This is a genomic window from Streptomyces sp. NRRL WC-3742 (assembly GCF_000720635.1).
In the GTDB taxonomy this organism is placed as follows: domain Bacteria; phylum Actinomycetota; class Actinomycetes; order Streptomycetales; family Streptomycetaceae; genus Kitasatospora.
In genome coordinates, this window is the sequence record NZ_JOCF01000039.1 from 1 (window position 1) to 57,671 (window position 57,671).

Consider the following 57,671-nt stretch of genomic DNA (forward strand, 5'->3'; position numbering starts at 1 on the left):
GGCAGCCGACGGCCGGGCCCGCCCCAGGAGGAGCGGGCCCGGCCGCCCGCGTGGGGGCCGGGGCCGGGCCGGGGGATGGAAGCGGTCGGGGGTGGGGCGGGGGAGAATGGCGGGGTGATCAGTAGCCCCGTTCTCGACCCGACCCGCCTCGCGAAGCTCCGTGAGGCGCTGCTCGCCGCCTCCTTCACCGCGGACGGCTGCCTGGACCTCCTCGGGCCCACCGGCTACGCGGCGTTGGCCCGTAGCGAGGCCGTACCGGCGTTGCGGGCGACCCGTGGGGGGAGCCCGCTGGAGACGCTGGTGCGGCTGTTCCTGCTGCAGCAGGCGGTGCCGTACCAGGCGGCGGCCGCCGCGCTGCCGGTGGAGGACTGCCTGGCGGACGGCTGGCTGCGTGCGGACGGCGAGTCGGTGCGCGCCACCGTGGACGTGCGGCCGTACGCCAACGAGGTCGCCGGGCTGCCGAGTTCGGACGCCTGGGTGGTCGCCGACCTGGGCTGCGCGGTGGGCGGCGCCGGCGGCATCGGTTCGGGCGAGACCGCGCACGGCGTGGCCCGCAAGGACCTGGTGCTGGGCGTGGGCGGGGCGTCCACGACCCTGGCGAACATCACCGTGCGCCGCCCCGTGCGGGCCGCGCTGGACCTCGGTTCGGGCTCCGGCGTGCAGGCGCTGCACGCCGCCCGGCACGCGCAGCAGGTCACCGCCACCGACCTCAACCCCCGCGCCCTGCGGTTCACCGAACTGACGCTGGCGCTCTCCGGGTTCGATCACGTGGAGGTGCTGTCCGGCAGCCTCTTCGAGCCGGTCGGGGAGCGCAGGTTCGACCTGATCGTCTCCAACCCGCCGTTCGTGATCTCGCCGGCCGGCCGGTTCACCTACCGCGACGGCGGCATGGCCGGGGACGACCTGTGCCGCAGCCTGGTCCGCCGGGCCGCCGCGCACCTGGAGCCGGGCGGCTACTGCCAGTTGCTCGCCAACTGGCAGCACGTGAAGGGCGAGGACTGGCACGAGCGGCTGGCCGGCTGGGTGGCGGGCACCGGGCTGGACGCCTGGATCGTGCAGCGCGAGGTCCAGGACGTCGCCCAGTACGCCGAGTTGTGGCTGCGCGACGGCGGTGACCACCGGGGCCCGGGCGGCGACTACCTGGCCCGGTACGGCGAGTGGCTGGACGCCTTCGAGGCGGGCCGGGTCGAGGGCATCGGCATGGGCTGGATCACCCTGCGGGCGAGCGGCGCCGAGCGCCCGACCGTCCGGGTGGAGGAGTGGCCGCACCCGGTGGAGCAGCCGCTCGGCCCGCACATCGAGGAGTGGTTCGACCGGCAGGACTTCCTGCGCTCGCACAACGACGCGGGTCTCCTCGCGGCCCGGTACGTGCTGGCGGACGAGGTGGTGCAGGAGCAGGTGGGCGCGCCGGGCGCGGAGGACCCGGAGCACGTGATCCTGCGTCACAACCGGGGCATGCGGCGGGCCACCAAGGTGGACACCGTGGGCGCCGGGTTCGTCGGCGTCTGCGACGGGACGCTGTCGGCGGGCGAGATCGTGGACGCGATCGCGCAGCTGCTGGGCGAGGACCGGGTGGTGCTGCGGGACCGGGTGCCGGAGTCGCTGCGGACGCTGACCGAGCAGGGGTTCATCCACCCGGCGCGCTGACCTGCCGGTCCGTGACCGTGAACCCCCTGGCGCGGCCGGGGGGTTCACTTTTCCGTACCCCCTGGTTCGTCCGGTGGCCGCCCGGCGGCCGCCCCTCGTTGGCCGGGTGCTGTGAGGCTCGCTGTCCACAGGCTGTGGACAGAGTCGGGGAGCCGGGGGGCCAGGGGTGGACACGACGACGGCGACGGTGGGCGGGACGGTGCTCGCCCTCTTCGGTGGCGTGCTGCTGCTCTGGTGCGCCGCCGAAGTGCGCCTTCGCCACCGCGTGCGCCGCCTGGGCGTGGAGGCGGTGGCCACGGTGGTCGCCGAGGACGACGCCCACGGGCAGCTGGACAGCTCGCCGCTGCTCTCCTTCCCGGTGCGGCCGCCGACGGAAGAATCGAACACGGGTTCGGGAAGGCTCGCGGAGCTGGTGCTCACCCGCCCACGCGGCCACACCCCGCTGCGGCGCCCGGGCCGCTTCGCCCCCGGGGCCCCGGTGCGGATCTGCTACGACCCCCGGCGCCCGAGCCGTGCGGTGCTGGCGGCGGGGGAGGTCGGCCGGGCCGTGGTCACGGACCTGCTGTGGAGCGCCCTCGGGACGGCCAGCCTGCTGGCGGGCGCCGCGCTGCTGGCGGCGGCCCAGCGCTGAGAGCGCCGATGCCCGCTGAGCGGTCGGGTGGGTCGAATATTCGTTGACAGATCTTGAAATCCGTCATTCCATCCTCCCGAACCCGCCGAAGCCCCCCTCCACGGGGCGCGAACCCGTGTCATCGGGTTACCGTTCGAGTGGCGTCGGTGAGCCCGGCAAGCGAAACAGCGGTATCCGTCCGTTTGACAAGGGTGGCCGGGGTACGGTCACACTCCGCTGGTGGGTCGTCGTACTGCGACGGCCCTCGGACGGTCGAGGGGTCGGGCGGAGCGCAGCCCGTGCTGCCGCCACCGCCCAGCCAATAACGACCGGGAGAGAAGAGCGAAGGTGTCCCCGAGCAGCGAGACCGCGCACGGACAGCGACTCGTCATTGTCGAGTCGCCGGCCAAGGCGAAGACGATCAAGGGCTACCTCGGCCCCGGCTACATCGTCGAGGCGAGCGTCGGGCACATCCGCGACCTGCCCAGCACCGCGGCGGAGGTGCCGGACAAGTACACCGGCGAGGTGCGCCGCCTCGGAGTGGACGTCGACCACGACTTCGCGCCGATCTACGTGGTCAACGCGGACAAGAAGTCCCAGGTCAGCAAGTTGAAGTCGCTCCTCGCGGAGTCCGACGAACTCTTCCTCGCCACCGATGAGGACCGCGAGGGCGAGGCCATCGCGTGGCACCTCCAGCAGGTGCTCAAGCCCAAGGTGCCGGTGCACCGGATGGTGTTCCACGAGATCACCAAGTCGGCGATCCAGGAGGCGGTGGCCAACCCCCGCGAGCTGAACCAGCGCCTGGTCGACGCCCAGGAGACCCGCCGCATCCTCGACCGCCTCTACGGCTTCGAGGTCTCGCCGGTGCTGTGGAAGAAGGTCATGCCGAAGCTCTCGGCGGGCCGCGTGCAGTCCGTCGCGACCCGTCTGGTGGTCGAGCGCGAGCGTGAGCGGATCGCCTTCCGCACCGCCTCGTACTGGGACCTGGTGGGCACCTTCGGCACCGGTCGCACCCCGGCCGATGCCGCCAACCCCGAGACCTTCGGCGCCCGCCTCGCCAGCGTCGACGGCAAGCGGATCGCCACCGGCCGCGACTTCGGCTCGGACGGTCTGCTGAAGGCCGGCAGCACCAACACCCTGCACCTGGACGAGCAGGCGGCCCGTCAGCTGGCCGCCGCCCTGGAGCAGACGGCGTTCGGCGTCCGCAGCGTCGAGTCCAAGCCCTACCGCCGCTCGCCGTACGCGCCGTTCCGCACCACCACGCTCCAGCAGGAGGCCAGCCGCAAGCTGGGCTTCGGCGCCAAGCGGACCATGCAGGTGGCCCAGAAGCTGTACGAGAACGGCTTCATCACCTATATGCGTACGGACTCCACCACCCTGTCGGAGACGGCGGTCTCCGCCGCCCGCGCGCAGGTCACCCAGCTCTACGGCGCCGACTACCTGCCGGACGCCCCGCGCACCTACGCCAGCAAGGTCAAGAACGCGCAGGAGGCGCACGAGGCCGTCCGCCCGTCCGGCGACCGCTTCCGCACCCCCGCCGAGACCGGCCTGACCGGCGACGACTTCAGGCTGTACGAGCTCATCTGGATGCGCACCGTCGCCTCCCAGATGAAGGACGCGGTCGGCCAGTCCGTCACCGTGCGGGTCGGCGGCACCTCGGCCGACGGCCGGGACGTCGAGTTCTCCGCCTCCGGCAAGATCATCACCTTCCACGGCTTCCTGAAGGCGTACGTCGAGGGCGCCGACGACCCGAACGCCGAGCTCGACGACCGCGAGCGCCGGCTGCCGCAGGTCACCCAGGGCGACCCGCTGGCCGCCGAGCGGATCACCCCCGAGGGCCACGCCACCAAGCCGCCGGCGCGCTACACCGAAGCCTCGCTGGTCAAGGAGCTGGAGGACCGCGAGATCGGTCGCCCCTCCACCTACGCCTCGATCATCGACACGATCATCCAGCGCCGGTACGTGTTCAAGAAGGGGACGGCGCTCGTCCCGTCGTTCCTCTCCTTCGCCGTGGTCAACCTGCTGGAGAAGCACTTCGGCCGGCTGGTCGACTACGACTTCACCGCCAAGATGGAGGACGACCTCGACCGGATCGCCGCCGGTGAGGCGCAGTCCGTGCCGTGGCTCAAGCGCTTCTACTTCGGTGAGGGCGAGGCCGGCGGCGCGGCCGGCGGTGCCGCCGAGGCCGGCAACGGCGACGGCGACCACCTGGGCGGCCTCAAGGAGCTCGTCACCGACCTCGGCGCCATCGACGCCCGGGAGATCAGCTCCTTCCGCATCAACGACGACCTCACCCTGAGGGTCGGCCGCTACGGCCCGTACGTCGAGCGCGCCTCCGAGGTCGAGGGCGAACCCGGCCTGCGCGCCGACATCCCGGAGGACCTGCCGCCGGACGAGCTGACCGTCGAGCTCGCCGAGGAGCTGCTGGCCAAGCCCAGCGGCGACTTCGAGCTCGGCCCGGACCCGGTCAGCGGCAACATGCTCGTCGCCAAGGACGGCCGCTACGGCCCGTACGTGACCGAGATCCTGCCCGAGGGCACGCCCAAGACCGGCAAGAACGCCGTCAAGCCGCGCACCGCCTCGCTCTTCAAGACCATGGCGCTGGACACGGTCACCCTGGAGGACGCGCTGCGGCTGCTCTCGCTGCCGCGCGTGGTCGGCACCGACGCCGAGGGCGTGGAGATCACCGCGCAGAACGGCCGCTACGGCCCGTACCTCAAGCGCGGCACCGACTCGCGCTCGCTCACCAGCGAGGACCAGCTCTTCACCGTCACCCTCGACGAGGCGCTGGCGATCTACGCCCAGCCCAAGGCGCGCGGCCGGGCCGCCGCCGCCCCGCCGCTCAAGGAGCTGGGCACCGACCCGGTCAGCGAGCGGCCGGTGGTGGTCAAGGACGGCCGGTTCGGGCCGTACGTGACCGACGGCGAGACCAACGCCACGCTGCGCAAGGACGACGAGGTCGAGACCATCACGCCCGAGCGCGGCTACGAGCTGCTCGCCGAGAAGCGGGCGCGCGGGCCGGTGAAGAAGGCGGCCAAGAAGGCCCCGGCGAAGAAGGCCGCCGCCAAGACGACGGCCGCGAAGAAGACGACGACGACCAAGACCGCCGCCAAGAAGACCGCCGCGAAGAAGACGACGACGACCAAGACCGCCGCCAAGAAGACGGCGGCGAAGAAGACGGCCGCGAGCAAGGCCACGGCCGCCGACGAGGGCTGATCCTCCGACGGCCGCACCGGGCCCGCGTCCCCCGCCGAGGGGGGCGCGGGCCCGATGTCTGTGCGGGGATCGTCACAAGGCGGTGATGAGCCGGGTCCGGAACCCCGTTCGTCTCTTTCCGGCCAACCCTCGACCGCTACGCTGACCGTATGACGAGCGAGGAGCAGCCCACCCCCAGCGCCGCCCCGGCCGCGGGAGCCGCCGGGCCCGACCTTCCCGAGGTCGCGCCCGCCGGGACTGCGGCCGACCGGGCCCGGGCCCTGCTGAGGAACCGCCCCTACCGGCGGCTGTGGACCACCCAGCAGATCGGCGGCACCGCCGACCGGCTCGGCCTGCTGGTGCTGCTCGCGCTGACCGTGATCGCCGCCGCCCGGGGCGGCCAGTTCGGTTCGCTGCCGCGCAGCCTCGCCGTCGCCCTGGCGGCCGTCCTGGCCGTACGGGTGCTCGCCTCCGGGCTGGTCGGCGTCGCGCTGCTCGGGCCGGTGCACCACCTGGTCACGGGCCGACTGGACCGGCGCTGGACGCTGTTCGGCGCCGACGCGCTGCGCGCCCTGCTGATCGGCCTCGCCCCCTGGTGGACGGTCTGGCTCGGCTCCGGGTCGAAGCCCTCCGGCGGCGCCACCTACGTACTGCTCGCCACCGTCTTCGTCACCGCCGCCGCCGAGGCCGTTCGGGACGTCACCCGGGCCTCCGTCGTGCCGGGCCTGCTGCCGCCGTCCAACCCCTACGCCCCGCTCGCCGAGCAGCGACCGGCCGCCGCCAACCTGGAGACCGCGCGCGGCCTCGACCGGTTCACCGGCTGGGTCACCGTGCCGCTGGCCGCCCTCGGCCTGATCGGCTTCACGCTCCTCAACAACATCGGCGCGGCCCTCGGCTCGGACTGGCTGCGCGCCCACCAGCTGACCTTCGCGGCGCTCGGCGCGGCCGGCCTCTTCGCCGCCGCTGCCGCCCGCACCTACGTCCAGCCGCTGCCCGGCGGCCGGGCGGCCGTGGCCCCGCACTCGCCGCTGACGGGCCTGCGCGCCCCGACCGATGCCGCCCCCGGCCCCGCGCTGGGCAAGGGCCGCACCGGCAGCGCCCCGTACTTCACCTTCGCCGTCGCCGCCGGCTTCGCCTCGATGGCGGGCGTCTGCTCGCTCGCGCTGCTGACCGCCGCCGAGCACCGCGCCGGGCCCATCGGCTACGGCCTGCTGGTGCTCGCCGCCGCTGGGGCGCCCGCGCTCGGCGCCCGGCTCACCCGGGCCACCCTGCCCTCGCTCTCGCGCCGCCGGCTGCTCGCCCTGGCGCTGATCACCGAGGGCGTGGCGCTGATCCTCGCCGGGCTGGTGCTGGACTTCGTGCTCGTCCTGCTGCTGACCGTGCTGGCCGGACTGGCCGCCGGGATCGTGGTCTCCGCCGGGCGCACCCTGCTCGCCCAGGAGGTCGAGGAGGCCCGGCTGCCGAAGGTCACCGAGCACCTGAACGCGGTGCTGACCGTGGTCGTCGGCGCCGCGCTGATCGCCGTGCCGCTGATCGGCGCCGCCTACGGGGACGTCGAGTACGGCACCGTCCAGCCCGGCTCGTTCACCTTCATCCACGGGGGTGCGGCCCTGGCCGTCTCCACCTCGGGACTGCTCACCCTGGTGCTCGCCGCCGTCGTGCTGCTGCGCACCGACGACCGTCGCGGCACCGCGCCGTTCGGCCGGGACCTCGTCGACGCGCTGCGCGGCGCGGGCGGCCCGGCGCCGCACCGGGGCGCGGGCACCGGCTTCTTCATCGCCCTCGAGGGCGGCGACGGCGCCGGCAAGTCCACCCAGGCGCAGGCGCTCGCCGAGTGGATCCGCGGCAAGGGGCACGAGGTCGTGCTCACCCGCGAGCCCGGCGGCAGCCCCGTCGGGCAGCGCCTGCGGGGCCTCGTCCTGGACGTCGGCAACACCGGGCTCTCCCACCGGGCCGAGGCGCTGATCTACGCCGCCGACCGGGCCGAGCACGTCGAGAACGTCATCCGGCCCGCCCTCGCCCGGGGCGCCGTGGTGATCACCGACCGGTACATGGACTCCTCGATCGCCTACCAGGGCGCCGGGCGCGACCTGGCCGCCACCGAGGTCGCCCGGATCTCCCGCTGGGCCACCGGCGGGCTGCTGCCCGACCTGACCGTCGTCCTCGACGTCGACCCGACCAAGGCCCGGGAGCGCTTCACCGAGGCGCTGGACCGGCTGGAGTCCGAGCCGACCGAGTTCCACCAGAGGGTCCGCTCAGGCTTCCTCGCCCTCGCCGCCGCCGACCCGGCGCGCTACCTCGTCGTCGACGGCAGCCAGGAGCCCGGCTTCGTCACCACCGCCGTCCGCCACCGGCTCGACCGCGAGCTGCCGCTCTCCGAGCAGGAGAAGGCCGCCCGCGCCGAGCAGGAGCGGCTCGCCCGCGAGGAGGCCGAGCGGCGCGCCGCCGAGGAGGCCCGCCGCCGGGCCGAGGAGGAGGCCGCCGAGCGCAAGCGCCAGGAGGTGCTGGCGCAGCTGCGGGCCGAGCAGGAGGAGAAGGAGCGGAAGGCCAAGGAGGAGGCTGAGCGGGCCGCCGCCGAGGCGCGGCGCAAGGCCGAGGAGGAGGCACGCCGCCGGGCCGAGGAGGAGGCCGCGCGGCGGGCCTCGGAAGAGGCGAAGCGCAAGGCCGAGGAGGACGCCAGGCTCGCGGCCGAGGCCGCCGAGCGTCAGCGGCTCGCCGAGGAGGCGGCCGCCCGGGCCGAGCTCCAGCGGCAGCGGGAGCTGGCGCGGGAGGAGCAGCGGCGCCGGGCGGAGGAGGCGCTGCAGCGGGCCGAGGAGGCGCGGCTGGCGCAGGCTGCCGCGCTGGCGGCGGCCGCGGAGGCTGCTGCCGCGGCGGAGAGTGCTGCTGTCGGTGCTGCTGGTGCGGGTGCCGCCGGGGCCGGGGAAGCGGTGACGACGGAGCTGCGGGCGGTCCGGGACGTTCCCCAGGACGCCGGGCCGCGTGCTGCGGCCGGCGCTGCGGGTGCTCGGGGCGGGCTCGGGGACGAGACGACGCGGGAGCTGTCGCTGCGGGACCGGCAGGCGGCCGCACGGGCGGCGGCCGACGAGACGGCCGTGCTGCCGAAGGTGCCGGCGGCCGACGAGACGGCGGTGCTGCCGAAGGTGCCGGCCGTGGACGAGACGGCGGTGCTGCCCAAGGTCGAGCAGGAGCGCGCCGAGGACCGGGTGCCTCCGGGGCTGTGGCGCGGGGAGTCGGTGGAGCGTACGCGGGAGATGCCGGTGGTGGGGGCGGAGGGCGCTTCTGCTCCTGCTCCCGTTCCGGCCCCTGCTCCGGCCAAGGCGAAGGCCCCGGCCCCGGCCAAGGCCCCCGCTCCTGCTCCGGCCGCCGAGCCGCAGCCGGTCGTCGAGCGGCCCCGGCCGGAGTGGGCCGAGGAGACGCCGATGGACGACCTGCCGAGCCTGACGGACACCCTGCTGGGCTCGCGGGACGAGTGGGCGCGCTGGGAGCACACCGACGACGACGGCGAGGACGCCTCGCGCGCCGACCAGCCCGGCCAGCCCGGCCAGCCCGGCCAGCCCGGCCAGCCCGGCCGGCCCGGCGAGGGCGAGGACGGCAAGGGCAAGGGCCGCCGTTGGGGGCGCAAGGGCTGAGCCCGGACACGAACGGACGGACGGCGGGCGGTGCCGTCGGGGCGGTGGTCCCGGCGGCGCCGCCCGCCGTTCGGTAGGGCGGGCCGCGCGTCGCCCGGACGGAGCAGTGGCTGTCGGAGCGGACACGTATGCTCGACGGCGGGTAAGGCGCCGGGTGCGCAGCCGTACGGAGCTTGGGAGCAGCAGTGGCCGTCTGGGACGACCTGGTGGGCCAGGAGCGGGTGGTCGAGCAGCTGACCGCCGCGGCCCGGGCGGCCGGGGCGGCGGTCGAGGCCGGTCGCGGGGCCGCGCCGGCCGAGGGCACGAACGCCTCCCTGATGACGCACGCCTGGCTGTTCACCGGCCCGCCCGGCGCCGGGCAGGTCACCGCCGCGCGCGCCTTCGCCGCCGCGCTCCAGTGCACCAGCCCCGACCTCGCGCTCGGCGGCACCCCCGGCTGCGGGTTCTGCGACGGCTGCCACACCGTGCTGGCCGGCAGCCACGCGGACGTCAAGTACGTGCGGACGGACGGTCTGTCGATCGGCGTCGGCGACATGCGTGACCTGGTCCTGCGCGCCTCCAGCTACCCGACCGGCGGCCGCTGGTCGGTGATCCTCGTCGACGCCGCCCACCGGCTCACCGAGGCCGCCGCCAACGCGCTGCTCAAGGGCGTGGAGGAACCCTCCCCACGCACCGTCTGGCTGCTGTGCGCCCCCTCCGTCCAGGACGTGCTGCCGACCATCCGCTCGCGCTGCCGCCTGCTGGTGCTGCGCACGCCCGCCTCCGAGGCCGTCGCCGACATGCTGGTCCGGCGCGACGGCGTCGAACCGGAGGCGGCGCGGCTCGCCGCGCTCGCCGGGCAGGGGGACGTGGAGCGCTCGCGCCGCCTCGCCGTCGACGAGCAGGCCCGCACCCGGCGCGCGGAGGTGCTGCGGATTCCGCTGGAGGTCGGCGACGTCGGGGGCTGCCTGGCCGCCGCGCAGCGCCTGGTGGACACCGCGAAGGCCGACGCCGAGACCCTCGCCGAGACCCAGGACGCCAAGGAGACCGACGACCTCAGGGCCGTCTACGGCGCGGCCGAGGGCAGCAAGGCGCCGCGCGGCATGGCCGGGGCCGTCAAGGAGCTGGAGAAGCGGCAGAAGAGCCGCGCCACCCGAACCCGCCGTGAGACCCTCGGCGTCGCCCTGCTCGACCTGCTCGGCTTCTACCGGGACGTGCTCGCGATCCAGCTCGGCTCGACCGGCGCGCTCGCCAACGAGGACCAGCGGCAGGCGCTGAACCGGGTCGCCCAGGCGGGCCCGGCGGAGGGAACGCTGCGGCGGATCGAGGCGGTGCTGGCCTGCCGGCGGGCGCTGGACCGCAACGTCGACCCGCTGCTGGCCGTCGAGGCGATGACGATGGCGCTGCGGGCGGGCTGACGTACCGTCGCGTCGTCCAGGGGCCCGGTAGGCCCTCCGGAGCCGGGGTTTCGTCCCACCTTCGAGTGAACGAGCGGTACGCGCCGGGCACACCCGCGTGTGACCGCGCGCCGGTTGTGCACGCTGGGGGCCGACTGCGCCCGGTGCCGGGGCGGTCGCCCAAGTACGGCGCCGGATCCCCTCCGGCGTCGGCCCTGCTCCCGAGGTGGTGCGTGCCGTGGTTCGTCCGCTCCTCGTCATTCCCCTGCTGGCGGCCGCCGTCGGCGGGATCTGGCTGGCGCGCGGTGCGCTCCAGCGCTGGCGCGACCTGCGGGCCGCCGAGACGTACGAACTGGCCGGGGACCGGTGGCCGATGCTGGTGCGGGCGGGCGGGGCGATGGTCTGCGGGGTGTGCGTCACCGCGTTGACGCTGCTCACCGCGCTCGGGGCCTTCGGCGGGCTCGGGCGGCAGGAGGAGCCGGTGGCCGATGCCGGCTCCTCGGGCGGATCCGGGGCCGGTGCTCCCGCCGCCGTACGGCAGCAGGCGGCGCCGCCGGAGGTCACCGCCGCGCCGGCCGCGCCGGCCGTGGCGAGTGCGGCGCCCGCGGTGGTCAGCCGGTTCGACAGCGTCGGGCACCCGGGCGGCGGCGAGCTGCTGCAGTCCGCCGTCCTCGGCCCGGACGGCAAGCCGCGCAACGTCCGGGTGTGGCTGCCGCCGCAGTACGCGAAGGAGCCGAACGCCCGCTTCCCCGTCGTCGTGATGCACGCGGCGACGCCCGGAAAGACCGCCGACGCGGAGGTCCCGGACGTCTTCGAGGGCATCGGCTCGGCACTGCAGACCGGCCGCGCCCGCCCGTTCGTCCTCGTCGCCCCCGAGGCCCCGAACGGCACCGCGCACCCCTGCGAGCTGGTCGCCGCCGCGCCCGCCGCCGTCTCCGACGACGCGACGCTGCGCACCACCATCGCCGGGGCCTTCCGCACCCTGCCGCCCGGCCCCGCCTCCTGGGGCACCCTCGGCGTCGACGGCGGCGCCCCGTGCGCGGCCGCCGCCGGGCTGGCCCGCCCCGACCTGTACGGGGTCGCCGCCGCCGTCTCCGGCCGCTACGACGCGGCCGCGCTCACCCAGACGGGCGCGGAGGCCCCGGCCGGCAGCTCGGCCAGGCTGCTGCTGGCCGCCGCCAAGGCCGACTCGGCCGGGCTGGACGCGGCGCGCAAGCTGCAGTCGGCGCTCAAGGCGGGCGCCGGGCCCGCGGCCAAGGCTGAGGTGCGGATCTCGGACAACGTGCAGGACTTCAGCCCGGACCGGGAGCGGCTGCGGCTCGTCCGGCAGGCGGCGCAGTACCTGGCGGAGACGCTGGCGAAGGCGTCCTGAGGGGGAGTCGTGCGGAGGGTTACGCTGCCCGGTGCCCGGGGTGGGTGCCGGGCAGCGGCGCGTCTTCGGTGGAGTCGGTGTGGAGTGGCCGGCGTCGGTGCAGTCGGTGTAGTTGGTGGCGTCGGTGCAGTCGGTGGCGTCGGTGGATCGGGTGATGGGAGCCGGATGAGGGGCAACGGGTGGGTCGCGGGGCTGGCCGGGGTGCTCGTGGTGGCGCTGGTGGCGGGCGTGTCGGCCGGGTGCACCTCGGGGCCGACCGGGGCGGACGGGGTGCGGGCCTCGGGCGGGGCGGGGGCGGGGGCGCTCTCCTCCGACTCGGCCGACACCTCCGCCTCGTCCACGGCCACGCCGCTGGAGCCGCTGCCCGCCGCCGTACCCGCCGCGCTCGCGCCGTACTACGCGCAGCGGCTCTCCTGGCAGCCGTGCGACGGCGGGTTCGAGTGCACCACCTTCCGGGTGCCGACGGACTACGACCGTCCGGGCGACGGGGACCTCACCCTGGCGGCGGCGAGGGCGCCTTCCGTACCGTCCGGAGCCGCCGCGGGGGCCCGGCTCGGCTCGCTGCTGCTGAACCCCGGCGGGCCCGGCGGCTCCGCCGTCGAGTACCTGGAGACGGCCGCCCGCACCTACGACGCCGGGGTGCGCGCCCGCTACGACCTGGTCGGCCTGGACCCGCGCGGCGTGGGCCGCAGCAGTCCGATCAGCTGCCTGTCCGGTGACCGGATGGACGCCTACACCTCCGTCGGCCTCACCCCCGCCGACCAGCGCGGGATCGACGCGCTGGTCGCCGCGGACAAGGAGTTCGCCGAAGGCTGCCGACAGCACTCGGGCGCCGCCCTCGGCCACCTCAGCACCGTCGAGGCCGCCCGCGACATGGACGTGCTGCGTGCCCTGCTCGGCGACGAGCGGCTCGCCTTCGTCGGCAAGTCCTACGGCACCTTCCTCGGCGCCACCTACGCCGGGCTCTTCCCCGGCCGCGTCGGGCGCCTGGTGCTCGACGGCGCCATGGACCCGTCCCTGGACTCCGTCAGCGGCAACCGCACCCAGGCCGGCGGCTTCGAGACCGCCTGGGCCGCCTTCGCCAAGGACTGCGCCAAACGCGAGGACTGCCCGCTCGGCCGAAGCGAGCAGCAGATCGGCGAACAGCTCACCGCCCTGCTCACCGCCGTCCAGGACCACCCGCTGCCCACCACCGACAGCGGCCGCCGCCTCACCGGCTCGCAGGCCACCACCGGCGTGATCCAGGCGCTCTACGCCGACTTCCTCTGGCCCAAGCTGCGCTCCGCGCTCACCGACGCCCGCGCCGGGGACGGCACCGGGCTGCTGAAGCTCTCCGACTCCTACTACGGGCGCGAGGCGGACGGCTCGTACCCCAACCTGATGTTCGCCAACACCGCCGTCAACTGCCTCGACCTGCCCGCCCCCTTCGGCTCGCCCGAGGAGGTCCAGCGGGCGGTGCCCGAGTTCGAACGGACCTCTCCGCACTTCGGCCGCGGCATGGCCTGGATGGCGCTCGCCTGCGCCTACTGGCCCGTCCGTGCCACCGGAGCCGCCCACACCATCCGGGCCGCCGGCGCCGCCCCGATCGTCGTCATCGGCACCACCAGGGACCCGGCCACCCCCTACGCCTGGGCCCGGTCCCTCGCCGGGCAGCTCGAGTCCGGGCGCCTGCTCACCTACGACGGCGACGGCCACACCGCGTACGGGCGGCGCAGCGGCTGCGTGGACGGCGCGGTCAACCGCTACCTGCTGACGGGGGAGGCGCCGGAGCAGGGCAAGCGCTGCGCGCGGTGACCGGAGCCCGGCTCAGGCGGAGGAGACGGCGAGCTTCGCGGCGAACCCGGCGAACAGGACGGCCACCCCGCTGGTCAGCGTCGCCGACAGCCGCTTGCGGCGGCGGAAGGCGCCCGCGAGGGTCGTGCCGGCGAATATCAGCACCGACAGGTACAGCACGCTGAACGTCTGCAGGATGCCGCCCAGCAGGGCGAAGGAGAGCGCGGGCTGACCGTAGGACGGGTCCACGAACTGGGTGAAGAAGGAGAGCAGGAACAGGATCGCCTTCGGGTTCAGCAGGCTGATCACCAGCGCCCGCCGGAACGGCCGCTCCCCCGCCTCACCCGCGGCCTCCTCCGCCCCGCCCCCGGCCTCGGCCCGCCGCTCCCGCCACAGCTGCCGGGCCGCGCGGAGCATCCCGAACCCGATCCACAGCAGGTACGCGGCCCCGCCGAACTTCACCACCGCGAACACCGCCGGATTCGCCTCCAGCAGCGAGGCCGCCCCCAACGACGTGAGGCTGATCAGCGTCAGGTCCCCGACGAACACCCCCGCCGCGGCCCGGTACCCCGTCCGCACCCCCTTCCGGGCGGCGACGGACAGCACGTACAGCGAGTTGGGGCCGGGCAGCAGGACGATGACGAGGGCGCCGAGGACATAGGTCGCCAGGTCGTTCACGCCGAACACGGAGCACTCCCAGGGTGGGGGCGGGTCGAGGGGGCGCTCATCGTAACGTCACACCACTGATCGATTGAAGCGACAACCACCCCCACCCCCACCCCACCCCCTCACCCACCCCAGCTGCGGACCACCTGCCAACCTGTGTAGACTGGCCCGCGTTGCCACCGCACGTGGCCACGGTGCCGCCTTAGCTCAGCTGGCCAGAGCAACGCACTCGTAATGCGTAGGTCGCGGGTTCGAATCCCGCAGGCGGCTCAGATGCGGAAGGCCCGGTCAGATCAGCTGACCGGGCCTTTTGGCGTTTGGTGCGCGGGGGGTGCGAGGGGATGCGGGAACCCCCCAGGGTGGGTGGCCTGGGGGGTTCTTGGGGTGGTGCGGTTACTTCTGGGTGAGGGTGCGGCCGTAGCGGTCGGTGTCGTGGAAGAAGTCGGGGATGGTGTTGAGGTCGCCGGTGGTGGAGACGGCGTCGTAGACGTGCTTGGCGACGACGAGGTCGAGGACGCCGAGGCCGAAGGGGGAGAAGATGACGGGCTTGTCGGCGGGCGGGGTGATGCGGGAGGCGAGGACGTCGTCGAGGGTGCCGGCGATGAAGTCGCGGTTGCCGGTGGCCTGTTCGGCGAGGTGGGGGGAGGTGTCGGCCTTGAGGCAGTGCTCGATGTCGTCGACCGCGTTCCAGGAGGAGAGGATGATCTCGGTCGAGAGGTCGCGCAGGGAGAGGTGCAGGACCAGGGGGTTGTGGGAGAACCAGGCCGGGTCGTGGACGTGGGGCTCGCCGGCGACGGTGGTGAAGACGACCAGGTCGCTGGAGCGGATCAGGTCCTCGGCGGTGGCGTGGATGGTGACGTCCGACGGCTGCGAGCGGCGCAGGTAGTCGGAGAAGCCCTCGGCGTGCTCGGCGGACAGGTCGTGCACGCCGATCTCGTCGAAGGTGAAGCCGGCCGCGGCCAGGTAGGTGTGGACGTAGCGGGCGATGAGGCCCCCGCCGACGAAGCCGAGGCGGCGCGGGGTGGTGCCGCGGGCCTCGCTGAGGGTGAGGGCGGCGAGGGCGGCCGAGGCGGCGGTCCTGGCGGCGCTGATGATGGAGCTCTCCAGCACGGCGAACGGGTAGCCGGTTTCGGCGTCGTTCAGGACCAGGACCGCCGAGGCGCGCGGGATGCCCGCGGCGACGTTCTCCGGGAAGCTCGAGATCCACTTGATGCCGTGCACGCCCACCTCGCCGCCCACGGAGGCCGGCAGGGCGATGATGCGCGAGGACGGCCGGTCGGGGAAGCGCAGGAAGTACGAGTCGGGGTTGACGGTCTCACCGGAGCCGTGCAGCCGGTACGCCTTCTCGACCGCCGCGATGACGGCCTTCTCCTGGCCGGCCGTGGCCTGGTGCACCTGGGCGCCGGAGATCACGGCGAACGTCGGAATGCGGGACAAGGTCACTTCTCCACAAGCTAGGAACGGGAACCCGGGAACGGGTGGGTCAGATGGTGAGGCCGCCGTGGACCTCGAACACCGAGCCGGTCACGTAGGCCGCACGGTCGGACGCCAGGAAGCCGACGAGTTCGGCGACCTCCTCGGGGCGGCCCAGCCGGCGCAGCGGCACGCTCTGCAGGATCTTGCCGATGGCGGCCTCGGAGGCGCCGCCCACCATGTCGGTGTCGATCAGGCCCGGGGCGACGGCGTTGGCCCGCACGCCGCGCGGGCCGAGTTCCTTCGCCAGGCTCTTGGTGAAGGCGATGATCCCGGCCTTGGACGCGGCGTAGTTGGACTGCCCGGCGTTGCCGTAGACCCCGGAGACCGAGGACAGGTTGATGACGCAGCCGCGGCCGCGCTTGGCCATGCCCGGCACCGCGGCCCGGCACAGGTGGTAGACGCCGTTCAGGTTGACGTCGATCACCTGCTGCCAGTCCTCGTCGCGCATCAGCACCAGCGGGCGGTCCCGGGTGATGCCGGCGGACGCCACCACGGTCTCCACCGGGCCCAGTTCGGCCTCGGTCTCGCGCACCCAGGCCCGCACGGCCTCGGCGTCCGAGGTGTCGCAGCGGGAGGCGACGACCTTGACGCCCAGCTCCTCGGTCTCCTTCAGCAGCGACTCGGCCGCGCTGTCGTCGGACCGGTAGCAGAAGGCGACGTCGTGGCCGTCCTGGGCCAGGCGCAGCACGACGGCCCGCCCGATGCCCCGCGAACCACCGCTCACCAGCGCGGTCATGACGTCACCTCGAGGAGTCGGAGCACGGCGACGGCGGCGGTGCCGTCGCGGTCCACGGCGGAGACGAGGGCCACGCGGCCGGCGGCCGTCGGGTCCTCCCCGGCGACCACGAGCAGCGCCGCGATCTGGAGGGAGGCGGACGCGGCGCCGGTGTCACCGAGCAGTGCCATCGACGGGATGCGGTCCAGCGCCTCGGCGGGCACCAGTTCGGCGAGCGCGGCGCGCTCGGCGATGCCCTCGGGGGTGGGGACGGCGGTGGTGACGGCGGCCCACACCTCCTCCGGCGCGACACCGGCCCGCTCCATGGCGCGGCGGGCACAGTAGTCGACGGTCGCCTGCGGGTCGTCGTCCACGTCGATCGCGGTGGCGACGGCCAGCACCGAGGCGAGCGGCGGCAGTTGGTTGGTGCCGGCCGGCTCGAGCAGCAGCAGGCCGCAGCCCTCGCCGAGCAGCGGGGCGGGCTCGCCGGGGGTGCCGGCGGCCTGCTCCAGCCAGCTGTTGGTGGGCGAGAACTCGTCGCCCGAACCGACCAGGCAGTTGTCGGCCCGGCCCTGGTCGAGCAGGCGTCGGGCGTAGTTGAGGGCGAGCAGCCCGCTCACCCGGCCGCCGCCGACCGTCGCGTTCGGGCCGCGCAGGCCGTGCCGGATCGCGGCCGCCCCTGCCGAGTGGTTCATGACGCAGCCGGGGATGAGGCCCACGTCGACGTAGAAGGGCCGCGCGTTGGTCAGCGAACCCCGGATGACCTCGGCCATGGACTCCTTGCCGCCCATGGTGGTGCCCATGACGACGCCGGTGCGGTCGTCGGTGCGCGGCACGGGGCCGCCGTCCGCGTCGACCAGCAGCTGGTCCGTGGCGAGCAGCGACATGATGGCCAGCCGGTCGAGCGTGTAGCTGTACTCCTGACCGAGCAGACCGGGACGGTCGAGGTCGGGGACCAAGCAGGCGTCGGGGCGGGGCAGCTTCTTGCCCTCGGGCTCGGTGCGGGCCGCGGCCAGCCCCGAGCGCACCCCGTCGGCGAACTCCCGCCGGGAGAGGCCGTGCGCGGAGACCGCCGACCAGCCGGTGATGACGGGACCGTCGGCCGGCAGGGTGGCTGCGACCGGGGAGGCGGACATCAGACACGCTCCTTGAGACTACCGAGCATCAGGACGGCGTTGTTGCCGCCGAAGGCGCTGGAATTGTTCTGGACGATCCGCACGTCGGCGGTGACCGCCTCGTTGGGGACGCAGTCCACCGGGCACTGCGGGTCCGTCTCCTGGTGGTTGATCGTCGGCGGGATGAACCCGTTGTGGATCGACAGCGCGCAGGCGGCGGCCGCCAGGGCGCTGGCGGCGCCCATGGAGTGGCCCAGCATGGACTTCAACCCGACGGTGCGGGGCGGGTTCTCGCCGTAGACGTCGATGATGGCGCCGGCCTCGGCGGCGTCGTTGGCGCGGGTGCCGGTGGCGTGGGCCGAGATGTAGTCCACCTCGTCCTTCTTGACGCCGGCGTCGGCCAGGGCGAGCTCCACGGCGCGGGCGACACCGTCGCGGCTGGGCGCGGTGGGGTGCTGCGCGTCGCAGGAGAGGCCGTAGCCCAGGACCTCGGCGTAGATGCGGGCGCCGCGGGCGAGGGCGGAGTCCAGGGACTCCAGCACCAGGACGCCGCCGCCCTCTCCGGTGAGGATGCCCTTGCGGTTCTTGTCGAACGGGCGCACCACGTCGGGGGTGATGGCACCGAGCCGGTGGAAGGTGGCGAACGTCTTGCGGCACGTGGCGTCGGCGCCACCGCACAGCGCGATGTCGGCCTCGCCGGAGCGGATGACGTCCAGGCCGTAGCCGATGGAGTAGTTGCCGGCCGCGCAGGCGGTGGTGAGCGTGACCGCCTCCGCGTCCCGTAGCCGCAGCTCGCGGGCGACGGCGGTGGAGAGCCGTCCCGAGCCCAGGCGCCGGGCCAGCACCGGGTCCAGTGCGTCGGGGGAACCGTCCCCGAGCTCCTGCTCGACGAGGACCCCGAGGTCGTGGGACTCGCCGTCGGTGGTGCCGATGCTGATCAGCACGTGCCGGTCGGCGAGCTCCTCGTCCGACAGTGCGGCGTCCTCGACGGCCTGACGGGCCGCCGCGACCGCGAAGTGCCCGGCGCGGCCGGTGTAGTCGAGCGGCATGTTGTGGATCCAGCGGGACGGCTCGAAGTCCTCGACCTCGGCGGCGTTCTTCCGCAGGAACCCGGTGGTGTCGACCCGGGTGAACGGGCGGGCCCCGGAACGGCCCTCCCGCAGCGCCACGGCGTACTCCTCGGCACCCGTGCCGATGCTGGAGATGACGCCGATGCCCGTGACAACGACGCGGCGGCGGCCCTGGGGCGCCGGCTGGGGAGCAGTGGACACGGGACTCCCTACCATCCCGCCGCGCGCGCCGTGACCCGGTGGATCGCGTCGACGTTGACCATCTCCGGCAGCTCCTCCATGTCGATCACGATGTTGAACTCCATCTCGATCGCGCTGAGGATGTCGATGAGCTTCAGCGAGTCCACGCCCAGCTCGTCGACCAGGTGCGTCGTGTCGCCGAGGGCGGAGGACTCGACACCGATCTGCTTCGCGACGATTTCCTTGATCTGAACGTGGTGCTCTGGCGTAACGGTGGACATGAGGGTTCTCCTTCGGGTTCGGTACTCGAGGCTCCGGTTTGTCCCGGACGCCAAACTAGGGGTCGCCGATGATTGCCAACTGACATCCCGCTGACGCTGGTTCAGCGCTCCACGGCGCGCCGGAAACCGCGCAGTGCGGTGGGGACGACGGCCAGCAGGACGACCCCGAGGGAGCAGGCGACGACGATGCCGGGGTGGTCCGCCGGGAACCCGGACGTGGGCCCGGTCGGCTGGTTCCCCCACAGGACGCGGCAGACGGTGATGACGGAGCTGACGGGGTTCCACTCGGCCGCCGGACGCAGCCAGCCCGGCAGTCCGCCGACCGCGACGTAGGCGTTGGAGAGGAAGGAGAGGACGACCAGGATCAGCGCTCCGGTGCCGTCGATCGCCTCCACGTTGCGCATGGTGGTGCCGAGCAGGATGCCGACCCAGAGCATGACGAACGAGAAGGCGAGCAGCACCGCGAAGCCGGCCGCGATCCGGAGCGGCCCTCCGTGGGGGCGCCAGCCGAGCAGGAGGCCGAGGCCGGAGACGGCCGCCAGTGCGACCGCCGAGGTGACCATGTCCGACAGGGCGCGGCCGACCAGCACGCTGCTGGCCGAGATCGGCATCGAGCGGTAGCGGTCGACCAGTCCGTCGCGCAGGTCGATGGCCACGCCCAGGGCGGTGGGCCCGACCCCGGCCAGGGCGACCTGGGCCGCGATCCCGGCCATGATGTAGTCCTCGTACGAGGCGACACCGGGAATGGTGATCGAGTCGCGGAACAGGTAGCCGATGGCGATCAGCATGACGGCGGGGGTCATGGTGACCAGCAGCAGCCTGGCCGGGGACCGGCGCAGGTGGCGCAGATGGCGGCCCGTGAGGACCGCGGTGTCGGCCAGGTAGGCTCCCAGCGCCGTCATGCCTTCTCGGTTCCTTCCGCGGAGGGGGTCTTGGCCGTGGCCGCGGCCCCGGTGAGGGCGAAGAACACGTCGTCGAGCGAGGGCCGGCGGACCTGGAAGTCGGCGGCGGTGACGCCCCGGCTGCGCAGCTCGGAGGCGGCCGACGCGACGTCGTCCAGCCCGTGTTCGAGCGGGACGCTGACCCGCAGGCCCTCCTCGTCGGTGGTGGGGACGCGGCCGCCGAGGGCGGCGAGGGCGGCCGCCGCGTCGGCCAGCTGCTCGGGCCGGGCGACGGTCACCTCGAGGCTGTCCGTGCCGACCTTGCGCTTGAGCTCGTCGGGGCTGCCCTCGGCGACGACCCTGCCGGTGTCGATGACCACGACGCGGTCGGCGAGCTCGTCCGCCTCCTCGAGGTACTGGGTGGTGAGCAGGACGGTGACGCCGTCGGCGACCAGGTCCCGCACCACCTTCCACAGCACCGTCCGGCTGACCGGGTCGAGGCCCGTGGTCGGCTCGTCGAGGAACAGCACCTCGGGCTCCCCGACGACGCAGGCCGCGAGGTCGAGGCGGCGGCGCATGCCGCCGGAGTAGGTGCCGACCGGGCGCTCGGCGGCGTCCAGCAGGCCGAAGCGGTCGAGCAGTTCCTGGGCGCGTGCCGCCGCGCCGCGCTTTCCGAGCCGCAGCAGCCGGCCGAGCAGGACCAGGTTCTCCCGGCCGGTCAGCAGGCCGTCCACGGCGGCGTACTGGCCGGCCAGGCCGATGCGGCGGCGCACCTCGCGCGGGGCGCGGGCGACGTCGTGCCCGGCGACCACGGCGCGGCCGCCGTCCGGCCGCAGGAGGGTGGCCAGGATGCGGACGGTGGTGGTCTTGCCGGCGCCGTTGGGGCCGAGCACGCCCAGCACCGTCCCGGACGGCACCGACAGGTCGACCCCGTGGAGGGCGGTGTGGGTGGCGTAGCTCTTGGTCAGCCCCTCGGCGAGGATCGCCGTGTCGGTGCCCATCGGTCAGCCCCGGTTCCGCAGGCTCAGCGGGCGCATGTCGGTCCAGTTCCGCTCGATGTGCTCGACGGCGGTGGCGCGGTCGGTCTCGTCGAGCGCGACGGTCCAGCCGTCGGGCCGGTCGGCGAAGGCCGGCCACAGCGAGTGCTGGCCCTCCTCGTTGACCAGAACGAGGAAGCGGCCCTCGGCGTTGTCGAAGGGGTTGCTCATGACGCGTCTCCCAGGCTGTCGGAGGTCGTACGGGTGGTGGCTTCGGGGGCGTTCAGCGCGGCCAGCGCGGCCAGCCGGTGTTCGACGACCCGGCCGATCTCGGCGGCGGGGCCGGGGCTCAGCATGTCCGGGTGGGCGCAGTGCACCGGGTGGACGTCGACGGCGCCGGTCACGAACCGCTCCCAGGTCTTGGTGCGGACCTCGAGGTCCTCGCCGTCCAGGGACCCGGTGGCGACGACCAGGGTCATCACGCCGTCGAAGGGCTCCGGGGTGTGGCCGCGGAACAGGTCGACGTTGGCGCGCATGACCGTGAGCAGCCGGACCAGGGCGGGCTCGTCGAAGGCCGCGAGCGGTCCGCCGGTGGTGGCGAGCAGGGTCGCCACGGCCGGGACGGTCGGGTGGGGCAGGGCGTCGGCGCCGATGCCCGCCTCGGTGAGGAAGTCCGCGAGGAACTCCTCGTCCGTGGGCTGGGTCTCGGGGGCGGAGTCCGGATAGGAGTCGAGGTTGGCGAGGAAGGAGACCTCCTCGCCCTCGGCGCGCAGCCGGACGGCCATCGCCTGCGCCACGATGCCGCCGTAGGACCAGCCGAGCAGCTGGTAGGGGCCGCTGGGCTGGACGGTGCGGATGCGGGCGACGTAGTCCTCGGCGACCGCGGCCAGGTCGGCCGGCGGGGCCTGGTCCTCGCGCAGGCCCGGCGCCTGGAGGGCGTGGACCGGCTGCTCCGGGTCGAGGTGGCGGGCGAGTTCGGCGAAGGGCAGTCCGAAGCCCAGGCCGCCGTGGACGCAGAACAGCGGCGTGCGCGTCCCGCCGGCGCGGATCGGCAGCAGCGGGGCGAGCATGTCGACCGGGCCCTCGGCATCGACGGTGCTTCCCGCCAGGGCCAGTTCCGCCAGGGTGCGGTACTGGAAGACGGCGGCCAGGTCGAGCCGCAGCCCGGCCTGCCCGGCGGCGTTCACCAGGCGGATGGCCTTGAGGCTGTCGCCGCCGAGGGCGAAGAAGCCGTCCTCGGGGCCGACCGCCGTGCGCCCGAGCACCTCGGCGGCCGCCGCGCAGAGCACGCGCTCGGCCGGGGTGCGGGGCAGCGCGGGCGCCTCGCTCAGCGTGGCCGGGGCGGGCAGGGCCGCCGTGTCCAGCTTGCCGTTGGGCGTCAGCGGCAGCTCCGGCAGGAGGACGAACGCGCCGGGCACCGCGTGGGCGGGCAGCGTCGCGCCGAGGTCCCGTCGCAGGTCCGCCGGTTCGGGGGCGGCGTCGGGGTCCGCGGGCACCAGGTAGGCGACGAGCAGCCGGTCCCCGGAGTCGTCGTCCCGGACGGTGACGGCGGCGCGGGCGACCGCGGGGTGCGCGGCCAGGGCCCGCTCGATCTCGCCGATCTCGATGCGGTAGCCACGGACCTTGACCTGGTGGTCGCTGCGGCCCGTGAAGTGGAGGCGGCCGTCGACGTCCCAGCGCACCAGGTCGCCGGTGCGGTACATCCGGGTGCCGGGCGGGCCGAAGGGGTCCGCGACGAAGTTCCCGGCGGTGAGCCCGGGGCGGCCGAGGTAGCCGCGGGCGAGCCCGTGGCCGGCGACGTACAGCTCGCCGACGGCGCCGTACGGGACGGGCCGCAGGGCTTCGTCCAGGACGTACACGGCGGTGTCGCCGATCGGCAGCCCGATGGGGACGGAGGACGCCTCCGGTGCGAGCGAGTGCACCTGGTGGACGGTGGCGATGACGGCCGCCTCCGTCGGACCGTAGGCGTCCACCACCTCGGTGCCCGGCAGCGCCCGGCGCAGCTTGCGCACGTGCTCCGCCGAGACGGCCTCGCCGCCGGTGAGCAGCAGCCGCAGCGGGGCGAGGCAGGTCGGGTCGAGGTCGGTGATGACGTTGACCAGCCGCGGGGTGATCAGGGAGACGGTGACGCCGGTGTCCCGCAGCAGCGCGCCGAGCCGCTCGGGGTCGGCGGGGCCGGGCGGGTTGACCGCCAGCCGGGCGCCGTGCGCGAGGGCGGTCCACACCTCGAAGACCGAGGCGTCGAAGGCCGGCGAGGCGTTCCACAGGAACGTGTCCGTACGGGCGAAGCCCAGCTCGGGCATGCCGTGCACCAGCCGGGCGGTGGCCCGGTGGGAGACGCCGACGCCCTTGGGGGTGCCGGTGGACCCGGAGGTGTAGATGACGTAGAGCAGGTCGTCCGGGTCGGGCTCGCCCGCGGGGGCGGTCGCGGGGCGGGTGTCGATCTCCGCGCGGACCTGCGGGTCGTCCAGGCGGACGGTGGTGCAGGTGCCGTCCGGGTCCGCGCCCGCCGCCGCCTCGGCCAGGGACTGCTGGGTGAGCAGGAGCCGGGTGCCGCTGTCGGTGACCATGTGGTGCAGCCGGGCGGCCGGGTAGGCCGGGTCGAGCGGCAGGTAGGCGGCGCCGAGCCGGGCCGTGGCCAGCATGGCGACGACGGCGTCCCGTCCGCGCTCCAGGCACAGCGCCACCACGTCGCCCCGGCCGACGCCGTGGGCGGCGAGGTGGTGGGCGGTGCGGTTGGCGGCGGCGTCGAGCTCGCGGTAGGTCAGGGAGCCGTCGAGACGGCTGCCCCCGCCGGTGGCGAACTGCACCGCGGCGGCCTCGGGCGCGGCGGCCAGGTGGGCGTCGAACAGGGCGGTGACGGTGGTGCGGACGGTGTCCACCGGGCTCTCCCCGAGGGTGCCCAGGTCGCGCCTGGTCCCGGGGGTGAGGACCTCCAGCCGGGAGAGCGGGCTGGAGGGCGTCTCGATGGCCGAGGCCAGCAGCTGCAGCAGCGCGGAGGCCAGGCGCCGTACGGTCCGCTCCTCGAACAGGTCGCTCGCGTACTCGACGGCCAGGTCGATCCGGTCGGCCGTCGGGTCCGAGGTCAGCTGGACGAACAGGTCCCATTTCGCGGTGGTGCCCGCGGCGGGCACCGGCTCCATGGTCAGGTCCGTGCCGGTGTCGGGGACGGGGTCGGCGTCCCGGCAGTCCAGGATCACCTGGAACAGCGGGTTGCGGGAGAGCGAGCGCTCCGGCTTGAGCGCCTCCACCAGCCGCTCGAACGGCAGGTCCTGGTTTCCGTAGGCGGCCAGGTCGAACTCCCGGACCCGGCCCACGAGTTCGGAGAAGGACGGATCGCCGGAGGTGTCGGTGCGCAGCACCAGGGTGTTGACGAACATGCCGATCAGGCCGTGCAGCCGGGCGTCTCCGCGCCCCGCCACCGGGCTGCCGACGGGGATGTCGGTGCCGGCGCCGTAGCGGGTGAGCAGGGCCGCGAGCGCGGCCTGCGCCACCATGAAGACGCTGGTCCCGGCGTCGCGGGCGAACGACCGCAGCGAGCGGACCAGTTCGGCGGGGACGGGCAGGTGCACCGTGCCGCCGCGGTGGGTGGCGACGGCCTGGCGGGGCCGGTCGAAGGGCAGCGCGGTCTCGACCGGCAGGCCCTCCAGCGCCTCGCTCCAGAAGGCGAGTTGGCGGGACACCTCGCTCTTCGGGTCCTGCTCCGAGCCGAGCAGCCTGCGCTGCCAGAGCGTGAAGTCGGCGTACTGGACCGGCAGGGGCTCGAAGGCGGGGGCCCGGCCGGCGAGCCGGGAGCGGTACGCCTCGGCCAGGTCGTTCGACAGCGGGCCCAGGGACCAGCCGTCGGCCGCGATGTGGTGCAGCACCAGCGTGAACACGTGGTCGTCGGGCGCCAGGGCGAACAGCTTGGCGCGCAGCGGCGGCCGGGCGGAGAGGTCGAAGCCGCGGACGGCCTCGGCGGCGAGCGCCTGCGGCAGCTCCTCCTCGGTGCAGTCCACCAGCGGCAGCGGCAGCTCGACGGCCTCCGGGGCGAGCACGCGCTGCTCGGCGCCGGTGCCGTCGCCGCCCTCGACGGCCGCGAAGACCGTGCGCAGGGACTCGTGGCGGGTGACCAGGTCGCGCAGCGCCGCGTGCAGTGCCCCGACGTCCAGGGTCCCGCGCATCCGCACGCCGAAGGGGATGGAGTACAGCCCCTCGGGCACGCCGAGCCGCTCCAGGAACCAGAGCCGTTCCTGGGCGTGGGAGAGCGGGACCGAGGCCGGCCGCTCCTGCGCGACCAGCTCGGGCAGCTGCGGGAGCTCCTCGCGGCCGGTGCCGGTGCCGTCTCCGTCGCCGGAGCGGGTCAGCAGCGAGGCCAGGGCGGCGGCGCTGGGGGCCTCGAAGACGTCCCGCACCGACACCGGGGTGCCGAGCCGCGCCCGGACCAGGTTGGCGACCCGGGCGGCGAGCAGCGAGTGCCCGCCGAGGGCGAAGAAGTCGTCGTCGGCGCCGACCCGTTCGAGGCCGAGCACCTCGCCGAGGATCGCGCACAGCTCGCGCTCCTCGTAGGTCTCCGGCAGCCGTCCGGCGCCGGTGTGCTCGGGGGCGGGCAGCGCCTTGGCGTCCACCTTGCCGTTCGGGGTGACGGGCAGCGTGGGGAGCTCGACCAGGGCGGCGGGCACCATGTGGACCGGCAGGGTCGCGGCGGCGTGCTCCCGCAGCTCCTCCAGGTCCAGGACGGCGCCGCCGCGCGGCACCACGTAGCCGACCAGTCGGCGGTCGCCGGGCCGGTCCTCGCGGACGGTCACGGCCGCCTGGGCGACGGACGGGTGGGCGCCGAGGACGGTCTCGATCTCGCCGAGCTCGATGCGGAAGCCGCGCAGCTTGACCTGCTGGTCGGCGCGGCCGACGTAGTCCAGCGCGCCGTCCTCCAGCCGGCGCACCACGTCGCCGGTGCGGTACATCCGGGCGCCGGGAGGGCCGAACGGGCAGGCGGGGAACCGGTCGGCGGTCAGGCCCGGGCGGGCGTGGTAGCCGAGGGCCAGCCCGGGGCCGGCCACGTACAGCTCGCCGGCCACGCCGGTGGGCACCGGGCGAAGGGCGGAGTCGAGGACGAAGAGCCGGAAGGCCGAGACGGCGGTGCCGATCGGCGGCTTGCCGGCGCCGCGCAGCGGCTCGCTGACGCTGGCGCAGACGGAGGTCTCGCTCGGGCCGTAGGCGTTGCACAGCTCGACGCGGCCCGACCAGCGCTCGGCCAGGGCGGCCGGAAGGGCCTCACCGGCGGTGAACAGCCGCAGGTCGGCGGGGAGTTCGGCGTCCTGGGGCAGGCCGGCCAGGACGGTTGGCGGCAGCACCGCGTGGTTGATCCGGTGCGCGGCGAACAGCCGGGCCAGGGCCTCGCCCGACATCCGGCTCTCCGCCGTGGCCAGCACCATGGCGCCGCCGGTGTAGAGCGAGGCGCACAGCTCCCACACGGTGGCGTCGAAGCTGAACGAGGCGAACTGCAGGGCCCGGGCGCCCGGGCCCGCGTGCAGCCGGGCGGCGTGGTGGACGGCCAGGTTGACGGCGCCCTCGTGCGGGACGACGACGCCCTTGGGGCGGCCGGTCGAGCCGGAGGTGTAGACGACGTAGGCGGGGCTGCCCGGCTCGGCGACGCGGGTGCGTGCCGGCTGCGGGGCCTGCTCGTTGCCCTCGTCGCCCTCGGCGCCGGGCAGGTCGAGGTCGACCCGCCGGGCGGCGCAGCCCTCCGGCAGCACCGTCCCGGAGGTGGTGACGACGAGGGCGGGGGCCGCGTCCTCGAGCATGAAGGCGATCCGCTCGGGCGGATAGGCCAGGTCGACGGGCAGGTACGCGGCGCCGGTCTTGAGGACGGCGAGCAGCGCGACGATCATGTCGGCGCCGCGCGGCAGGGCCAGGGCCACGAAGGCGCCGGGGCCCGCGCCGGAGCCCTCCAGCCGCCGGGCCAGGGCGTCCGAGGCGGCGTCGAGCTGCCCGTAGCCCAGGGTCAGCGCCGCGGCCGGGTCCTCCGGGCGGCCCTCGTCCGGGACGATCAGGGCGGGCGCCTGCGGGTTCTGCCCGGCGTGCCACCGGAACAGCTCGTGCAGGGTGGCGCCGCGGGTGAAGTCGTCGCGCAGGTCCGGGCCGGCGCCGAGGCCCTCGGGGACCTCGCCGTTCCCGCCGAACCTGGCCAGCAGGGTGTCGGGGTCCGCGGCCGTGCGCTCCAGGGTGTCGGTGAACAGCTCCAGCGCCCGGGCGGCCGTCCGGGCGCCGTCGCCCTCCTCCTCGAAGGCGCTGGGCGCGTGGGCGAGGGCGAAGTCCAGCCCCTCGCCCGGCGTCACGGTCAGGCCCAGCGCGAAGTGGGTGGCGGTCCGCACCTGGATCTCGTCCAGGATGAGGCTGCCGTCGGAGGGCATGGCCTCGGCCATCGGGTAGCTCTGGAACGCGATCGCGGTGTCGAACAGCTCGCCGCGCAGACCGGCCGCGGCCTGGACCTCGGCGAGCGGCAGGTGGGTGTGCGGCAGCAGGTCCACCTGCTGCTCGGCCATGGCCCGGATCAGGTCGGCGACGGTGCGGTCGGGGCGCAGCTCGGCGCGGACGGGCACCGTGTTGGCGAACAGGCCGATCATCGTCTCGACGCCCGGCAGTTCGGCGGGCCGGCCGGAGGTGACCGTGCCGAAGACCACGTCCTGACGGCCGGACAGGTAGCCGATCGTCACCGCCCAGGCCGCCTGTACGGCCGAGTTGAGGGTGACGCCCTCGGCCGCGCACCAGGAGGAGAGGGCCCGGGTCAGCTCGGGGGAGAGGGAGGCCGAGCCGACCTCGGGCAGCTCTCCGCCGGTGTGCTCGACGGAGCGCGGCGCCAGGCGCAGCGGCCCGTCCAGCCCGGCCAGGTTCTTGGCCCAGGCGGCGCGGGCGGCGTCCTGGTCCTGCCCGGCCAGCCAGCGCAGGTAGGTCTTGTACGGGACGGGCTCGGGCAGCGGCTCGGGCCCGGCGAGGCCCGCCAGGGTGAGCAGCTCCTGCGCGGCGAGCGGCATCGACCAGCCGTCGAGCAGCAGGTGGTGCACCGACCAGAGCAGCCGGTAGCGGCGCCGGCCCATGCAGATCGCGGTGAAGCGCATCAGCGGCGGGCGGGCCGGGTCGAACCTGGCCTGCCGGTCCTCGTCGGCGATGCGGTCGGCCGCGATCTGGCGCTTGCGGTACGGAAGATCCGTCAGGTCCAGCTCGCGCCAGGGCACCTGGACGGAGTCCTGGTCCAGGACCACCTGCACGATCTCGCCGTTGCGGCGCGGCCGGAAGCAGCTGCGCAGGTGCGGCTGGCGGGCCAGCAGGGCCGCCGCCGCCTCGCGCAGGCGGTCGACGGGCAGGTCGCCCTCGACCCGCACCGACAGCTGGAGGATGTACGGGTCGGGGCCGCTGCCCTCGGCCGCGAGGTAGTGGAGTCCCTGCTGGAGCGGGGAGAGCGGCAGTGCTTCGACGATCCTCGGCTTCCCGGTCACAGTATGTCCTCGTTCAAGTCGATCTCCATAAACGCGAGTTCGTCGTCGTCCAGGGCCAGCAGGGGCTCGTCCGCGGCGGCGGGCTCCTCGGGCCGGTCGGTGCCGTCGGGCCGGTGCGCCTCGGCGAGCTCGGCCAGGGCCGCGACGGTCCGGCCGGCGAAGACGTCCTTCACGGCGAACACCAGGCCCTCGAGGTGCGCCCGGCTGACCACCTGGATCGCCCGGATGCTGTCCCCGCCGAGGGCGAAGAAGTCGTCGTTCGCACCCACCTGTTCCACGCCCAGGACCTCCGCGAAGACGGCGCACAGCGCCTCCTCGCCGGGGGTCCGGGCCGCGCGTGGCGCGGTGTCGGCTCCGCGCGGGGTGCCGGGGACGGCCGCCGGGGCCGGGAGTGCCGCGCCGGGTGCGGGCTCCAGCGGCGTGCCCAGGCGGGCCAGCGTGGTGTCGGGGGCGGTGGCGGCGAGGTGCAGCAGCGCGGTGAAGCGCTCGGTGAACGCGGCCACCTGGTCGCGGTCGAAGGCGGCGGGCAGGTAGTCCAGCCGCAGCTGCAGCCGCTCGCCCTCCGGCAGGACGGCCATGCTCAGCGGGTGGTGCCGGGCGTCGCGCGCCTCGGCGTGCACCACGCGGACCTTCTCCGTGTCCGTGGACGCTCCGGACCCGATCGGGAAGTTCTCGAACAACAGCACCGTGTCGAACGCCTCGCCCACCAGCCCGGCGGCGCGGTGGATCTCCGCCACACCGAGGTGCTCGTGCGGCAGGAGTTCGGCGCGCTCGTCCTGGAGGGTGCGCAGCAGGGCGCCGAGGGTGGCGTCCGGGTGGAGCCGCACGCGCACCGGCACGGTGGTGAGGAACATGCCCACCATCGACTCGATCCCGGGCACCTCCGCGGGCCGGCCGGCCGTGATCGCGCCGAACACCACGTCCGGGGAGCCGGTCAGCTCGCTGAGCAGCAGCGCCCAGCAGCCCTGCACCACGGTGTTGACGGTGAGGCCCGCGCCGCGGGAGGCGGCGTGGAGGCGGGCGGTGAGTTCCTCGTCGAGGTCGAGGTGCAGGGACTCCGGGAGGGAGACGGCCTCGGCGACGGCCGCCGGGGCGACCAGCGTCGGGCCGGGGAGATCGGCGAGCGCCGCCTTCCAGGCGTTGCGGGCGGCCTCGCGGTCGCGGGAGGCGAGCCAGGCGTAGTACGAGCGGTGCGGGGCGGGCCCGGCCGGCTCGGGCACGGTCCTGACCTCGGAAGCCTCGCTCTTCCCGTCCTTCTCGCCGTCTTCGGAGTACTCGGCGAGCAGGCCGAGCAGTTCCTCGACCAGGATCGGCATCGACCAGCCGTCGACCAGCAGGTGGTGGCAGGTCCACAGGAAGCGGAACTGCTCCGGCCCGGTCCTGATCAGGGTGAAGCGCAGCAGCGGCGACGCCGCCAGGTCGAACCGGCGGGTGCGCTCCTCCTCGGTCAGGCGCGCGGCCTCGGCCGCCCGCCCGGACTTCGGAAGGTGCGTCAGGTCGACCTCGTGCCACGGGAGTTCGGCGTCCGAGGGGATCAGCTGGACGGGATCGCCCGAGGCGCGGTGCAGGAAGACGGCCCGCAGCGCCGGGTGGCGCCGGAGCAGGGTCCGGCCTGCGGCCCGCAGCGCGGCGGGGTTCACCTCGCCCTCCAGGTCGGCGGCGATCTGCAGGGTGTAGACGTCGACCGCGTCCGGATCGGCCTCGTGGTGGAACACCATCCCCCGCTGGAGCGGGGTGAGCGGCAGCACGTCCGAGAGCGCCTGGCCCGCGGTGAGCGCGGGGTTCGCCGAGGTCAGCGCGGCCTCGTACGTCTCGACCTCCTCCTGGTCGAGAGCGACCAGCGGGAAGTCGGACGGGGTGGCGCCGCCCGCCTCCGGGGAGAGGGCGTACTCGGTCAGGGCGCGCAGCGCGCGGAACCAGGCGTCGGCCAGCTCCGCGACGGACTCCCGGTCGAGGATGCCGTTGGCGAAGGTCCAGTTGGCGACCAGGTGCGGGCCGTCCGCCCGGTCCTCGGTAGCCGGGGTGAGTGCGAGGACGTGCTCCAGCGGCATGGCCGGCTGCATGCCGGTGCCGACGATGCCGTCACCGGTGACCGGCGACCAGAGCACGTCCTCCCGGGCGTCGAACCGGCCCATGTAGTTGAAGCCGAGCTGCGGCCGCGGGTACGCGGAGAGCAGCCGTGCGGCCTGCGGGTTGAGGTGGCGCAGCAGGCCGTGGCCGATGCCGTGCTCGGGCACCTCCCGGACCTGCTCCTTGATCAGCTTGACCGCCCGGCCGAGCGCCTCCTCGGGGCGCGGGCCCGGGTCGAGCCGCACCGGGTGGATGCTGGTGAACCAGCCGACGGTGCGGGAGAGGTCCTGGCCGTCCGCGAGCTCCTCGCGGCCGTGGCCCTCCAGCTCGATCAGCGTGGCGCTCGACCCGTCGCCGCAGCGCTGGAGGCGCCACTCGGCGACGGCGACCGCGAGGGCGGTCAGCAGCACGTCGTTGATCTCGGCCCGCAGGGCCGCGGGGACGCTGGTCAGCAGCAGCCGGGTGACCTCGGGCGGGAGCTCGACGCGCAGGGTGTCGGCGGTGGCCTTCACGTCGCGCGCCGGGTCCAGCCGGCGGGGGCCGAGCAGCGGGTCGGCGCCGGTCAGGACGCGCTCCCACAGGGCCAGTTCGGCGCCGCGCACCTCGGTGCGGGCCTGCTCGGTGAGCAGCTTGGACCAGGCGCGGAAGGAGGTGCCGACGGGCTGCGGCTCGGGTCGGCGGCCCTGGGCGAGGGCGTCGCAGGCGGCGGCCAGGTCGGTCAGCAGGATGCGCCAGGACACCCCGTCCATCACCAGGTGGTGCGCGACCAGCAGCAGGATCTGCTCGCCCGGCTCCGCGGAGGGGCCGGGGATCAGGACGGCGCGGATCATCCGGGCCGCCGCCGGGTCGAGCCGGTTGCGGGCGGCCGCGGCCTGCCGGTCGATCAGCTGGAGCAGCGCCGACCGGTCCCCGGCGGGACGCTCGTCCGACAGGGCGAGGACCAGGCCCTCGTCGGCCGGGACGGCGCCGCGCGGGAGCACCTCCATCTGCCACAGGCCGGGGGAGGGCTCGGTGAGCCGCGTCCGGAGGGCGTCGTGGTGGTCGATCAGGGCGTGCAGCGCGGTGGTGAGCCGTGCGGCGTCCAGTCCGGCGGGGACCCGGACGGCGATGTGCTGGCTGAAGCCGGCGGCGGGGCCGGTCGTCGAGCCGGTGTCCTCCTGGAGGCGGGCGGCGATGGGGGTCGTGTCGAGCACGCCCACCGGCTCGATCTGCCCGCTCTGCCGGACGGACTGCCCGTCGGCGGGGCGGGCGACCTGGGCGAGGACGCGGGCCGTACGGCCCGTGAACACGTCGCGGGTGCTGAGCACCAGGCCCGCGCGGCGGGCCGCGCCGACCACCTCGATGGCGCGGATGCTGTCGCCGCCGAGGGCGAAGAAGTCGTCGTCCGCGCCGACCCCGGGCAGGCCCAGGACCTCGGCGAACACCGCGCCCAGCGTCTGCTCCGCGTCGGTCTGCTGCGCGTCGGTCTGCGGCACGCGGGCCGCGGTGACCGGTCCGGCGGGTGCGCTCGCGGCCGGGGCGGCCGCACCGGGCTTGGGCAGCGCCTTGCGGTCGACCTTGCCGTTCGCGGTCAGGGGCAGCGCGTCCAGGACGACCCACCAGCCCGGCACCATCCAGCCCGGCAGCACGGCGCCGACCCGGTCGCGCAACAGGTCCGCGTCGACCTCGCCCGGGGCGGCGGCCACGTAGCCGGCCAGCCCGGAGCCGTGCGCGACGACCACGGCGTCCAGGACGCCGGGCACCGCGCGGACGGCGGCCTCGATCTCGCCGAGCTCGACGCGGCGGCCGCGGACCTTCACCTGGAAGTCGCGCCGTTCGACGAACTCCAGCTGCCCGTCCCGGCGCAGGACCACGCGGTCGCCGGTGCGGTACATCCGGGTGCCGCCGCCCGCGAACGGGTCGGCCGGGAACACGGAGGCCGTCCGGACCGGGTCGCCCACGTAACCGCGGCCCACGCCGACACCGCCGACCCACAGCTCCCCGGGCACGCCGACGGGCATCGGGCGCAGCCCGTCCCCGAGGACGTACAGCCGGGTGCCGCGCACGGCGCGCCCGATCGGGATGCGGCCGGCGGCGGCGTCCTCGGCGGTGACGAAGGCGTGCGTCACGTCGTCGGAGCACTCGGTCGGCCCGTAGGCGTTGACCATGCCGATCGACGGGAAGCGGGAGTACCAGCGGGCGACCAGGTCGGCGGGCAGGGCCTCGCCGGTGACCATCAGCTGACGCAGGCCCGGAAGGCGGGGGGAGTCCCCGCGGGCGTCCCACAGGTCGAGGGCGGCGCGCAGCAGGGAGGGCACGACCTCCAGCACGGCGACGCCCTCGTCGACGGCCAGGGCGAAGAGGGCGTCCGGGTCGGAGGCCGTCTCCGGGCTGGCGATGACGGTGCGACCGCCGACCAGCAGCGGGGACAGCAGCTGCCAGACGTGCACGTCGAAGGTGAGCGGGGCGTTGGCGACGACGCCCTCGCCCGGCTGCAGGGTCAGGTCGTCGACCTTGGCCCACAGGTGGTTCAGCATGCCGGCCCGGTGCACCATGGCGCCCTTGGGGCGGCCGGTGGAGCCCGAGGTGAACATCACGTAGGCGAGGTCCTGGCCCGATCCGACGGGCAGGGGAACGGCCGGGCCCTCCGCCGCCCGGTCGTCCGACTCCAGTTCGAGCGGAAGGACGAGGACGTCCCCGGCCAGCTCGGCGGCCTCCCGGCCCTGCTCCTCGAAGCCCTGGCCGACGAGCAGCGCGCGGACCCCGGCGTCGCTCAGCAGCGAGGCCGTACGGGCGGCGGGCGCGGCGACCTCCAGCGGCAGCCAGGCGGCGCCCACCTCCTGGCTTGCCAGGATCGCGGCGACGTAGCCGGCGCCGGGGCGGGTCATCAGGGCGACCACGGTGTCCGGGCCGCAGCCCGCCTCGCGCAGCCGCTCGGCCACGCCCTCGATGCGGCGCTGCAGTTCGGCGTGGGTCAGCCGGCGGGTGCCGTCGACCACGGCGATCTCGTCGGGGGTACGGGCGGCAGCGGCCCTGATCAGGCCGATCGTGTCGCTCGTGTCGCTCGGTGCACGGTCACTGCGCGCCTCGTCGCCCCGCGCGTCGTTGCCCTGCGCCTGGGCCGACTGCGCCGCCTGGAGGTCGGGGGCGATGAGCATGCCGCTCGGCTCCCCGTCCAGGACCACGTCGACGCGGTCGACGACGGTCGACCCGGGGCAGCTCGCGAAGGCGGCGAGGAAGGCGCGGAACCGGGCGGCGTGCGCGGCCAGTTCGTCGCCGTCGTAGAGCTCGCTGTTGCCGTCCAGGTGCAGCTCGAGGGAGCCGTCGCCCAGGTTGAGGACGGTCAGGATCAGGTCGTTGACGATGCCGGTGGACAGGTTGACCACCTGGCCGCGGCACGGGCCGAAGTCCAGGACCGGGTCCTGGTCCAGGACGTTGACGAAGGGTCCGAACGGGCGGCGGTCGTCCGAGCGGAAGCCGAGGTCGCGGCGGATCTGCTCGCCGCGGTAGCGCTGGTGGCGCAGCGCGTTGGTCATCTCCTTCCAGGTGGCGCGGAGCAGCTCGTCGCGGGTGGCGCCGTGGCGCAGCGGTACGGCCAGCGGGAGGTAGTTGGCGACCATCCCGGGGATGCCGCGGGCGGCGGCGCCGACCCGGCCGGTGACGGGCAGGGTGAGCAGCGGCTCCTCCAGGCCCGTCATCCGCTGCACGTAGGCGGCCAGCGCGGCGGAGACCAGGACGGCGGGGGTGACCTTGGCGGCGACGGCGGCGGTGCGCAGCTGGTCCGCGGCGGCGGTGTCCAGCGACTCGGTGCGGCGCAGCGCGATCAGGCCGGGGGCGGGCTCGCGGGTGGAGAGGGAGGACGGCTCGGGCGATCCCGCGGTGAGGCGGTCGGTCCAGTAGGCGCGGTCCTTCGCGAGGCGGGGCGACTCGCGGTAGGCGGCCTCCGCGTCCAGGAGCAGCCGGAACGGCGGCAGCGCCGAGGAGGCGAGGCCCGCCTCGTCGCCGCCGTCCACGAGGTGGCTGTAGATCGCCGCGAGGCGCGGGTGAACCAGGCTACGGCTGTAGCCGTCGCACAGGATGTGGTGTCCGCACAGGTAGAGCCGGTGGTGCTCGGGGCCGAGGCGCAGCAGCGCGTTGCGCGTCAGCGGCGGCTCGGCGGCCTTCATCGGCAGGTCCAGGTCACGGAGCATCCACGCCTCGGAGGCGGCCACCGGGTCGGCCTCGGCGGAGAGGTCGACCCGCGTGAGCAGGTCGTCCTCCACCGGGGCGACGACCTGGCGGGGCACCCCGTCGTGCTCGCTGAAGCGCACCCGCAGGCCCTCGGCCTCCATCGCCATCCGGCGCAGGGCGCGCTCCAGCAGGGCGGGGTCGAGCGGGCCGTGCAGGTCGATGTAGTCGCCCTGGGCGTAGCCGAGCGGCCCGGTCGCGAACTGCTCGTCGTACCAGACCTCGGACTGGGCGCCGGTGAGCGGCAGGTGGATGCCAGGGGACACGGTCATCGAGCTGATCGCCCTTCGTTCCGCTCCTCGCCGACGGCCAGCGCCGTGTCGCCGAAGGTGTCGCGGACCCAGTTGTCGTCGTACAGGGTGTCGAGATAGCGCTCGCCCAGGTCGGGGGCGATGGTGACGGCCGTGGTGCTGCGGTCGGCGCAGTTCTCCTGCATCCAGGCCAGGGCACCGGCGACGGCCGTACCGGTCGATCCGCCGAAGTGGTAGCCGTTGGCGGCCAGTTGGCGGCAGATCCGCACCGTGTCCTGCTCCTGGATGTGGACGACGGTGTCGACGTAGGACTCGTCCAGGAGACCGGGGCGGATGCTGGTGCCGAGCCCGGGGATGTGCCGCGGGCCGGGGACGCCGCCGAAGGTGACGGAGCCGACGGAGTCGACGGCGACGACCTTGACGCCGGGGCGGTGCTCCTGGAAGTAGCGGGCGCAGCCCATGAGGGTGCCGGTGGTGCCGGCGCCGATCACCAGGACGTCGAGCTCGGGGAACTTGGAGGCGATGGCGGGCCCGGTGGTGCTGTAGTGGGCCATCCAGTTCCCCGGCGCCTCGTACTGGTTGAGCCAGACGACCTTCTCGTCGGCGGCGCACATCTCCTGCACGTAGCGGATGCGGGCACCGAGGAAGCCGTCGACGGGGTGCGGCTCGGTGATGGTGTGGACCTCGGCGCCGAACGCCTGCATGGTGCGGCGGGTGGCCGCGTTGCAGCGGGAGTCCGTCACGCAGACGAAGCGGTAACCGCGGTTGGCGGCCAGCATGCTGAGCGCGACGCCCATGTTCCCCGAGGAGGACTCGACCAGGGTCGAGCCGGGGCCCAGGACCCCGGCGGCTTCAGCCTGGGCCACGATCTCGCGGGCGGCCTTCAGCTTGATCGATCCGGCGAAGTTGAACCCCTCCACCTTCAGGTAGAGGTGTCTTGCGAAGATCGGATGCAGATCGACGAACAGATCGCTGACGTCGAATTCGTGCGGCGCAGATATGACAGGCATTGCGAAGCTCCCGGCCGTCGGCGGTACGTCGTGACGTCGACAGCTAGAAGGTTCCATCGCGGCTCTGACTGGGCGCTGACACGTTGCTGACGTGATGGCGGCCTTCGCTGACACCATGCTGACGCGACGGAGCCGAGGAGGCTCCGCTCCTTCGCTGGATGTACTGTTCGGGCGTCAGGACACCCTTGGATTCGGCACCTCGACGGGCGCCGCCGGGACTCGGGGGGAATGCCGTGCACATCACGATGCTGGGACCGCTGCGGGCCAGGAGCGGAACGGAAACCGCCGCTCTGGGTGCGAAGAAGGCCCGCATGGCGCTGACCGTACTGGCCCTGCGTGCAGGCCAGGTGGTCGGTTTCGACGAACTCATCGACGAGCTGTGGGGCGAGGCCCCGCTCAAGAACACGCGCAACTCGCTCCAGGGCATCGTCGCCCGGATGCGCAGGTCGCTCGGGCGCATCGGACTGGACGGCACCGACCGGGGCGTGGTGCGCACGGTCGGCAACGGCTACGTCCTGGGCATGCCCGCGGACCGGCTCGACGCCAACCGCTTCCTGCAGCAGGCGAGGGAGGGTCGCGACCTGATCGGGCACTCGCCGCGGAAGGCCGCCGAACTGCTGCGCGGCGCACTGGCCATGTGGTACGGGCCGGCGCTGGTGGACATCGCGGACGGGCAGCGCTGCCGCGCGGCCGCGCTCCGCCTCGACGAACAGCGCAGGATCGTCCAGGAGGACCTGATCGCCGCCCAGTTGGAGGCCGGCGAGGCCGGGGCGGTCGTACCGGAACTGAAGCAGCTGCACGCCGAGCACCCCGAACGGGAGCGGCTCAGCGAGCAGTTGATGATCGCGCTCTACCGGACGGGCCGGCAGTACGAGGCGATCGACACCTTCCACCGCACGCGCCGGCGGCTCGACGCCGAGATGGGGCTGCTGCCCAGCCTCCACCTGCAGCGGCTCTACCAGGCGATCATCACCCAGGACGCCTCGCTGTCGCACTGAGGGAACACGCTGACGGCAAACGCTGACGCAGAGCACGTGGGGCGGGTACCGAGTCCCGGTACCCGCCCCACGTGCTGTTCCAGAGGTGTCAGACCGCTTCGCCCGCGACCACCGGGGACTTGACGCCGCCCGCCTCGCCCGCGACCGCACCGGTCGTCGCCTCGGAATTGGTGTGCAGCTTGGACGGCCACCAGACCCACCGGCCCAGCAGGGCGATCACCGAGGGCAGGACCACGATCCGGATCAGCGTCGCGTCCAGCAGCACGGCGCAGGCCATGCCGACACCCAGCTGCTTCATCTCGATGAAGGTCAGCGAGGCGAACAGGGCGAACACCGAGATCATCACCAGGGCGGCGCCGGTGACCACGCCGGCGGAGCGGGTGATGCCCTGCTCGACGGCCTCACGGACGGACAGCCCGTTCTGGGCCGCCTCGCGGATCCGGCCGACGACGAACACGTGGTAGTCCATCGACAGCCCGAGCAGGATGACGAACAGTGTCAGCGGCAGCCACGCCACCACCTTGCCCGTCGAGTGGAAGTCCAGGATCTTGTCGGCCCAGGTGTGCTGGAAGACCAGCTCCAGCACACCGAACGAGGCGCCGGCGGAGAGCACGTTGAGCACGACCGTGACCAGGGCCAGCACGATCGACCGGAAGGACAGCGCCGTGACCACGAAGGTCAGGGCCAGGGCGAACCCGAGGACCCAGGGCATCTTGTCGACCACCTGGGCGCGGTAGTCCACGTCGTAGGCCACGTCGCTGCCGCCGACCGCCCACTTCACGCCGGGCACCTTGCCCACGGTGGCGGGCACGAGGTCGGTGCGCAGCCGGCTCAGGGACTCCCGGGCCTCCGCGGAACCGCTGGTGAGCTGGGTGCCGATGGAGACGGCGGCGTACTGGCCGTCGTGCGAGGTGTTGACCTCGGGCGGCGGGGTGGAGGTGAACAGCGGGTCGTGGGAGGCGCGCTCCACCAGGGTGGCGATCGCGGTGCGCAGCTCAGCGGCGCCCTCGGCCGGCACCTGGGCCACGACCAGCTGGGTGTTGGACTGGATCGGGAAGAACTGCGTCAACCGCGCCTCGGCCTGCATGGCGGGCATGTCCCTCGGCAGGTCGTCCACGCCGGTGGCCTTCAGCTGCAGGTGCATGGCGGGGACCGCCAGCGCCACCAGCGCGACGGCGGACAGCAGCAGGCTGATCGCCGGGTGCTTCAGCGCCGGACGGAGCAGGGCGGACCACACCCGCCCGTTGCTGCGGCCCTGCAGGCGCCAGATCAGCGGCACCCGCGGCCGCTCCAGCGCCCGGCCGAAGATGATCAGCATGGCCGGAAGCACGGAGAGCGAGGCGGACATCGCGATGGCCACCACCAGGATGCTGCCGGTCGCCATGGCCGTGAAGGCCAGGTTCCCGCCCAGGTAGAGCGCCGCCATGGAGAGGATCACGACGGTGCCGGAGACCACCACGGAGTGGCCGGAGGTGGCGGCGGCCACCTCCACGGCGTCGATCTTGCCGAGCCCGCGGGCCCGCTCCTCGCGGTAGCGCTTGAGGTAGAACAGCGAGTAGTCGACGCCCACGGCCATGCCCATCAGGACGATGAGCTGGCTCACCGCGCCCGGGTCCGGGACGAGCTGCGAGGCGGCGCCCCAGAGGCCGAGGCCGGCGAGGACGGCGGACAGGCCGAGCACCACGGGGACGCCGGCGGCGACGATGGCGCCGCAGACGAACATCATCACGATGAGGGTGACGGGGAAGCTCAGCAGGGTCGCCTTCCCCACCTGCTCGTCCAGCAAGGTGTTGAGGGCGGCCTTGATGGTGTCGGGGCCGACCAGTTCGACCCGTACCGAGGGGTTGGCGTCCTGCGCGGTCTTCACCGCGTCGAGCAGCGGCTGCACCCGGTCCGGGGCGGTGTCCTGCTCGCCCTTCATGACCACCGGCACCAGCACCGCCTGGCCGTTGGCCGACGGCACCAGGTCACCGATCGAGGCCACGTCGGCGACGCCCTTGAGGCGGCCCGTGGCGTCCGTGGCGGCGCGCTCGGCGGCCTGCTTGTCGAGGTCGCCGTGGAGGGAGGTCACCAGCAGTGCCTCGGTGGGCGGCTGCGTCAGGCCGCCGGCCTTGGCGAGCGCGGTGGCCTGCGCGGACTGGCCGATCGCCAGGTCCGTGTTGGTGGCGGCCTTCGTGCCGGTCTTGCCTCCGACGGTGAGCGCGAGCCCGACGAAGAGGACCCAGATCACCACGGCCCACCACGGGTGCCTGGCGCTCCACCGCGCCATTCTCGTCAGTACGTTCTGGTTAGCCACGTCCGCTCCTAATTTCTCGCGGGCTTCCGCGAAAGCGACCTGCATCATCTGGGCGGTGGAGAAGCAAGACGAGTCCAGGTGCTCCAAGTGCCGGCCCGCGATGGGCATCCCGGCACCCGCCTTCGGAACTTCACGCTATCGATCGGCAGTCATGACCACGCGGGGGAAAGTTCCCTGAGGGAGGTGGACTTTTCTCCCCTATTCCCTGCGGCCGGGGGAAGCCAGGATCGAACCGCGAGCCGGATAGGTCCTGAACCGATCAGGGCCACGGCTCCGGCGTACCCCCGTGTCGGAGCCAGATCCGCAACGCGCCACGGACCGTCCAGGGCTCCGCCGCCGCCCTGGACGGTCAGTTGGCCGTCAACGCCCTGCACCAGCAGACCCAGCCCCTGGGTGAGGCGGCCGCCCTCCGCCTTGACGCAAGCCTCCTTGCGCGTCCACAGCCGTGCGAAGACCGCCGCTCGCTCCTTTGCCGGAGCAGCCGCCACGGCGGCGAACTCCGAGGGAGGGAAGTGGCGTTCGGCGATCCTGGTGACGGCGGACGCCTCGCCCAGGCGCTCCACGTCCACGCCGACCGGGCGGGGCGCCAGGGCCACCAGGGCGATGTCGTACGAGTGGGACAGGCTGATGAACAGCCCGTCCTCTCCCTCGACTTCGGGTTTCCCGTTCGGGCCCCGGGTGAACCGCACGGCCTCGGGCGGGCAGCCCGTCCGCGCCCCCACGACGGCGCGCAGCGCCGCGTGCGCGGTGACGAAGCGGGCCCGGTCGAGCGCGTCCCGCAGGAGGCCGGCGCGGGCGCGCTCCCCGTCGTCGAGGTACGCGTCGAGCGCGGGCGGAGGCTGCGGTTCCGCGCCCAGCGGAACGGTCCACACCTCCACACACGCGGCGTCGATGGCTGTCATGGGGGACAAGGTCCACTGGTCGACTGACACCGCGCTGACCCCCCGCTGACCGGCGGCTGCGGGCGCTTGCCACTGCTCGGCGCGGCCCATCAGGATGTGCGCCGTGACAACCTTCCCGAGCGTCGAAGAGTTCACCGCCGCCACTGGCGAACACCTGGGCCACAGCGACTGGGTCGAGATCACCCAGGAGATGGTCGACCGCTACGGCGCCGTCGTCGGCGACGAGCAGTGGATCCACACCGACACCGAGCGCGCGGCCGAGGGCCCCTTCGGGGGGACGGTCGCCCACGGCTACCTGACGCTGAGTCTGCTCTCCGCCATGACGGAGACCATCCTGACCATCGACGGCACCCAGCACATGATCAACGTGGGCCTGGACTCGGTGCGCTTCCAGCGGCCGGTGCGCGTCGGGAAGCGGATCAGGGCGGGCGCGACGCTGACCAGCGCCCGGAAGCTGCCCTCCGGCTGCCTGTTCGGCCTGCGCATGGAGGTCGAGGTGGAGGGCGAGCCGGGTGTCGCCTGTGTCGCCGAAACCCGTTCGTTGGCCGTCCCGTGGCCATAAGGTGGATTTTCCTCCCCTGCGGTGGCCGATCACCGTTCCGATAATGGAGGGCAGCGCATCAACGAGGGATGCGGGACCCCAGGGGGAACCGGATGAACGACAGGCAGTACGGCGCATCGATGATCGGGCGCACGCAACTACCCTCCACCAGTGAGGCGATCACCGGTGTACGGCGCTCCCTGGCGCTGTTCAAACTCTCCCTGTGGGCCATGGTGCTCGGCGTCTGGCTGGCCACCGTCTACAGCTTCCTGGCCACCGGCCTGACGGTGGGGCTGCTGCCGGGCACCCAGCGAGCCGTCCGCCGACTGGTGGACCGGCACCGGGAGTTGGCGCAGCAGTGGTCCGGCGTCGCGGTGTCCTCGAACTACCCCCCGATCCCGGAGACCCGGCAGGGGCCGGCGCTCCACGCCCTCCTCGTCGCGCGGCACAACCAGGTCTGGCGTGACTGGCGGTTCGTCGTCGTCGACCCGCTGATCGGCGGCGTGATCGCCTCGATCCCGGTGGCGCTGCTGCTCAGCAGCGTCTGGGGATTCGTGGCCGCCGTGATCGGCCCCCAGGTCTCCGAGGACCTGGGCAGCATCTGGTACATGTTCATCCCCGTCGAGGGCCCGATCACCGCCGTGCTGGCCGTCCTGCTGGCCGTCGCCACCGCCCTGCTCGCCCTCTGGGACGCCCCGCGCACCGCCCCGCGCCATGCCCGGTACCTCGCCCGCATCCTGGCGCCGAGCGCCGACGAGGCGATGGCCCAGCGCATAGAGCACCTGACCACCACGCGCTCCGACGCGATGGACACGCAGATGGCCGAGATCCGCCGCATCGAGCGCGACCTGCACGACGGCGCGCAGGCCCGGCTGGTCGCGATGGGCATGACCCTCAACGCCGCCGAGCGGCTGCTCAAGACCAACCCGGACGCGGTGGCGGGCCTGCTCGCCGAGGCCCGCGAGTCCTCGACCAAGGCGCTGGACGAGCTGCGGGACCTGGTCCGCGGCATCCACCCGCCGGTGCTGGCCGACCGGGGCCTCGGCGACGCGATCCGCTCCCTCGCCCTGCTCTGCCCGCTGGAGACCGAGGTCACCATCGACCTGCCCGGCCGGCCCGAGCCGCCCGTCGAGTCCGCCGCCTACTTCGCCGTCTCGGAGATCCTCACCAACGCCGCCAAGCACTCCGGTGCCCAGCGCGCCTGGATCGACGTCCGGTACCAGAACGGCATGCTCCGGATGGACATCACCGACGACGGGCGCGGCGGCGCCGACCCGAACCGGGGCACCGGACTGCGGGGGATCGAGCGTCGGCTGGCCGCGTTCGACGGCATCATGGCAGTCAGCAGTCCGCCGGAAGGCCCGACCCTGATCACCATGGAGTTGCCGTGCGCGTTGTCCTCGCCGAAGACCACTTCCTCCTGAGGAACGGCCTGGTTCAACTGCTGACCGCCTACGGACACGAGGTGGTCGAAGCGGTCGACAACGGCCCCATGCTGCTGCGGGCGCTCACCGAACTGCGCCCGGACGTCGCGGTGGTGGACGTCCGGCTGCCGCCCGACTTCAGTGACGAGGGCCTGCGCGCGGCCGTGGAGGCGCGCACCCGGGTGCCCGACCTGCCGATCCTGCTGCTCTCCCAGTACGTCGAGCCGCTCTACGCCCACGAGTTGCTGACCACCGGCTCCGCGGGCGTCGGGTACCTGCTCAAGAGCCGGGTCACCAACGGCGACCAGTTCGTCGACGCCGTCGAACGGGTGGCCGCGGGCGGCACGGCGATGGACCCGGAGGTCATCCAGCAGCTGCTCACCCGCAAGGTGCGCGACGAGCGCCTGACCGCCCTCTCCGGCCGCGAGCGCGAGGTCCTGGAGTGCCTGGCCCAGGGCCGCTCCAACGCCGGTACGGCGGAGGCGCTCTACATCTCGGAGAAGGCCGTGGCCAAGCACATCGGCAACATCTTCACCAAGCTGGGCCTGCCGCCCACCGAGGCCGACAACCGCCGCGTCCTGGCCGTCCTCGCCTACCTCGACCACTGACCCGGCTGCCCGAGGGGGCCGCCGGCGCCGGGTGGCGGCCCCGTCGAGAACAAGCCATGTGACGTCTTGTCATGGACGCGCGTAGAACGAAGGCGTCGGCGGCCCCCTGGTGAGGAAGAGAGGGTGCCGCCGACGCCTGCGCGCTGGTGCACGGGGCATGCTGCCCATGCCCCGGTGAACTACAGCGAGGGGTCCTGCATCAGGATCGCCTGGTAGAGGTGGTGGAGGCGGCGGCTCGGCTTGAGCCCGAGCTCGTCGTCGAGCCACTTGCGGGTCCGGTGGAAGATGTCCACCGCTTCCGACTGGCGACCGCACCGGTACAGAGCGATCATCAACTGCTCACTGAACCGCTCCCGTTCGGGATACTGACCGAGCAGCTGCTTCAGCTCGGCGACGACCGTTGCGGCCTCGCCGGCCTGCAGCTGAGCGGAGATCAGATCCTCACGGGCGGTCTTGCGCTGTTCGTCGAGCCGCAGCGCGACGGCGCGGCACCAGGGCCCGTCGCTGGTGTCCAGCAGGGCCGGTCCGCGCCACATCGCCAGTGCGCCGCGAAGGGTGTCCATGGCCTCGTACGGCCGGTCCTTGACGAGGTTCGCGCCCTTTTCCGCCGTGCGCAGGAAGCGGTACGCGTCGACCTCCTGCTCCGAGACGTCCAGCATGTAGCCGTTGTCGACGGTGCGGATGAGTTCCTGGTCCGGCCTCTCCAGGCCGAGTTCGGCCAACGACTTGCGCATGCGCTTGACGTTGGCCTGAAGGGCGTTCCGTGCGTTCTTGAGCGGCGCCTCCCCCCAGAGTTCGTCGATCAGTTCGTCGAATGCGACCACCTGGCCGGCGTTGAGCGCCAGCATGGTGAGCATCACGCGGTTCTTCTTCGCCCGTAAGCCCACGGTTCTCCGACCGTCTCCGATCAGCAGTGGGCCCAATATGGAGATGTGCACCAAATTCCCCGTCCCTAGCGGTGAACTCAAGCCACAAGCTGTCCTGTTTGCAACCTCACGCCCGCCAACAGAGGTCGACATTGTTTGGAACGTCCTGCAAATGGGGAAAGCCTGGGTATCACTCGCGCGCTCAAGTATCCGACGTGCGCGCCTCGTCCGGCCATGTACCTTCGTACATGAGTTGGTGAACTTGTGCCACCAGTCCGGCCTGCAGCCGTGACTCCACTCCCAACTTGGCCAGGATGCTGGCGACGTGGGCCTTCACGGTTCGTTCGGTCACGTGCAGCCGGTCGGCGATGCCCCGGTTGGAGTGCCCGGAGCCGATCAGGTCGAATACCTGCCGCTCCCGCCCGGACAGTGTCCCCACCCGGGTGAGTTCCGCGCGCCAGCGCGCCGACGCGAGGCCGCCGTCACCGTGCAAGCCAACCGCCCCCTGCTTCGCGTCCGCCACGAGAACCGCAGCCGCGCCCCCTTCTCCCGGCATGCCCTCCACATGCCGACGAACGCGCTTGCGACTTCACAACTCCCGTAACAAACCACCACAGTGCGGGTGCCGTCAAACCCCTACTCGCCCCTGGTCGCGAACGCGTGCACGCACGATCGGCCGGGCACAGGCTCTGGCCTGGGCCCGGCCGATCGCCGTGACGATCCTGCTACGGAAGAGTCGTACGCGCCGTAGTGGCTGCCGTCGCCGCCGCGACGATCGCGGGAATCCTCGGCGCGAACCGGGTGCCCTGCCGGGCGAGCCGCGAGGGCCACCACGTCTTCCAGCCGAGCAGGGTGATCACGGCCGGCAGCACCACGATCCTGATCACCGTCGCGTCCAGCAGCACCGCGCAGGCCATGCCCACGCCCAGCTGCTTCATCTCGATGAAGTTGAGCGAGGCCAGCAGCGCGAACACGCAGACCATGACGACGGCGGCGCTGGTCACCACCCCCGCCGTGCGGATGATGCCCTGCTCCACGGCGTCCCGCAGGGACAGTCCGCCGCGCGCGGCCTCGCGGATCCGGCTGACCACGAACACGTGGTAGTCCATCGACAGCCCGAGCAGGATGACGAACAGCATCAGCGGCAGCCAGGCCACCACCTTCCCGGTGGACTGGAAGTGCAGCAGGTCCTCCGCCCAGGTGTGCTGGAAGATCAGCGCCAGCGCGCCGAAGGAGGCCGCCGCGGAGAGCAGGTTGAGCACCACGGTGATCAGCGCGAGCACCACCGAGCGGAAGGCCAGCATCATGACCAGGAACGTCAGCGCCAGCGCCACCCCGGACACCCAGGGCATCTTGTCCATGACGTTCGCCCGGTAGTCCACGTCGAAGGCCACGTCACTGCCGCCCACCGCGAACTGGGCGCCCGGCACCGCGCCCAGGGTCTGCGGGGCCAGCTCCTTGCGCAGCCGGTTCAGCGAGGTGCGGGCCTCCTCGGAGCCGCTGGGGAAGCGGGTGCCGATCGCGACCGTGGTCACGGTGCCGTCCGCCGAGGAGACCACGGCCGGCGCGGGGTCGTGGACGAACAGCGCGTCCCGCTCGGCCCGTTGGACCAGCAGCGCCACCGCGATCCGCAGCTCGTCCGTACGCGAGGCCGGGACGCGCACCGCCACCGTGTGGGTGTCGGACTGGCTGGGGAAGGACTTCGTGAGGCGCTCGTTGGCCTGCATCGCCGGGATCGAGCGCGGCAGGTCGTCGATCCCGGTGGCCTTGAGCTTCAGCCCCAGCGCGGGCAGGGCGAGGACCAGCAGCACGGTGACCGAGGCCACCAGGGCCACCACCGGGTGGCGCAGCGAGGGCCTGAGCATGGTCGACCAGAGCCGGGGCTTCACCCCGCTGCCCTGGCGGGTCAGGCGCCACACCAGCGGCACCCGGGGCGCGTCGAGGTACCGGCCGAAGCGGGAGAGCATCGCGGGCAGGACGGTGAGCGAGGAGATGATGGCGATGGCCACCACGATGACCGCGCCGGTGGCCATCGACTCGAAGGCGAGGTGTCCGCCCAGGTAGAGGGCGCCCATGGACACCATGACGACCACCCCCGAGACGAGCACCGAGTGCCCGGAGGTGGCCGCCGCGATCTCGATGGCGTCGGTGCTGTCGGCTCCCAACGCCCGTTCCTCGCGCTGTCGTTTGAGGTAGAACAGCGAGTAGTCCACGCCTATCGCCATGCCCATCAGCACGATGAACTGCGTGACCGGGCCCGGGTCGGGTATCGCCTGGGAGGTGACGCCCCACAGGCCCAGCCCCGCCAGCACCGAGGACAGGCCCAGCACGACGGGGACGCTCGCGGCGACGATGGCGCCGAAGACGAAGACCATGACGAGCAGCGTGACCGGCAGGCTCAGGACGGTGGCCTTGCCGAGGTCCTTGCTCAGCATCTCGTTCAGCCCGGCCCGGATCGTGCCGGCGCCGACCAGCTCCATCCGGACGTCGGAGTGGTCGGCGTGGGTGCGCTCCACGCTGTCCAGGAGCGGCTGTACCCGGCCGGCGGCTGTCTCGGGGTCCCCGTCCAGGGTGACGGGGACGAGCACGGCCGAGCCGTCCGGGGAGGCGACCTGCTCGCCGACCGCCTCGACGCCCTTCACGGTCGCCAGGTCGCGGGCGGCGTCCGAGGCGGCGGAGCGGGCCCGGGGGAGGTCGATCCGGCCGCCGTTCCAGGCGGTGACGAGGAGGTTCTCCACGGCGCGGTCCTGGAGGCCGCCGCTGCGGGCGATCTGGGCGGCCCGGCCGGACTCGCCGATCGCGAGGTCGGAGTTGGTGGCCTGCCGGGTGCCCGTCATGCCGCCCAGGACGAGGGCGCCCACCACGAACGCCACCCAGAGCGCGATCGCCCACCAGGGGTGGACGGCGCTCCACCGGGCGGCCCTGGTGATCACGTTCCTGCCTTCCACGATCACGTTCCCCTCCTCACGAAGACGCACCCGGAATGCGGAGCGACGGGCCGACCCTCGTGAATCTAATGACGCTCCGGCAGGCGGGCACGGGTACAACTTCGCCGATTCGAAGGGGGGTTTTCTCTACCTGACAGCTACCTGACACCCGGAACGTGCGCCGCGGCGAGCATAGTTACCGGACGGTACAGGATACCGATACCACATCAGCACCTAAACGCTGAAGGGCAATTCACCAATCGGTGCTACCGATTCGGCATATGTCCCCGGCAACCAGGTTTCCACAACCTGCCACACCCCTCGCCGAACGGTCCCACCGGGCCCTGGGGGCCTCAAGGGGCCTCGAGGGGCCTCGAGGGGCCCAGGACGGCCGATGGGTCGGGCGGGGTCCGACCGGTCCGGCGGACCTACGCGCGGCCGATCTTGCCGTTGTGCAGGCCCTGGAAGAGGTTGAGCTTCTGGATGGTGCGAGTGCCCTCCATGAACTCCACCCCCCGGGCGTCCCTGGCGAGCTTGTCGAGCAGCGGGTGGTCCAGCCGCGCCCCGGGGCCGAAGAAGCGCGGCGCGTGGAGCGTCACCTCCTCGGCCAGCTCGCAGGCGCGGGCCTTCGCCGCCGAGGCGAGGTGGCCGTCGGAGGGACGACGGTCGACGGCGACGGCGGCGCGGTACACCAGCCCGCGGGCCGCTTCGATGCGGCGGCCCAGCGTCTCCCACAACTCCCGCTCGGCGCCCCGCAGTTCCTTGCGGTTCTCGCCGACGTACTCGTGCGCCGCGCGGGCGATGCCCAGCGCGATGGCCGCGACGCTGGGCCGCAGCTGGTTGAAGACGGAGAGGATGCTCCACATGCCCCGCCGGGTCGGCGGCAGGTGCGTGCCGAGGACCCGCTCCGCGGGCACGTGCACCCGTTCCAGGGTGATCCGGGAGAGCTGGACGCCCCGCAGGCCCAGGGTGGGCAGCGGCTCGGCCCGGAAGCCGGGCTCGGAGGTGTCCACGAGGACGGCCGTCACCCCGAGCCGGTCGGTGCCGGCGACCCGGGCGAAGACGGCGCCCAGGTCGGCCCGGGCGCCGTTTCCGACGTAGCGCTTCTCGCCGTCGAGCAGGTACGAGCCGTCGCCGACGGGCGTGAGCGTGGTGGTCATCTCGCCGATGGCGGAGCCGCGTTCGGGCTCGGTGAGGGCGAAGCACGTCCACGTGGGCCGCTCGGCGAGGCGGCTGTACATCCAGTCCTTCTGCGCCTGGCTGCCGAGCACGCCGAGCAGCACCCCGCACATGGAGGCGCCGGGGGAGCCGACCATCGTGGCGGCGTCGCCGCGGGCGAGCTCCTCGCTGATGACGGCCTTCTCCAGGGTGGGCATCCCGTGGGCCGGGCCGGCGCCGTGCTCGGGGCCGGTGCGGTCCCAGTCGGGCGGGGCGAGGTGCCCGGCGAGGAGGCGGACGGCGGGCAGCTCGAGGAGGTCGTGGATGGTGTCCGGGTCGCGGTCGAGTTCGACGGCGCCGGCCCGCAGGTCCTCGGCCCACAGCCTGGCGTACCGCTGCGTGGTCAGGAGCGGCTCGGGCAGGGCTTTCACACGTTCTCCCTGGGACACTCTTGGTCGTCGTGCTCGCCGCCGTACACCCCGGCGAGGAGTTCGGAGGCGTACGCCTCGGCGCCGGGCCCGTCGGCGGTGAAGCCGTGGGCGCCGAGCAGGCGCAGCAGGGCGCGGTCGACCGCGGTGATCTGCGCCTGGAGCCGGGCGAGTTCGGGCGCGGCGCCCTCGTCCGGGTCGGCCTGTACGTCGGCCTGTACGTCGGACTGCGCGTGGGCCGGTGCGTGGGCCGGTGCGTGGGCCGGTGCGCCGGCCCCGGTCCGGGCCTCGGCGAGGTCGTCGAGGACGCCCTCGATCTCCAGCTGGTCGATCAGCGCGTCCGCCAGGGCGACCTTGACGAACTGCTGCAGCAGCAGCGGGGAGCCCTCGACCTGCCGGGACGCGAGGTGGGCCACGCAGGTCTCCCGCAGCCGCTCGGAGAGGCCCAGGCGCAGCCAGGCCAGCCCGGTGCCGAAGTGCGGGGTGGCGCTGCGATCGGCGCCGGGGCCGGCGCCCGGCCGCAGGGCGGCGAGCCCCGGCGGCAGCACGGAGAGGGCTTGTTCCTCCTCCGACTCGTCGAGCCCGTCGAGGAGTTCGCGCGGGGCGATGGCGTGCCCGCCCGGCCCCCGCGGCGGGGTGCCGGGGGAGAGCGCGCGGCTGAGCAGGGTGAGGGCCGGCACGAGGCCGTCGCTGCGGGCGCCGGACCGGGCCTCCCGCCAGGTGTCCCGGACCTCGGCCGGTGCGGTCATGGCCGCCTCAACTCCCTCGTGAAGAGCGTGCAGTGGGCCAGGAAGTCACGTTCCCGGTCGTAGTCGGCGAGGACCACCGGCCCGTCCTGCGGGCCGAGGCCGAGCAGCGCCGACCAGCTCCCGGTGGCGGGCAGGCCGCCCTCCACCGTCGTCAACACCTGGCTGTGCACGGGCAGTTCGACCGGGGCGTCGGAGAGCCCGGCCCCCGCGACCACCCCGAAGGGTTCGGCAGGCCAGGCCGGGAGCGGGCCCGCCCCGGGGCGTCCCTGCGCCTGGCCGCCGAGCGGGCTCCGCCCGCCGTCCCAGTGCAGCAGCAGTGCGACCGCCGCGTCCCCGCGCACGGCCGCGCCGTCCGAGGGCTCGGGCAGCGCGAAGGGCTGGCTGCCCTGGTCGACGGCGAGCAGCAGCAGCCGTGTCCAGCCGCACCGGCGGGCGTACTCGACACCCGCCCGCAGTGCGGTGTACGGCGCCAGCGCGCCCTGGTCGGAGACGGCGAAGGCGAGCGGGTCGCCGGGCAGCCTGCGCCGCACGCAGGAGGCGACGAGCTCGGTGTGCTCGAAGTCCGGTGCGGCGTAGGCGATCACGACCAACTGTGGTGCTTCGTCCTCGGCGATCGGGCCGAGGGCGTCGAGCGCGCCGTACGCGAGCTCCACCGAGGTGCGCCGGGGTGAGGCGGCGAACTGCTCCCGGTCGAAGGGCACGCCGTAGGGCTCGGCCAGTTCGCGGTAGTAACCCTCCGGCGCGGAGGCCGGGTCGTACGGCGCGCCCGTCCCGTCCGGGGCGTACGCGGCGCCCCGGACGAGCCGGGGCAGGGCCGGCGCCGCTGCGTTGTCGTCCGGCCCGCCGGGGGCCGCGGGCCGGACGGGCGCGCTCGCGCGGAACATGGTCAGGCGCCCGCTTCCGCCGCGACGAAGCCGGCGAGGGAGCCCACGGTCTCGAAGTGGGTCATGTCGAGCTCGTCGGCGTCGAACTGCACGTCGAGGATCTCCTCGATGGTGATGAGCAGTTCGAGGGCGCTGCTGGAGTCGAGGCCCAGCTCGTCGAAGAGCCGGACGCTCTGGTCGACGTCGTTGACGTCCTTGTTGAGGACCTCGGAGAGACCCTTGCGGACGGCGTCGACGTACTTCGGGTCGGTGTCGCTCATGTTGTACTGCTCCTCGTTCGAGTCGTTCGAATCGCTGGTCGCGAGCCCGGTGGTCGCGAATCCTGATGTCCTGCCGGTCAGTTGGAGCCCTCGGCGGCGGGGCGGTGCAGCCGCTGGCGGCCGAGCATCACCTCGACGTCGTCGCGCTCGCGGATCAGGTGCGCCTTGCCGTCCAGGACGAGCACCTCGGCCGGGTAGCCGTGGCTCAGGAAGTGCACCGGCGAGGCGGTCGGCCCGTACGCGCCGGAGCGCTGGACGCCGACGAGGTCGCCGGGGCGCAGCGGCGGCATCGGGACCTTCTTGCCGATCAGGTCGTTGGGCGTGCACAGCGGTCCGGTGATGTTCCACGGCTCGGTGGCGGGCTCGTCGAGCCGCTCCAGCGCCGCCATCGGGAAGTTGCGCTTGACGTACGAGCCGATGCCGACCGCCGCCATGTGGTGGTTGGTGCCACCGTCGGTGACGGCGAAGTTCTCGCCCATCGAGGTCTTGGTGTAGCGCACCCGGGTGACGTACGTGCCGGAGGCGGCGACGAGGAAGCGGCCGAGCTCCATGATGAGCCGGGTGTCGGGGTGGCGGGCGGAGAAGTCCTCGATCAGCGGGTTGAGGCCCTCGGCGAGGACGCCCAGGTCGAGGTCCTTCTCGTTGTCGAAGTAGGCGATGCCGAGGCCGCCGCCGACGTCCACCATCTCGAGAGGGAAGCCGAGTTCGGCGGAGAGCTCCTCGGCGAGGCCGAAGATCCGCCGGGTGTTCTCGACGACCGACTCCTCGGAGAGGATGCGGGTGCCGAGGTAGACCTGGATGCCCATCAGACGGATGTTCGGGTAGCGGCCGGCGAGGCCGGAGCCCTCGGCGCGCAGCAGCTCCTCGTCGGTGCCGAACTGGCGGGGCTTGCCGCCCATGGTCAGGCCCGAACCCTTGACCTGGAAGCTCGGGTTGACGCGCAGCGAGACCGGGGCGACGATGCCGCGCTCGCGCGCCAGCTCGTCGATCAGGCCGAGCTCCTCGACGGACTCGCAGACGATCGAGTAGATGTCCTCGTCCAGGCAGGCTTCGACCTCGTAGCGGCTCTTGCCGGGCCCGAGGAAGATGACGTCCTTCGGCTGGACCCCGGCCCGGCGGGCGGTGACGAGCTCGGTCAGGGAGGACACCTCGGCGCGGGCGCCGGAGTCGTGCAGCAGCGCGCAGATCGCGATGTTGGGGTTGGCCTTGAGGGAGTAGAAGAACTCCAGCGAGGGGTGGACGGCCTCGCGCAGCCCGGCGAAGCGGGTGGTGATCTCCTCGCCGTCGTACAGGTACAGCGGGGTGCCGAACTCCTCGGCCAGTTCGGTGATTCCGAGGCCCTGGACCTCGTAGGGGACGCTCACGAACCGCTCCGTTCGGGGTGGGCCGCCAGGCGGCGGGTGATGTCGGCGTCGATGGCCTCGATCCGGGCGTCGTCGGCGGCGACGAGCACGCCGTACAGGCGGCCCTCGTAGCCGTCCGTCCCGGTCTCGTCGGCGGCCGCGGCGTTGACCGTGGCGTAGTTGTTCACGAACAGGCCCTCGGCGCCCGGGCCGGGCGCGGTCAGCAGCAGCCCGTCCAGGAGAGCGGCCAGTTCGCCGAAGGGCAGCGGGCGGGTGAGCCGCAGCGGCCAGTGCCGGGCCACGGCGACGTCGTCCGCCCCGGCGAGCCCGCCCTCGTGCACCACGTTCTGGTACGTGGACATGTTGTTGCGGGCGTTGATCTCGATGACGGGGTAGAGGCCCTCGTCGGGGTCGACCATCGCGTCCACGCCGACCACGCCGTAGTAGCCGTCGGCGGCCAGCTGGGCGCCCAACTGCTGGGCGGTGGCGGCGATCTCGGCGACCTGCGCCTCGGAGAGCCGGGCCGGGATGCGGTGGCCCTTGTGCACGCCGTTCTCGGTGAGCAGCTCCTTGACGAAGTCGAAGTGCACCGACCCGTCCCGGCCCACCGTGAACTGGTAGTTGAGGTCGCAGCGCTTGGCCACCCACTCCTCGATCACCAGCGCGGTGCGCGGGGCCCCGCCCTCGGCGGCGGCCGCCTTCTCGGCCTGCTGGACGGCCATCCGGTGCAGCCGGCTCAGCCGCTTGGCGGAGTCCAGCACCACGATGCCCTTGCCGGACACGCCGAAGGCGTCCTTGAGCACCACCTTGGTCCCGGCCTCGAGGAGTTCGGACGCCGCGGCCACGGCCTCGGCCAGCTCCTCCAGCGTCTCGCAGGCCCAGCCCTGGGCCTGGCGGATGCCGAGCCGGTCGGAGAGGCGGCGGCTGTACACCTTGCTGTTGACGCGCTTGCAGACCGCCGCGCCGGGCGCGCCCAGGGACAGGCCCGTGCGCTCGGCGAGCTGCTCCTCGATCACGGAGATGCCGTGACCCGTCAGCCGGGCGCCCTCGGGCGCCAGCGCGGCCAGGGCGCTCAGCAGTTCGGCGTCCTCCAGGGCGTCCTCGCTGACCGTGCGGCGCGGGTCCTGCCCGGCGACCACGTGCACGGTGGGCAGCTCGAGGCCGAGGCCCTCCAGGTAGGCGCGGTAGCCCTCGTCGAGCGGGGTCTTCAGCACGACGTGGTCGTTCTTGCCGCCGAGCAGCAGCGCGAACTCGTCCATGCGGTTCACCACCGCGCTGCCCGCGTGCGAGGCGACCCGGGGCAGCGCCGGCTCGCCGATCGCCCAGTGGTTCTCCACCTCGAAGTTTCCGAGGAAAACCAGCGGGGTGTCGGCGGAACCGGTCACGGCGCGCTTGAGTCGCGCGCTGAAACCGGGGGACGGAAGATGCATGTCGACCTCGCTCGAAAGGTGATCTCGTCAGTGTTCGAGGACCATCGCGGCGAACGTCGCCCCGAGCCCCACGCTGGTCATCAGGTAGCGGTCGCCGGGGCGCAGCCGCCCCAGCTCGGTGGCCTTCTCCAGGTTGATGAAGGGGTCCGCGCCGAAGCAGTGCCCGGTGCTGCCGACCAGGTCGAGGAAGACCTTCTCGATCGGCAGGCCGAGGGCCTTGCAGACGCCCAGCCAGGAGAGCCGGTTGACGTTGTGCGGCAGGACCAGCGCCAGTTCGTCGAGGGAGCAGTCCGCCTCGGCGAGGGCCGCCTCGATCACCTCGTACAGGCCCGGCCCGTACAGGTCCTGGAAGTCCTTGGCGGCGGCCTCGTCCATCGTGAACTGGTCGCCGAAGCGCGGGTACGTACGGGTGGCGTACCCGAGGAGCCGGTTCGGACCGGAGCGGTCGGCGCTCACCAGGACGGCGACGGTGCCCTCGCCCATCACGGTCACGTCCGGGATCGACTGGGTGTGCACGGTGCACGCCTTCTCGCCGGCCAGGATCAGCGCGAGCGCGTCCGGGTCCGGGTCGGAGGCGAGCAGCGTGCCCGCGAGGTCGAGGGCGAGCAGCCCGGAGGCGCACGCGTGGTGGGAGACGACGAACGCGGAGGCGTGCTCCAGCCCCAGTTCGGCCTGCACCGGCCCGAGGGAGGTCATCGGGTACGGGAGCGGTGAGGGCATGGTGCGCGCCTGCAGCACGTACCGGACGCGCTGTTCCTGGCCTCGCAGTTCCACCAGCTTGGTCGCGGCGCGCAGCAGCAGGTCGGTCTCGCCGGCCGCGGGGTCGCGGCACACCTCGGCGAGACCGTAGAAGCGCTGGTAGCGCCTCAACTGGACGTCCGTGAGCTGGAGTTTCTCCTGGAACTGCGAGATCTGGATCGTGTCGGGAAGGTAGCTGGAGACGGCCGTGATCGACGTCATGCCCACTACGGTCGCTGGCTCCGCTGACGCCCAACTGACGCCGTGCTGACCTCGCGCGTCTCCGGGGCCGTCCGGGCCCGGGAACGACGGGAGGAGTGCGCCTCCCGGCACACTCCTCCCGTCACCTCGTCAACCGGGCACACCGGGCACACCGGGCGCACCGGGCGCACCGGGCAACCGGTCGTCCGTCAGTCCTCGTCGAGGCCGTCCAGCCCGTCGAGGGCACCCGCGTCGCTCCCGTCCGGGGTCCCGCTGATCGCGTACCCCTGGCGGCGCGCCTCGTAGCAGGCCACCGTGGCCGCCGCCGAGACGTTCAGCGAGCCGACCCGGCCCAGCTGCGGCACGAAGACCACCTGGTCGCAGAGGGCCAGCGTCTCCGGGGTGATCCCGCGGTCCTCGTGCCCGAGCACGAAGGCCACCGCCGGGGTCAGCTCGGCGGCGAACATCGGCACCGCGTCGTCCGCCAGCTCCAGGCCGACGACCTTGAAGCCGTCCGCCTTCGCCGCCGCCACCGCCTCGGCGGCGGTCGGGAAGTGCTCCACCTTGAGGTACTTGTCGGTGCCCATGGCGGCCTTCTGCGCCCCGGAGGAGCGCACCGACGGGGTGTCCCCGGTCAGGTAGAGCTTCTCGGCGCCCATCGCCGCCCCGGTCCGCACCACCGAGCCGACGTTGAACGGCGACTGGAGGTTCTCCAGGATCATCGCGAGCCGGAACTCGTTGCTGCGCCGCCACGAGCGGTGCAGTCGCTTCAGTTCGGTCCCGTGCAACTGCTTCACGACGTCGTACCCCGTCCACTCTCGGTGCCCTCGCCCGACTCGGGGCGGGGCCGTGCTTCCAGAATCCGGAACCCGTTCACCGAGGTGACCCGGGTGGTCGGGTAGCCCTGCCCGTTCAGCCACGCCTGCAGCGAGTCCGAGCCCAGGTGCTTCTGCACCACCAGGAACGCCGAGCCGTCCGGGGTCAGCCGCCCGAGCCAGTGCGTCAGCAGCCGGCGCAGCTCCGCCTTGCCGATCCGGATCGGCGGGTTGGAGTAGATGGTGGCGAACCGCAGGTCCTCCGGGACGTCCTCGGGCAGCGAAGCCTGGACGTTGCCCAGCCGCAGCGCCTGCGCGTTCAGCCGGACGAGTTCCAGCGCCCGCTCGTTCACGTCCACGGCCCACACCGGCAGCCGCTTGCGGCGGCTCGCCCAGGTCAGCGCGATCGGGCCGTAGCCGCAGCCCACGTCCAGGATCGGGCCGCGCACCCGCGGCTGCGGGGCGTGCTCCAGCAGGATGCGGGTGCCCTTGTCGAGGCCGCCGTGGGAGAACACCCCGGTGTCGGTGGTCAGTTCCAGGGTGAGGTCCGGCAGGGAGACCGTGATCGGCCTGCGCTCGCTGGCGACCTCGGGTGCACTGGAGAAGTAGTGCGAGCCGGACATGCGATTCCTGTTGTTCGTGAGCCCTTGGTACGGCACCGATCGTACCCCGGTGGCCTCCACCGGGGTTCCCGACCGCTTTCCGCCCTCCGGGACGACGGCCCTACAGGGCGCCCGGGGTCTTGCGGGTGGTGATGTTGATCCGGTTCCAGGTGTTGATCGTGAAGCAGACCGAGACCAGGTGCGCCAGCTCCTCGTCCTCGAAGTGCGCGGCCGCCCGGGCGTACGCGGCGTCCGAGACCCCGCCGCCGATCTTCGCGATCTCCTCCGCGAGGGCCAGCGCGGCCCGCTCCTTCTCGCTGTAGACCCCGGCCGGGGCCTCGTGCCACACCGGCAGCAGGTAGATCCGCTCGTCGCTCTCGCCGGCCTTGCGGGCGTCCTTGGTGTGCATGTCCAGGCAGTACGCGCAGTTGTTCAGCTGAGAGGTGCGCATCTGCACCAGCTCGACCAGCGCCGGGTCCAGGCCCTCCCGGGCGGCCGCGTCCAGGGCGATCATCGCGCGGAACACCTTGGGGACGGTGCGGGCGTAGTCGAGGCGGCGGGCGGGGGCTTCGGTGATCTCGTTCGTCGTCATGACTACGACTCTAGGTGCCGAATGCACCCCTCCTCTGGGTCATTCGAAGCCTGTTTTCGTGGGTCAATCCGGCTCGCTGCCGTCGCGCCGGGCGGCGGGGCGGCGGATACTGCCAGTACCGCCACCACCGAGGACGGACGCCATGCCGCAGAACCACGAGGACTACCTGATCGACGAGACCGTCGAGACCGTCGAGCCGGACGAGGCGGCCCCCGAGGGCGACGAGTACGACGAGGTCGCCGAGCGCCGGGCCGTCGGCGCCGACCCGGCCACGGACGTCGCGGACGCCGCCGAGCAGAGCCGGGTCGTGCAGCTCGACGAGGACGAGTACCGGGAATAGACGAGTACCGGGAGCGGGGTCACAGCGCCCGGCGCCGCTGGAGCCAGGCCATCGCCGCCCAGCCCGGCAGCACCGGCAGGATCAGCGTCAGCAGCCGGAACAGCACCACGGACGCCGTCGCGCCGCCCTCCTCCATCGACGCCGTGCTCTGCAGCAGCGTGACCAGCGTGAACTCCACCGCCCCGGCCCCGCCCGGGGTCGGGGCCGTGTTCCCCACCGCGCTGCCCACCAGCAGCACCACCGCCACCGCGGCGTAGGACGGCTGCCGGCCGACCGCCTGCGCGCAGCAGTACAGGCAGGTGATCAGGCAGATCGACACCAGCAGCTGCCCGGTCACCCCGACCGCCAGCCGCCCCGGGCTGCGCAGCAGGTCCAGCAGCCGGGGCAGCACCTCGGCGGTCAGCGGCCGCAGCCGCGCCGCCAGCCACCGCCGCGCCGGCGGGATCGCGGACACCACCGTCAGCAGCGCCGCCGCCACCGCCAGCCCGCCCACCACGGTGGGCAGCACCTTGAGCTCCGAGCCGCCGGGCTGGAAGTCCAACAGGTAGACGAAGGCGCCGAGCTGCAGCAGGTGCAGCACCAGCCCGATCAGGTTGCTCACCCCGACGCTGGACAGCGCCTGGGCGGTCGGGATCCCGGCCTTCTGCAGCAGCCGGGTGTTCAGCGCGATTCCGCCGACGCCCCCGGGCGAGACCAGCTTCACGAACGACCCGGCGAGCTGCGCCAGCACCACGTTGCGGAACTCCAGCCGCTCCGGCACGAACCCGGCGAACCCCACCCCCGCCGCGACGTGGCTCGCCGCCGCGGCGAGCACGGCCAGCGCCAGCCACCACGGATCCGCGTCCCCCAGCACCGCGACCGGGTTCTCCTCCGCCGCGAACAGCTGCGGGATCAGCCACCACCCGGCCACCACCGCGCCCACGACGGCCAGCAGCGTCCGCGGCCGCAGCCGCTCCACCCGCACCGGCCGCCCCACCCCCTGCGCCCGCCCGCGCAGCACCTCCGCCCTGATCTCCTCCAGCAGCCCGCCACCCTCGTCGGCGGGGTGGCCCTTGAGGGCCTGGCGGATGGGGCGGGGGAACGCGATCGGCTGGAGCACGGGCAGCGCGGCGAGCACCGGCTCGGGGCCGAGCACGGCGATGGCGGCATGGACGGTACGGGCGGGGCCCGCGCGCAGGGAGAGCACGGTGAGCAGCTGGGCGATGTCGAAGGCCAGGACGAGTTCCCCGGCTGCGATGTCCCCGTCCGCGAAGTCGACGAGGTGCACCGCGCCCTCCCCGTCCACGAGGACCGCGGTGGGCACCAGCGTCCGGTGGGCGATCTCGCGGCGCTGGAGCAGGGCGAGCTGCCGCCAGGCGTCGGCGAGGAGGTCGTCGGTGAGTTCCCCGTCCTCGAGCCGGTCCAGGGTGCGCCCGGCGAGGGCCTCGTACGCGATGAGCGCGGTGTCCGGCCCGATGCCCGCGGTGGCGGCGATGCGCCGGGTGCGCACGCCCGCGGCGAGGGCCGCGTACGTGACGAGGGCCTCGTGCTCCAGCCCGGTGCGCGGGGAGCGCAGCGTGCGGGGGTGCGGCGCGGTGTGCAGCCGCAGCCGGCG

40 protein-coding genes and 1 tRNA gene (1 of these 41 running past the window's edge) are annotated in these 57,671 nt (G+C 73.6%); 13 read left to right on the forward strand and 28 right to left on the reverse strand.

Annotation, left to right across the window (positions count from 1 at the left end; genetic code table 11):
* Window positions 1–75: 75 nt before the first annotated feature.
* The 7 genes from IH61_RS0121915 to IH61_RS0121945 all read left to right on the forward strand — a co-directional run bounded on the left by IH61_RS0121915 (window position 76) and on the right by IH61_RS0121945 (window position 13,623).
* Complete coding sequence (locus tag IH61_RS0121915) at window positions 76–1,647, forward strand: DUF7059 domain-containing protein (RefSeq protein WP_051837660.1); 1,572 nt, start codon at window positions 76–78, stop codon at window positions 1,645–1,647.
* 166 nt (window positions 1,648–1,813) lie between these two features.
* Window positions 1,814–2,278, forward strand: a complete 465-nt coding sequence (locus IH61_RS0121920) for a DUF3592 domain-containing protein (protein WP_031072373.1) — start codon at window positions 1,814–1,816, stop codon at window positions 2,276–2,278.
* A gap of 327 nt (window positions 2,279–2,605) precedes the next feature.
* Window positions 2,606–5,473, forward strand: coding sequence for a type I DNA topoisomerase (gene topA, locus IH61_RS0121925; RefSeq protein ID WP_031072374.1), 2,868 nt, complete (start codon window positions 2,606–2,608; stop codon window positions 5,471–5,473).
* A gap of 149 nt (window positions 5,474–5,622) precedes the next feature.
* On the forward strand, window positions 5,623–9,081 hold the full coding sequence (gene tmk, locus IH61_RS0121930) for a dTMP kinase (protein WP_031072375.1): 3,459 nt from the start codon (window positions 5,623–5,625) through the stop codon (window positions 9,079–9,081).
* Window positions 9,082–9,266: 185 nt separating this feature from the next.
* A complete protein-coding gene (locus tag IH61_RS0121935) occupies window positions 9,267–10,478 on the forward strand; it encodes a DNA polymerase III subunit delta' (protein WP_031072376.1) in 1,212 nt (403 codons plus the stop codon).
* A 217-nt stretch (window positions 10,479–10,695) separates the two neighbouring features.
* A complete protein-coding gene (locus tag IH61_RS0121940) occupies window positions 10,696–11,829 on the forward strand; it encodes a hypothetical protein (RefSeq protein WP_031072377.1) in 1,134 nt (377 codons plus the stop codon).
* A 165-nt stretch (window positions 11,830–11,994) separates the two neighbouring features.
* Window positions 11,995–13,623 carry an alpha/beta hydrolase gene (locus IH61_RS0121945; protein WP_031072378.1) on the forward strand — a complete coding sequence of 543 codons (1,629 nt, stop codon included), beginning with the start codon at window positions 11,995–11,997 and terminating at the stop codon, window positions 13,621–13,623.
* Window positions 13,624–13,635: 12 nt separating this feature from the next.
* On the opposite strand, the gene leuE is transcribed toward IH61_RS0121945, so the two are convergent.
* On the reverse strand, window positions 13,636–14,289 hold the full coding sequence (gene leuE, locus IH61_RS0121950) for a leucine efflux protein LeuE (RefSeq protein ID WP_031072379.1): 654 nt from the start codon (window positions 14,287–14,289) through the stop codon (window positions 13,636–13,638).
* A 175-nt stretch (window positions 14,290–14,464) separates the two neighbouring features.
* Here leuE and IH61_RS0121955 point away from each other — a divergent pair.
* A tRNA-Thr gene (locus tag IH61_RS0121955) sits at window positions 14,465–14,538 on the forward strand.
* A gap of 123 nt (window positions 14,539–14,661) precedes the next feature.
* On the opposite strand, the gene sbnB is transcribed toward IH61_RS0121955, so the two are convergent.
* From sbnB to sbnA, 11 genes are all read right to left on the reverse strand, one after another.
* Window positions 14,662–15,705 (reverse strand): 2,3-diaminopropionate biosynthesis protein SbnB, encoded by a 1,044-nt coding sequence (gene sbnB / locus IH61_RS0121960; RefSeq protein ID WP_031072380.1) that lies wholly within the window; start codon window positions 15,703–15,705, stop codon window positions 14,662–14,664.
* 46 nt (window positions 15,706–15,751) lie between these two features.
* Window positions 15,752–16,480, reverse strand: a complete 729-nt coding sequence (locus tag IH61_RS0121965; RefSeq protein ID WP_031072381.1) for a beta-ketoacyl-ACP reductase — start codon at window positions 16,478–16,480, stop codon at window positions 15,752–15,754.
* Entirely contained in the window at window positions 16,477–17,595 is a 1,119-nt protein-coding gene (locus IH61_RS0121970) for a beta-ketoacyl synthase N-terminal-like domain-containing protein (protein ID WP_234327281.1), read from the reverse strand. The genes IH61_RS0121965 and IH61_RS0121970 overlap by 4 nt, the downstream gene beginning before the upstream one ends.
* Window positions 17,595–18,860 carry a beta-ketoacyl-[acyl-carrier-protein] synthase family protein gene (locus tag IH61_RS0121975; RefSeq protein ID WP_031072383.1) on the reverse strand — a complete coding sequence of 422 codons (1,266 nt, stop codon included), beginning with the start codon at window positions 18,858–18,860 and terminating at the stop codon, window positions 17,595–17,597. Before IH61_RS0121975 ends, IH61_RS0121970 begins: the two co-directional genes overlap by 1 nt.
* Complete coding sequence (locus IH61_RS0121980; protein ID WP_031072384.1) at window positions 18,854–19,105, reverse strand: acyl carrier protein; 252 nt, start codon at window positions 19,103–19,105, stop codon at window positions 18,854–18,856. The genes IH61_RS0121975 and IH61_RS0121980 overlap by 7 nt, the downstream gene beginning before the upstream one ends.
* Window positions 19,106–19,206: 101 nt before the next feature.
* On the reverse strand, window positions 19,207–20,007 hold the full coding sequence (locus IH61_RS0121985) for an ABC transporter permease (protein ID WP_031072385.1): 801 nt from the start codon (window positions 20,005–20,007) through the stop codon (window positions 19,207–19,209).
* On the reverse strand, window positions 20,004–20,987 hold the full coding sequence (locus tag IH61_RS0121990; RefSeq protein ID WP_031072386.1) for a daunorubicin resistance protein DrrA family ABC transporter ATP-binding protein: 984 nt from the start codon (window positions 20,985–20,987) through the stop codon (window positions 20,004–20,006). The genes IH61_RS0121985 and IH61_RS0121990 overlap by 4 nt, the downstream gene beginning before the upstream one ends.
* Before the next feature lie 3 nt (window positions 20,988–20,990).
* Window positions 20,991–21,194: an MbtH family protein gene (locus IH61_RS0121995; protein WP_031072387.1), complete on the reverse strand. Its 204-nt coding sequence runs from the start codon at window positions 21,192–21,194 to the stop codon at window positions 20,991–20,993.
* The gene (locus IH61_RS0122000) at window positions 21,191–28,438 is read right to left on the reverse strand and encodes an amino acid adenylation domain-containing protein (protein WP_199823361.1); all 7,248 of its coding nucleotides are present in this window, start codon (window positions 28,436–28,438) and stop codon (window positions 21,191–21,193) included. Before IH61_RS0122000 ends, IH61_RS0121995 begins: the two co-directional genes overlap by 4 nt.
* The gene (locus tag IH61_RS0122005; protein ID WP_031072389.1) at window positions 28,435–34,986 is read right to left on the reverse strand and encodes a non-ribosomal peptide synthetase; all 6,552 of its coding nucleotides are present in this window, start codon (window positions 34,984–34,986) and stop codon (window positions 28,435–28,437) included. The genes IH61_RS0122000 and IH61_RS0122005 overlap by 4 nt, the downstream gene beginning before the upstream one ends.
* Complete coding sequence (gene sbnA, locus IH61_RS0122010; RefSeq protein ID WP_051837662.1) at window positions 34,983–35,975, reverse strand: 2,3-diaminopropionate biosynthesis protein SbnA; 993 nt, start codon at window positions 35,973–35,975, stop codon at window positions 34,983–34,985. Before sbnA ends, IH61_RS0122005 begins: the two co-directional genes overlap by 4 nt.
* Window positions 35,976–36,286: 311 nt before the next feature.
* On the opposite strand from sbnA, the gene IH61_RS0122015 reads away from it, so the two are divergent.
* Window positions 36,287–36,973 (forward strand): AfsR/SARP family transcriptional regulator, encoded by a 687-nt coding sequence (locus tag IH61_RS0122015; protein WP_037973204.1) that lies wholly within the window; start codon window positions 36,287–36,289, stop codon window positions 36,971–36,973.
* Window positions 36,974–37,061: 88 nt separating this feature from the next.
* Here IH61_RS0122015 and IH61_RS0122020 read toward each other — a convergent pair whose 3' ends face one another.
* Window positions 37,062–39,269, reverse strand: a complete 2,208-nt coding sequence (locus IH61_RS0122020; RefSeq protein WP_078911298.1) for an MMPL family transporter — start codon at window positions 39,267–39,269, stop codon at window positions 37,062–37,064.
* Between the two features lie 149 nt (window positions 39,270–39,418).
* On the reverse strand, window positions 39,419–40,171 hold the full coding sequence (locus IH61_RS0122025) for a 4'-phosphopantetheinyl transferase family protein (RefSeq protein WP_158845172.1): 753 nt from the start codon (window positions 40,169–40,171) through the stop codon (window positions 39,419–39,421).
* Between the two features lie 103 nt (window positions 40,172–40,274).
* Here IH61_RS0122025 and IH61_RS0122030 point away from each other — a divergent pair, with 103 nt between their 5' ends.
* The 3 genes from IH61_RS0122030 (at window position 40,275) to IH61_RS0122040 (ending at window position 42,744) form a co-directional block, all read left to right on the forward strand.
* Complete coding sequence (locus IH61_RS0122030) at window positions 40,275–40,733, forward strand: MaoC family dehydratase (RefSeq protein ID WP_078911299.1); 459 nt, start codon at window positions 40,275–40,277, stop codon at window positions 40,731–40,733.
* 92 nt (window positions 40,734–40,825) lie between these two features.
* Complete coding sequence (locus tag IH61_RS0122035) at window positions 40,826–42,136, forward strand: sensor histidine kinase (protein ID WP_031072397.1); 1,311 nt, start codon at window positions 40,826–40,828, stop codon at window positions 42,134–42,136.
* A complete protein-coding gene (locus IH61_RS0122040; protein WP_031072399.1) occupies window positions 42,100–42,744 on the forward strand; it encodes a LuxR C-terminal-related transcriptional regulator in 645 nt (214 codons plus the stop codon). The genes IH61_RS0122035 and IH61_RS0122040 overlap by 37 nt, the downstream gene beginning before the upstream one ends.
* Before the next feature lie 179 nt (window positions 42,745–42,923).
* Here IH61_RS0122040 and IH61_RS0122045 read toward each other — a convergent pair whose 3' ends face one another.
* The 13 genes from IH61_RS0122045 to IH61_RS0122105 all read right to left on the reverse strand — a co-directional run bounded on the left by IH61_RS0122045 (window position 42,924) and on the right by IH61_RS0122105 (window position 55,737).
* Window positions 42,924–43,601, reverse strand: a complete 678-nt coding sequence (locus tag IH61_RS0122045) for an AfsR/SARP family transcriptional regulator (RefSeq protein WP_031072402.1) — start codon at window positions 43,599–43,601, stop codon at window positions 42,924–42,926.
* Between the two features lie 211 nt (window positions 43,602–43,812).
* Window positions 43,813–44,133 (reverse strand): helix-turn-helix domain-containing protein, encoded by a 321-nt coding sequence (locus tag IH61_RS43095; RefSeq protein WP_199823362.1) that lies wholly within the window; start codon window positions 44,131–44,133, stop codon window positions 43,813–43,815.
* Between the two features lie 202 nt (window positions 44,134–44,335).
* Window positions 44,336–46,564 carry an MMPL family transporter gene (locus IH61_RS0122055; protein ID WP_234327282.1) on the reverse strand — a complete coding sequence of 743 codons (2,229 nt, stop codon included), beginning with the start codon at window positions 46,562–46,564 and terminating at the stop codon, window positions 44,336–44,338.
* A 401-nt stretch (window positions 46,565–46,965) separates the two neighbouring features.
* The gene (locus IH61_RS0122060) at window positions 46,966–48,126 is read right to left on the reverse strand and encodes an acyl-CoA dehydrogenase family protein (protein WP_037973205.1); all 1,161 of its coding nucleotides are present in this window, start codon (window positions 48,124–48,126) and stop codon (window positions 46,966–46,968) included.
* A complete protein-coding gene (locus tag IH61_RS41210) occupies window positions 48,123–48,872 on the reverse strand; it encodes a hypothetical protein (protein ID WP_051837668.1) in 750 nt (249 codons plus the stop codon). The genes IH61_RS0122060 and IH61_RS41210 overlap by 4 nt, the downstream gene beginning before the upstream one ends.
* Window positions 48,869–49,756, reverse strand: a complete 888-nt coding sequence (locus IH61_RS0122070) for a hypothetical protein (protein WP_031072412.1) — start codon at window positions 49,754–49,756, stop codon at window positions 48,869–48,871. Before IH61_RS0122070 ends, IH61_RS41210 begins: the two co-directional genes overlap by 4 nt.
* 2 nt (window positions 49,757–49,758) lie before the next feature.
* Window positions 49,759–50,016 carry an acyl carrier protein gene (locus IH61_RS0122075; protein WP_031072414.1) on the reverse strand — a complete coding sequence of 86 codons (258 nt, stop codon included), beginning with the start codon at window positions 50,014–50,016 and terminating at the stop codon, window positions 49,759–49,761.
* Window positions 50,017–50,093: 77 nt separating this feature from the next.
* Window positions 50,094–51,380 carry a type III PLP-dependent enzyme gene (locus tag IH61_RS0122080; RefSeq protein WP_031072416.1) on the reverse strand — a complete coding sequence of 429 codons (1,287 nt, stop codon included), beginning with the start codon at window positions 51,378–51,380 and terminating at the stop codon, window positions 50,094–50,096.
* Window positions 51,377–52,744 (reverse strand): ATP-grasp domain-containing protein, encoded by a 1,368-nt coding sequence (locus IH61_RS0122085; protein WP_324607613.1) that lies wholly within the window; start codon window positions 52,742–52,744, stop codon window positions 51,377–51,379. Before IH61_RS0122085 ends, IH61_RS0122080 begins: the two co-directional genes overlap by 4 nt.
* A 72-nt stretch (window positions 52,745–52,816) precedes the next feature.
* Window positions 52,817–53,749, reverse strand: coding sequence for a ketoacyl-ACP synthase III family protein (locus IH61_RS0122090; RefSeq protein WP_031072420.1), 933 nt, complete (start codon window positions 53,747–53,749; stop codon window positions 52,817–52,819).
* 188 nt (window positions 53,750–53,937) lie between these two features.
* Window positions 53,938–54,525 carry a TrmH family RNA methyltransferase gene (locus tag IH61_RS0122095; RefSeq protein WP_037973206.1) on the reverse strand — a complete coding sequence of 196 codons (588 nt, stop codon included), beginning with the start codon at window positions 54,523–54,525 and terminating at the stop codon, window positions 53,938–53,940.
* Entirely contained in the window at window positions 54,522–55,166 is a 645-nt protein-coding gene (locus tag IH61_RS0122100; protein WP_037973207.1) for a class I SAM-dependent methyltransferase, read from the reverse strand. The genes IH61_RS0122095 and IH61_RS0122100 overlap by 4 nt, the downstream gene beginning before the upstream one ends.
* Window positions 55,167–55,266: 100 nt before the next feature.
* A complete protein-coding gene (locus tag IH61_RS0122105; protein ID WP_031072425.1) occupies window positions 55,267–55,737 on the reverse strand; it encodes a carboxymuconolactone decarboxylase family protein in 471 nt (156 codons plus the stop codon).
* Window positions 55,738–55,879: 142 nt separating this feature from the next.
* On the opposite strand from IH61_RS0122105, the gene IH61_RS0122110 reads away from it, so the two are divergent.
* Window positions 55,880–56,077, forward strand: coding sequence for a hypothetical protein (locus IH61_RS0122110; RefSeq protein WP_031072427.1), 198 nt, complete (start codon window positions 55,880–55,882; stop codon window positions 56,075–56,077).
* A gap of 19 nt (window positions 56,078–56,096) precedes the next feature.
* On the opposite strand, the gene IH61_RS0122115 is transcribed toward IH61_RS0122110, so the two are convergent.
* Window positions 56,097–57,671 carry the 3' portion of a lysylphosphatidylglycerol synthase transmembrane domain-containing protein gene (locus IH61_RS0122115; RefSeq protein WP_051837670.1) on the reverse strand. 864 nt of this gene lie beyond the right edge of the window, so 1,575 of the gene's 2,439 nt are visible here — the last part of the coding sequence; its start codon lies beyond the right edge, outside the window; the stop codon is at window positions 56,097–56,099.

What these genes read in the sequence shown, in the direction of transcription:
- IH61_RS0121915 (WP_051837660.1), top strand. Translation starts at nt 76, where the DNA reads ATGGAAGCGGTCGGGGGTGGGGCGGGGGAGAATGGCGGGGTGATCAGT.
- tmk (WP_031072375.1), top strand. Translation starts at nt 5,623, where the DNA reads ATGACGAGCGAGGAGCAGCCCACCCCCAGCGCCGCCCCGGCCGCGGGA.
- IH61_RS0121945 (WP_031072378.1), top strand. Translation starts at nt 11,995, where the DNA reads ATGAGGGGCAACGGGTGGGTCGCGGGGCTGGCCGGGGTGCTCGTGGTG.
- IH61_RS0121965 (WP_031072381.1), bottom strand. Translation starts at nt 16,480, where the DNA reads ATGACCGCGCTGGTGAGCGGTGGTTCGCGGGGCATCGGGCGGGCCGTC.
- IH61_RS0121970 (WP_234327281.1), bottom strand. Translation starts at nt 17,595, where the DNA reads ATGTCCGCCTCCCCGGTCGCAGCCACCCTGCCGGCCGACGGTCCCGTC.
- IH61_RS0121975 (WP_031072383.1), bottom strand. Translation starts at nt 18,860, where the DNA reads ATGGTAGGGAGTCCCGTGTCCACTGCTCCCCAGCCGGCGCCCCAGGGC.
- IH61_RS0121980 (WP_031072384.1), bottom strand. Translation starts at nt 19,105, where the DNA reads ATGTCCACCGTTACGCCAGAGCACCACGTTCAGATCAAGGAAATCGTC.
- IH61_RS0121985 (WP_031072385.1), bottom strand. Translation starts at nt 20,007, where the DNA reads ATGACGGCGCTGGGAGCCTACCTGGCCGACACCGCGGTCCTCACGGGC.
- IH61_RS0121990 (WP_031072386.1), bottom strand. Translation starts at nt 20,987, where the DNA reads ATGGGCACCGACACGGCGATCCTCGCCGAGGGGCTGACCAAGAGCTAC.
- IH61_RS0121995 (WP_031072387.1), bottom strand. Translation starts at nt 21,194, where the DNA reads ATGAGCAACCCCTTCGACAACGCCGAGGGCCGCTTCCTCGTTCTGGTC.
- IH61_RS0122005 (WP_031072389.1), bottom strand. Translation starts at nt 34,986, where the DNA reads ATGACCGTGTCCCCTGGCATCCACCTGCCGCTCACCGGCGCCCAGTCC.
- sbnA (WP_051837662.1), bottom strand. Translation starts at nt 35,975, where the DNA reads ATGCCTGTCATATCTGCGCCGCACGAATTCGACGTCAGCGATCTGTTC.
- IH61_RS0122015 (WP_037973204.1), top strand. Translation starts at nt 36,287, where the DNA reads ATGGCGCTGACCGTACTGGCCCTGCGTGCAGGCCAGGTGGTCGGTTTC.
- IH61_RS0122025 (WP_158845172.1), bottom strand. Translation starts at nt 40,171, where the DNA reads ATGACAGCCATCGACGCCGCGTGTGTGGAGGTGTGGACCGTTCCGCTG.
- IH61_RS0122035 (WP_031072397.1), top strand. Translation starts at nt 40,826, where the DNA reads ATGAACGACAGGCAGTACGGCGCATCGATGATCGGGCGCACGCAACTA.
- IH61_RS0122045 (WP_031072402.1), bottom strand. Translation starts at nt 43,601, where the DNA reads ATGCTCACCATGCTGGCGCTCAACGCCGGCCAGGTGGTCGCATTCGAC.
- IH61_RS41210 (WP_051837668.1), bottom strand. Translation starts at nt 48,872, where the DNA reads ATGACCGCACCGGCCGAGGTCCGGGACACCTGGCGGGAGGCCCGGTCC.
- IH61_RS0122070 (WP_031072412.1), bottom strand. Translation starts at nt 49,756, where the DNA reads ATGTTCCGCGCGAGCGCGCCCGTCCGGCCCGCGGCCCCCGGCGGGCCG.
- IH61_RS0122075 (WP_031072414.1), bottom strand. Translation starts at nt 50,016, where the DNA reads ATGAGCGACACCGACCCGAAGTACGTCGACGCCGTCCGCAAGGGTCTC.
- IH61_RS0122090 (WP_031072420.1), bottom strand. Translation starts at nt 53,749, where the DNA reads ATGACGTCGATCACGGCCGTCTCCAGCTACCTTCCCGACACGATCCAG.
- IH61_RS0122100 (WP_037973207.1), bottom strand. Translation starts at nt 55,166, where the DNA reads ATGTCCGGCTCGCACTACTTCTCCAGTGCACCCGAGGTCGCCAGCGAG.
- IH61_RS0122105 (WP_031072425.1), bottom strand. Translation starts at nt 55,737, where the DNA reads ATGACGACGAACGAGATCACCGAAGCCCCCGCCCGCCGCCTCGACTAC.
- IH61_RS0122110 (WP_031072427.1), top strand. Translation starts at nt 55,880, where the DNA reads ATGCCGCAGAACCACGAGGACTACCTGATCGACGAGACCGTCGAGACC.